The 56,275-nt window shown below is 72.1% G+C and carries 50 protein-coding genes and 5 pseudogenes (2 of these 55 cut by a window edge); 24 read left to right on the top strand and 31 right to left on the bottom strand.

Going from position 1 to position 56,275, the window contains the following annotated elements:
• The 3 genes from BM290_RS02325 to BM290_RS02315 all read right to left on the bottom strand — a co-directional run.
• A protein-coding gene (locus BM290_RS02325) for a glutamate ABC transporter substrate-binding protein (RefSeq protein ID WP_093609374.1) crosses the window boundary here: on the bottom strand, window positions 1-392 show its 5' portion. It extends 592 nt beyond the left edge of the window; only the first 392 of its 984 coding nucleotides appear in the window; it begins with the start codon at window positions 390-392; its stop codon lies off the left edge, out of view.
• Complete coding sequence (locus BM290_RS02320; RefSeq protein ID WP_143133569.1) at window positions 389-1,699, bottom strand: hypothetical protein; 1,311 nt, start codon at window positions 1,697-1,699, stop codon at window positions 389-391. The genes BM290_RS02325 and BM290_RS02320 overlap by 4 nt, the downstream gene beginning before the upstream one ends.
• Window positions 1,700-1,793: 94 nt before the next feature.
• Entirely contained in the window at window positions 1,794-3,371 is a 1,578-nt protein-coding gene (locus BM290_RS02315) for an FAD-dependent oxidoreductase (RefSeq protein ID WP_275413110.1), read from the bottom strand.
• Between the two features lie 60 nt (window positions 3,372-3,431).
• On the opposite strand from BM290_RS02315, the pseudogene BM290_RS49460 reads away from it, so the two are divergent.
• From BM290_RS49460 to dmpG, 4 genes and pseudogenes are all read left to right on the top strand, one after another.
• Window positions 3,432-5,315, top strand: a pseudogene (locus BM290_RS49460) (FAD-dependent oxidoreductase); the annotation flags it as partial.
• A 166-nt stretch (window positions 5,316-5,481) separates the two neighbouring features.
• On the top strand, window positions 5,482-6,282 hold the full coding sequence (locus BM290_RS02305) for a 2-keto-4-pentenoate hydratase (protein ID WP_093609366.1): 801 nt from the start codon (window positions 5,482-5,484) through the stop codon (window positions 6,280-6,282).
• Window positions 6,279-7,157 carry an acetaldehyde dehydrogenase (acetylating) gene (locus BM290_RS02300; protein WP_093609364.1) on the top strand — a complete coding sequence of 293 codons (879 nt, stop codon included), beginning with the start codon at window positions 6,279-6,281 and terminating at the stop codon, window positions 7,155-7,157. The genes BM290_RS02305 and BM290_RS02300 overlap by 4 nt, the downstream gene beginning before the upstream one ends.
• Window positions 7,135-8,142, top strand: coding sequence for a 4-hydroxy-2-oxovalerate aldolase (dmpG, locus tag BM290_RS02295; protein ID WP_203779096.1), 1,008 nt, complete (start codon window positions 7,135-7,137; stop codon window positions 8,140-8,142). The genes BM290_RS02300 and dmpG overlap by 23 nt, the downstream gene beginning before the upstream one ends.
• Window positions 8,143-8,453: 311 nt before the next feature.
• On the opposite strand, the gene BM290_RS02290 is transcribed toward dmpG, so the two are convergent.
• The 3 genes from BM290_RS02290 to BM290_RS02280 form a co-directional block, all read right to left on the bottom strand.
• Window positions 8,454-9,377 (bottom strand): ferredoxin--NADP reductase, encoded by a 924-nt coding sequence (locus BM290_RS02290; protein ID WP_093609360.1) that lies wholly within the window; start codon window positions 9,375-9,377, stop codon window positions 8,454-8,456.
• Window positions 9,377-9,790, bottom strand: a complete 414-nt coding sequence (locus BM290_RS49455; RefSeq protein ID WP_239143293.1) for a hypothetical protein — start codon at window positions 9,788-9,790, stop codon at window positions 9,377-9,379. The genes BM290_RS02290 and BM290_RS49455 overlap by 1 nt, the downstream gene beginning before the upstream one ends.
• Before the next feature lie 209 nt (window positions 9,791-9,999).
• A complete protein-coding gene (locus tag BM290_RS02280; RefSeq protein ID WP_093609358.1) occupies window positions 10,000-11,127 on the bottom strand; it encodes a 3-ketosteroid-9-alpha-monooxygenase, oxygenase component in 1,128 nt (375 codons plus the stop codon).
• Window positions 11,128-11,208: 81 nt separating this feature from the next.
• Between BM290_RS02280 and hsaA the strand changes: the two genes are divergently transcribed.
• The 6 genes from hsaA (at window position 11,209) to BM290_RS02250 (ending at window position 16,397) form a co-directional block, all read left to right on the top strand.
• Window positions 11,209-12,375: a 3-hydroxy-9,10-secoandrosta-1,3,5(10)-triene-9,17-dione monooxygenase oxygenase subunit gene (gene hsaA, locus BM290_RS02275; RefSeq protein WP_093609356.1), complete on the top strand. Its 1,167-nt coding sequence runs from the start codon at window positions 11,209-11,211 to the stop codon at window positions 12,373-12,375.
• 1 nt (window position 12,376) lies between these two features.
• Entirely contained in the window at window positions 12,377-13,174 is a 798-nt protein-coding gene (hsaD, locus tag BM290_RS02270) for a 4,5:9,10-diseco-3-hydroxy-5,9,17-trioxoandrosta-1(10),2-diene-4-oate hydrolase (protein WP_093609354.1), read from the top strand.
• Window positions 13,175-13,262: 88 nt separating this feature from the next.
• Window positions 13,263-14,171 carry an iron-dependent extradiol dioxygenase HsaC gene (gene hsaC / locus BM290_RS02265; protein WP_239143294.1) on the top strand — a complete coding sequence of 303 codons (909 nt, stop codon included), beginning with the start codon at window positions 13,263-13,265 and terminating at the stop codon, window positions 14,169-14,171.
• Between the two features lie 14 nt (window positions 14,172-14,185).
• Window positions 14,186-14,728, top strand: coding sequence for a 3-hydroxy-9,10-secoandrosta-1,3,5(10)-triene-9,17-dione monooxygenase reductase subunit (hsaB, locus tag BM290_RS02260; protein ID WP_093609350.1), 543 nt, complete (start codon window positions 14,186-14,188; stop codon window positions 14,726-14,728).
• A 118-nt stretch (window positions 14,729-14,846) separates the two neighbouring features.
• On the top strand, window positions 14,847-15,365 hold the full coding sequence (locus tag BM290_RS02255) for a DUF4265 domain-containing protein (RefSeq protein WP_203779097.1): 519 nt from the start codon (window positions 14,847-14,849) through the stop codon (window positions 15,363-15,365).
• A gap of 450 nt (window positions 15,366-15,815) precedes the next feature.
• A complete protein-coding gene (locus BM290_RS02250; RefSeq protein WP_093609348.1) occupies window positions 15,816-16,397 on the top strand; it encodes a Uma2 family endonuclease in 582 nt (193 codons plus the stop codon).
• A gap of 1,421 nt (window positions 16,398-17,818) precedes the next feature.
• On the opposite strand, the pseudogene BM290_RS49450 reads toward BM290_RS02250, so the two are convergent.
• The 7 genes and pseudogenes from BM290_RS49450 to BM290_RS02220 form a co-directional block, all read right to left on the bottom strand.
• Window positions 17,819-18,658, bottom strand: a pseudogene (locus tag BM290_RS49450) (serine/threonine-protein kinase); the annotation flags it as partial.
• Between the two features lie 9 nt (window positions 18,659-18,667).
• Window positions 18,668-19,642 (bottom strand): acyl-CoA dehydrogenase family protein, encoded by a 975-nt coding sequence (locus BM290_RS02240; protein WP_093609346.1) that lies wholly within the window; start codon window positions 19,640-19,642, stop codon window positions 18,668-18,670.
• Window positions 19,635-20,543, bottom strand: a pseudogene (locus tag BM290_RS51000) (acyl-CoA dehydrogenase family protein); the annotation flags it as partial. The gene BM290_RS02240 and the pseudogene BM290_RS51000, both read right to left, overlap by 8 nt.
• A gap of 228 nt (window positions 20,544-20,771) precedes the next feature.
• A pseudogene (locus BM290_RS49440) lies at window positions 20,772-21,515 on the bottom strand (acyl-CoA dehydrogenase family protein); the annotation flags it as partial.
• On the bottom strand, window positions 21,512-22,600 hold the full coding sequence (locus BM290_RS02230; RefSeq protein WP_093609342.1) for an acyl-CoA dehydrogenase family protein: 1,089 nt from the start codon (window positions 22,598-22,600) through the stop codon (window positions 21,512-21,514). The gene BM290_RS02230 and the pseudogene BM290_RS49440, both read right to left, overlap by 4 nt.
• Window positions 22,597-23,433: an enoyl-CoA hydratase gene (locus BM290_RS02225; RefSeq protein ID WP_093609340.1), complete on the bottom strand. Its 837-nt coding sequence runs from the start codon at window positions 23,431-23,433 to the stop codon at window positions 22,597-22,599. The genes BM290_RS02230 and BM290_RS02225 overlap by 4 nt, the downstream gene beginning before the upstream one ends.
• Window positions 23,430-24,917, bottom strand: coding sequence for a FadD3 family acyl-CoA ligase (locus tag BM290_RS02220; protein ID WP_093609338.1), 1,488 nt, complete (start codon window positions 24,915-24,917; stop codon window positions 23,430-23,432). The genes BM290_RS02225 and BM290_RS02220 overlap by 4 nt, the downstream gene beginning before the upstream one ends.
• A 39-nt stretch (window positions 24,918-24,956) precedes the next feature.
• Here BM290_RS02220 and BM290_RS02215 point away from each other — a divergent pair, with 39 nt between their 5' ends.
• From BM290_RS02215 to pgfA, 3 genes are all read left to right on the top strand, one after another.
• On the top strand, window positions 24,957-26,132 hold the full coding sequence (locus tag BM290_RS02215) for an acyl-CoA dehydrogenase family protein (RefSeq protein WP_093609336.1): 1,176 nt from the start codon (window positions 24,957-24,959) through the stop codon (window positions 26,130-26,132).
• Window positions 26,129-26,899 carry an SDR family oxidoreductase gene (locus tag BM290_RS02210; RefSeq protein ID WP_093609335.1) on the top strand — a complete coding sequence of 257 codons (771 nt, stop codon included), beginning with the start codon at window positions 26,129-26,131 and terminating at the stop codon, window positions 26,897-26,899. The genes BM290_RS02215 and BM290_RS02210 overlap by 4 nt, the downstream gene beginning before the upstream one ends.
• A gap of 76 nt (window positions 26,900-26,975) precedes the next feature.
• On the top strand, window positions 26,976-27,995 hold the full coding sequence (gene pgfA / locus BM290_RS02205; RefSeq protein ID WP_093609333.1) for a cell envelope lipid trafficking protein PgfA: 1,020 nt from the start codon (window positions 26,976-26,978) through the stop codon (window positions 27,993-27,995).
• A gap of 64 nt (window positions 27,996-28,059) precedes the next feature.
• Here the strand turns inward: pgfA and BM290_RS48040 are convergent, their stop codons facing one another.
• Window positions 28,060-28,227 carry a hypothetical protein gene (locus BM290_RS48040; protein ID WP_177319537.1) on the bottom strand — a complete coding sequence of 56 codons (168 nt, stop codon included), beginning with the start codon at window positions 28,225-28,227 and terminating at the stop codon, window positions 28,060-28,062.
• Between the two features lie 11 nt (window positions 28,228-28,238).
• Complete coding sequence (locus BM290_RS02200) at window positions 28,239-29,339, bottom strand: steroid 3-ketoacyl-CoA thiolase (protein WP_093609896.1); 1,101 nt, start codon at window positions 29,337-29,339, stop codon at window positions 28,239-28,241.
• Between the two features lie 95 nt (window positions 29,340-29,434).
• Here BM290_RS02200 and BM290_RS02195 point away from each other — a divergent pair, with 95 nt between their 5' ends.
• The 3 genes from BM290_RS02195 to BM290_RS02185 all read left to right on the top strand — a co-directional run bounded on the left by BM290_RS02195 (window position 29,435) and on the right by BM290_RS02185 (window position 31,847).
• On the top strand, window positions 29,435-30,655 hold the full coding sequence (locus BM290_RS02195) for a cytochrome P450 (RefSeq protein ID WP_239143296.1): 1,221 nt from the start codon (window positions 29,435-29,437) through the stop codon (window positions 30,653-30,655).
• 277 nt (window positions 30,656-30,932) lie between these two features.
• The gene (locus BM290_RS02190) at window positions 30,933-31,337 is read left to right on the top strand and encodes a DUF2752 domain-containing protein (protein WP_093609331.1); all 405 of its coding nucleotides are present in this window, start codon (window positions 30,933-30,935) and stop codon (window positions 31,335-31,337) included.
• Between the two features lie 12 nt (window positions 31,338-31,349).
• Entirely contained in the window at window positions 31,350-31,847 is a 498-nt protein-coding gene (locus BM290_RS02185) for an RDD family protein (RefSeq protein ID WP_093609329.1), read from the top strand.
• A gap of 63 nt (window positions 31,848-31,910) precedes the next feature.
• Here BM290_RS02185 and BM290_RS02180 read toward each other — a convergent pair whose 3' ends face one another.
• From BM290_RS02180 to BM290_RS02170, 3 genes are all read right to left on the bottom strand, one after another.
• Window positions 31,911-32,483: an HDIG domain-containing metalloprotein gene (locus BM290_RS02180; RefSeq protein ID WP_093609327.1), complete on the bottom strand. Its 573-nt coding sequence runs from the start codon at window positions 32,481-32,483 to the stop codon at window positions 31,911-31,913.
• Window positions 32,484-32,661: 178 nt separating this feature from the next.
• Complete coding sequence (locus BM290_RS02175; RefSeq protein ID WP_093609325.1) at window positions 32,662-33,894, bottom strand: MFS transporter; 1,233 nt, start codon at window positions 33,892-33,894, stop codon at window positions 32,662-32,664.
• Window positions 33,885-34,385, bottom strand: a complete 501-nt coding sequence (locus tag BM290_RS02170) for a MarR family winged helix-turn-helix transcriptional regulator (protein ID WP_203779100.1) — start codon at window positions 34,383-34,385, stop codon at window positions 33,885-33,887. Before BM290_RS02170 ends, BM290_RS02175 begins: the two co-directional genes overlap by 10 nt.
• A 90-nt stretch (window positions 34,386-34,475) precedes the next feature.
• Between BM290_RS02170 and BM290_RS02165 the strand changes: the two genes are divergently transcribed.
• The 3 genes from BM290_RS02165 to BM290_RS02155 are packed head-to-tail and all read left to right on the top strand — an operon-like array spanning window position 34,476 to window position 36,803.
• Entirely contained in the window at window positions 34,476-34,973 is a 498-nt protein-coding gene (locus BM290_RS02165; protein WP_239143297.1) for a SigE family RNA polymerase sigma factor, read from the top strand.
• Entirely contained in the window at window positions 34,970-35,602 is a 633-nt protein-coding gene (locus tag BM290_RS02160; RefSeq protein ID WP_093609321.1) for a hypothetical protein, read from the top strand. Before BM290_RS02165 ends, BM290_RS02160 begins: the two co-directional genes overlap by 4 nt.
• Window positions 35,603-35,642: 40 nt before the next feature.
• The gene (locus tag BM290_RS02155) at window positions 35,643-36,803 is read left to right on the top strand and encodes an AI-2E family transporter (RefSeq protein WP_093609319.1); all 1,161 of its coding nucleotides are present in this window, start codon (window positions 35,643-35,645) and stop codon (window positions 36,801-36,803) included.
• Between the two features lie 30 nt (window positions 36,804-36,833).
• Here the strand turns inward: BM290_RS02155 and BM290_RS02150 are convergent, their stop codons facing one another.
• The 5 genes from BM290_RS02150 to BM290_RS02130 all read right to left on the bottom strand — a co-directional run bounded on the left by BM290_RS02150 (window position 36,834) and on the right by BM290_RS02130 (window position 43,497).
• Window positions 36,834-38,627 (bottom strand): cellulose-binding protein, encoded by a 1,794-nt coding sequence (locus BM290_RS02150; RefSeq protein WP_093609317.1) that lies wholly within the window; start codon window positions 38,625-38,627, stop codon window positions 36,834-36,836.
• Window positions 38,628-38,823: 196 nt separating this feature from the next.
• A complete protein-coding gene (locus BM290_RS02145; protein ID WP_093609315.1) occupies window positions 38,824-40,401 on the bottom strand; it encodes a GMC family oxidoreductase N-terminal domain-containing protein in 1,578 nt (525 codons plus the stop codon).
• Complete coding sequence (locus BM290_RS02140) at window positions 40,398-41,549, bottom strand: thiolase domain-containing protein (RefSeq protein WP_093609313.1); 1,152 nt, start codon at window positions 41,547-41,549, stop codon at window positions 40,398-40,400. The genes BM290_RS02145 and BM290_RS02140 overlap by 4 nt, the downstream gene beginning before the upstream one ends.
• The gene (locus BM290_RS02135; RefSeq protein WP_093609311.1) at window positions 41,546-42,559 is read right to left on the bottom strand and encodes a lipid-transfer protein; all 1,014 of its coding nucleotides are present in this window, start codon (window positions 42,557-42,559) and stop codon (window positions 41,546-41,548) included. Before BM290_RS02135 ends, BM290_RS02140 begins: the two co-directional genes overlap by 4 nt.
• Complete coding sequence (locus BM290_RS02130) at window positions 42,556-43,497, bottom strand: Zn-ribbon domain-containing OB-fold protein (RefSeq protein WP_239143298.1); 942 nt, start codon at window positions 43,495-43,497, stop codon at window positions 42,556-42,558. Before BM290_RS02130 ends, BM290_RS02135 begins: the two co-directional genes overlap by 4 nt.
• 90 nt (window positions 43,498-43,587) lie before the next feature.
• On the opposite strand from BM290_RS02130, the gene BM290_RS02125 reads away from it, so the two are divergent.
• On the top strand, window positions 43,588-45,135 hold the full coding sequence (locus BM290_RS02125) for an acyl-CoA synthetase (protein WP_093609309.1): 1,548 nt from the start codon (window positions 43,588-43,590) through the stop codon (window positions 45,133-45,135).
• A 131-nt stretch (window positions 45,136-45,266) separates the two neighbouring features.
• Window positions 45,267-45,944 carry a M23 family metallopeptidase gene (locus BM290_RS02120; protein WP_093609307.1) on the top strand — a complete coding sequence of 226 codons (678 nt, stop codon included), beginning with the start codon at window positions 45,267-45,269 and terminating at the stop codon, window positions 45,942-45,944.
• Between the two features lie 156 nt (window positions 45,945-46,100).
• Here the strand turns inward: BM290_RS02120 and BM290_RS02115 are convergent.
• A pseudogene (locus BM290_RS02115) lies at window positions 46,101-46,883 on the bottom strand (crotonase/enoyl-CoA hydratase family protein); the annotation flags it as partial.
• A 59-nt stretch (window positions 46,884-46,942) separates the two neighbouring features.
• On the opposite strand from BM290_RS02115, the gene BM290_RS02110 reads away from it, so the two are divergent.
• Window positions 46,943-48,523 (top strand): acyl-CoA synthetase, encoded by a 1,581-nt coding sequence (locus BM290_RS02110; RefSeq protein WP_093609303.1) that lies wholly within the window; start codon window positions 46,943-46,945, stop codon window positions 48,521-48,523.
• On the top strand, window positions 48,513-49,598 hold the full coding sequence (locus BM290_RS02105) for a nitronate monooxygenase (protein WP_093609301.1): 1,086 nt from the start codon (window positions 48,513-48,515) through the stop codon (window positions 49,596-49,598). Before BM290_RS02110 ends, BM290_RS02105 begins: the two co-directional genes overlap by 11 nt.
• Here the strand turns inward: BM290_RS02105 and BM290_RS02100 are convergent.
• From BM290_RS02100 to BM290_RS02085, 4 genes are all read right to left on the bottom strand, one after another.
• Window positions 49,595-50,395 carry a helix-turn-helix domain-containing protein gene (locus BM290_RS02100; RefSeq protein WP_239143299.1) on the bottom strand — a complete coding sequence of 267 codons (801 nt, stop codon included), beginning with the start codon at window positions 50,393-50,395 and terminating at the stop codon, window positions 49,595-49,597. The two genes, BM290_RS02105 and BM290_RS02100, sit on opposite strands and share 4 nt — an antisense overlap.
• A gap of 57 nt (window positions 50,396-50,452) precedes the next feature.
• On the bottom strand, window positions 50,453-51,256 hold the full coding sequence (locus tag BM290_RS49435) for an alpha/beta fold hydrolase (RefSeq protein WP_239143300.1): 804 nt from the start codon (window positions 51,254-51,256) through the stop codon (window positions 50,453-50,455).
• A gap of 46 nt (window positions 51,257-51,302) precedes the next feature.
• Entirely contained in the window at window positions 51,303-51,875 is a 573-nt protein-coding gene (locus BM290_RS02090) for a TIGR03086 family metal-binding protein (RefSeq protein WP_093609886.1), read from the bottom strand.
• A gap of 144 nt (window positions 51,876-52,019) precedes the next feature.
• Complete coding sequence (locus tag BM290_RS02085) at window positions 52,020-52,223, bottom strand: cold-shock protein (protein ID WP_093609299.1); 204 nt, start codon at window positions 52,221-52,223, stop codon at window positions 52,020-52,022.
• Between the two features lie 220 nt (window positions 52,224-52,443).
• On the opposite strand from BM290_RS02085, the gene BM290_RS02080 reads away from it, so the two are divergent.
• Window positions 52,444-53,010: a hypothetical protein gene (locus tag BM290_RS02080; RefSeq protein WP_093609297.1), complete on the top strand. Its 567-nt coding sequence runs from the start codon at window positions 52,444-52,446 to the stop codon at window positions 53,008-53,010.
• Here the strand turns inward: BM290_RS02080 and BM290_RS02075 are convergent.
• The 3 genes from BM290_RS02075 to BM290_RS02065 all read right to left on the bottom strand — a co-directional run.
• The gene (locus tag BM290_RS02075) at window positions 52,976-54,859 is read right to left on the bottom strand and encodes an ABC transporter ATP-binding protein (RefSeq protein ID WP_093609295.1); all 1,884 of its coding nucleotides are present in this window, start codon (window positions 54,857-54,859) and stop codon (window positions 52,976-52,978) included. The genes BM290_RS02080 and BM290_RS02075 overlap by 35 nt on opposite strands.
• A 203-nt stretch (window positions 54,860-55,062) precedes the next feature.
• Entirely contained in the window at window positions 55,063-55,413 is a 351-nt protein-coding gene (locus BM290_RS02070; protein WP_093609293.1) for a hypothetical protein, read from the bottom strand.
• A gap of 28 nt (window positions 55,414-55,441) precedes the next feature.
• A protein-coding gene (locus BM290_RS02065) for a glycoside hydrolase family 35 protein (protein ID WP_239143301.1) crosses the window boundary here: on the bottom strand, window positions 55,442-56,275 show its end. It continues 918 nt past the right edge of the window; 834 of the gene's 1,752 nt are visible here — the last part of the coding sequence; its start codon lies off the right edge, out of view; its stop codon occupies window positions 55,442-55,444.

The raw sequence follows: 56,275 nt of genomic DNA, 5'->3' as shown, positions 1-56,275 counted from the left end.
CCGAAGATCGCCCGCGCGATCTCCCGGGCGAAGTCGATCTCGAAGCCGACCAGCTCGCCGGTGCCCGGATCACGGAACCCGAAGAGGTACGCGTTCTGGTCGATGCCGACGACCAGCCGGCCCCGCTGCGCGATGTCCGCCATCGTGCTCCTCGCCGGCATGGCGCCCGGCTTCGGCATCGACGCCGGCGGCCGCAGGCTGGCCCGCGGATTGCAGGTCGGCGCCGCCGACGGCGCCGGGACCTCCGCCGGGTCCTGCACGTTCAGCGGCCGCGGCACCGTCGCCGTGGCGTCCGCCGCCACCGGCCGCGACGGCTCGTCGGAGGTGCCGCACCCGGCCGCGACCAGGGCCACCGTCAACAGGGCGGCAACCGCCCCGGTCCTCGTCCTCATCGGTACTCCCCGATCCGTGGGCGGAAACCCAGTCCGACGGCGACCATCAACCCGACCGTGAGCAGGACGAATCCCGCCGACAGGCCGGTCAGGGCGCTCCCCGCCCCGCCGGTCTGCCCGTCCACCTGCTGATTGCCGGCCGCCAGCGCGCCGGTCAGCGCCGTGTCCAGCCGGGTGAACACCGCCGGCAGGTCCTGCTCGCCGGTCGCCGTCGCCAGCTCCACCGCGCGGTTCCAGTCGCCGCCGTTGTCCGCCGCCCGTACCCCCTGATGCAGCTTGCGCCACTGGTTCGCCTCGGTGCGGGCCTGATCGATGAAGACGGCCACCCGGCTGTCGGCCTCGGTCTCGGCCAGCGCCGCGGCGAGCAGTCCACCCTGCCCGTCCACACCGATCAGCTCGTCCAGCTGGCTGACGAACTCCGTCTCGAACGTCGCCCCGCCGCCGCGCGCCACCAGCGTCAGCGACTCGTTCGCCCGCGCCTGCAGCGCCGCCCGCCCCGCGTTGGCCAGCACCAGCACCTGCTTCGCCGGGCTGCCCGGCCCGGTCTCCAGCCGCCCGGTCGAGGCGCCCAGCGCGACCACCGACCAGAGCAGCGCCAGCACGGTGACGCCGCTCGCCGCCACCAGTCCCAGGTTGAACGTGCGCCGGCTGCGGCGGGCCACCAGCACCTGCGCCCACAGCAGCGCCGCGGCGAGCAGCGCCCCGAAGAACGCGGCCAGCCAGGGGAACCCGTCGGCCTCCTCCTGCTCGCCGACCAGCCGCCGATGGGTGCTGTCGAAGACCCCCGCCGCGGCCGGCAGGATCGTCTGCTGCATCAGCCCCGACGCCTCCCGCAGGTAGGCCCCGCCCAGCGGCACCCCGTGACGCTGGTTGGACCGGGCCGTCTCGACCAGGCCGGTGTAGACGGGCAGTTGCTCGGCCACCACCCGCAGCCGCGCCGTCTCGTCGTCGTCGGCGTCCCGCAACGCGACCGTCAGCGCCGTGCTGGCCCGCGCGATGCCGTCGAGATACCGGGTCCGCAGCGTGGCGGACTCGCCAGTGGTCGACAGGAACGCCGTCGCGGCGATCGCGTCGGCCTCGGCCAGCGACCGGTACAACGTCTGCGCGTCGACACTGATCGGCGCCTTCACCTCGGCGACGTCGGTCAGCAGCGCCGACCGCTCCCGCACGTCCGCGACCGCGGCCACTCCGGTGACCAGCGCCAGCACCACCAGCCCGGCCGCGACCAGCCAGTACAGCCGGGGCGTGGGCAGTCGCTCCCGTCCGGGCGGCGCGAGCTCTCTTGCAGGCGCGAGTTGGGTCGGCACGCACACCCCCGGGTGATCAATGTGGGACGGCCACGATACGGCGACACCGTCACGGTAGGGAACCGCGTCCACACCCTCGGAGCCGGCCGGGGACCTACGCCGCGAGGTCCAGCGCCGCCAGGTAGCCGAACGTCATCGCCGGGCCCAGGGTGGCGCCGGCGCCCGCGTAACCACGGCCCATCACCGAGGCGCTCGTGTTGCCGGCCGCGTACAGCCCGGGGATCGGCGTGCCGTCGTCGCGCAGCACCCGGGCCCGCTCGTCGGTCCGCAACCCGCCCTTGGTCCCCAGATCCCCTGGCACCAGCGCGAACGCCAGGAACGGCGGTTGCCGCAGAGCGCCCAGACACGGATTCGGCCGCTGACGCGGGTCGCCGTAGTAGCGGTCGTACGCCGACTCGCCCCGCCCGAAGTCCTCGTCCCGCCCGCCCGCCGCGAACCCGTTGAACCGCTCGACGGTCGCCGCCAGCGCCTGCGCCGGCACGCCGATCCGCCCGGCCAGCTCGTCCAGGGTGTCCGCCCGGTGCGCGATCCCGGCGTCGAACCAGCGCCGGGGCAGCGGGGCCCGCGGCGCCCGCCCGGCGAACAGGTACCGGTCCCGGTACGACCGGTCGGCCACCAGCCACGCCGGCAGATGCGGCCCGCTGCCGGTGCGGCCCAGCATGGCGTGCACCACGTCCACGTACGGCGCCGCCTCGTTGACGAACCGCCGCCCGGTCCCGTCGACGATCAGGCTGCCCGGCAGGTTGCGCTCGGCCAGGCAGAAGTACGCCCCACCGGTCAGCGGCAGCGACGGGCCCCACCACGCCTCGTCCATCAGGTCCAGCGCCGCGCCCAGCCGCTGCCCCTCCTCGATGCCGAGCCCGGTGTTCCCGGCCGCGCCGACCGTCCACGCGGTGCCCAGATCCTGGTGCTCCCGGCGCATCCGCTCGTTGTGGTCGAACCCGCCGCACGTCAGCACCACCCCGCGCCGCGCCCGCACCGGCCCGTCCGGCGTGCGCACCCCGGCGACCCGGCCGTCCGCCGTCTCCAGGGCGGTCATCGGCGTACCCAGCCGCACCGGAACCCCCGCCGACCGCAGCCCGGCCCGCAGACCGGCCGCCAGCGCCTGCCCCATGGTGAGCCGCCGCCCCCGGAACCGGCCCGCCGCCAGCTTGACCGCGGTCAGCGCCGACCGCGGATGCCGCAGACCCAGCGACAGCCACCGGTAGTCGACGGCGGTCACCGCCATCCCGCTCGGCGCCGCCCGGTACGGCGGGGCCAGCGCGCCGACGTCCGTGGCGACCCGGCGCACGTCGAGCGGCCGAGGCTCGACCGTGCGGCCCTCGGCCAGCCCGCCCGGCGCCTCCGGGTGGTAGTCGGGATAGCCGGGCACCCGCGCGAACTCCAGCGGCGTGTGCCGGGTGACGAACGCCAGCACCGCCGGCCCGTGCTCGAGCAGCGCATCGCGCCGGGCCGACGGCACCTCATCACCTGCAACGTGTTTCAGGTAGGTGGCCGCCTCCGGGCCGGGCAGCCACAGGCCCCCGCCGGAGCGGGCTGTCGAACCGCCGTACGCCTCCGCGCCGTCCAGGACCACAACGCTGAGCCCATGGTGCGCGGCGGCGAGCGCGGCGGTCATCCCGGCCGCGCCGCTCCCCACCACAACGACGTCGAATTTCTCTTCGCGCAACACTAGAACAGGTTATAGTTATCCGGTTCCCGGCGCTATTCCCCGTCCCTCCCGGAGGCCCGCATGGACGTCGTGGTGGTGGGCTTCGGCGCGGCCGGCGCCTGCGCCGCCATCGAGGCCGCCGAGTCCGGAGCCGACGTCCTCGTCATCGACCGCTTCACCGGCGGCGGCGCCACCGCCATCTCCGGCGGTGTCGTCTACGCCGGCGGCGGCACCCGGCAGCAACGCGCCGCCGGCGTCGACGACACCCCCGCCGCGATGTACGAATACCTGCGCCACGAGGTCCGCGACGCCGTCTCCCCGGCCACCCTGCGCCGCTTCTGCGACGAATCCGCCGGCATGCTCGCCTGGCTCGAGGACCACGGCGTGCCGTTCGACGCGAGCCTGTGCCCGTACAAGACCTCGTATCCCACCGACCGCCACTACCTCTACCAGTCGGGCAGCGAACACGCCCACCCGTCGCCGGCGCCCCGCGGTCACCGGACCCACGCCCCCGGAACCTCCGGCGGCACCCTCCACACCCGCCTGGCGGCGGCCGCCGCCGCGCGACGAGTCCGTTTCCTCCCGCAATCCCGAGCCGTCACCCTTCTCGTCGCCACACCCCCAGACCCCCGCAGCGGTACGGCCACCCCGCCCGCCCTCTCCCGTCCCCCCTCCGGCAGCCCCCACAGCCAGCCGCCTTCCGCCGGGCCGCCCGGCAGCCACCCGCCCGTTCCCCCCGCAGCGGCCGAGCCGCCGGGCGTTTCGTCCGGCCGGCCCGCGGGGCTGTCCGAGGGCGCCGGAGGCAGCTCTGCGGACCGGCCGAGAGTTGTGGGGGTGGTCTGCCGGACTCTGGGCGGGGCTCCGGCGTGGGCCCGGGTCGCGCATCGGTGGCTGCACCGGTGGTCGGTCAAACCCGGGGTCTACGTGCCGCGGGCCGGGCGGGCGCTGCACCGGATGGTCGCCGGGATCGAGCAGCGCTACGGGCGGGAGCTGGAGATTCGTGCCGATGCGGTGGTGCTCGCCGCGGGCGGGTTCGTCTTCGACCGGGAGATGATGCGGGAGCACGCGCCCGGACATCGCGGGCTGCGGCTGGGAACTCCGGGAGACGACGGCTCCGGCATCCGGCTCGGGACCTCGGTGGGCGCGGGCACCCGGCACCTGGACCGGGTCACGCTGTGGCGGTTCCTGACTCCGCCGTCGGCGCTGCTCGGTGGCCTCCTCGTCGACCGGGACGGCCGGCGGGTCGGTGACGAGTCCCGCTACGGGGCGGCGATCGGTGACGCCGTGCGTGCCTGTCCCGGCGGGAAGGCCTGGCTCGTCGTCGACGCGGACGTGCTCCGCGAGGCGCGGCGGCAGCTCGCGTCACAGACCCTGTGGTTCCAGCGCTGGCAGAGCCGATGGCTGTTCGCCGCGCGGCGCACCTCAGCACGGACCCTCGCCGAACTGGCCCGCCGCGCCGGCATCGACGAGGCCGCCCTGGCCGGGACCGTGGCCGCCAACAACGCCGCCGCGCTGGCCCACCGCGCCGGCATCGACGAGGCCGCGGCCGCCGACAACGCTGCCGCGCTGGCCCACCGCGCCGGCATCGACGAGGCCGCCGTGGCCGCCGACAACGCTGCCGCGCTGGCTCGCCGCGCCGGCATCGACGAGGCCGCCGTGGCCGCCGACAACGCCGCCGCGCTGGCCCGCCGCGCCGGCATCGACGAGGCCGGTAAGCCGATGGAGCTGGTCCGGCCGTTGGTCACGGCGCCGTTCTCGCTCATCGACGTGTCGTTGCGTGCCGCCCCAGCTCCCATGCTGACCCTCGGTGGCCTGACCGTCGACGAGGAGACCGGCCTGGCGCTGACCCCGGCAGGAGCACCGATCCCGGGCCTCTACGCGGCGGGCCGGACAGCCGTCGGCATCTGCTCGGCGTCGTATGTCAGTGGCCTGTCACTGGCCGACTGCGTCTTCTCCGGCCGGCGCGCGGGCCGTCATGCCGCCACCGCCGATTCCGCCGCGGCCGCAGCCGCCGTTGTCGCGTCTGCTGGTTCTGTCGTCGGTGTGGCTTCCGATTCCGCCGCGCCCGCAGCCGCCGTTGTCGCCTCCGCTGGATCTGTCGTCGGTGCGGCTTCCGAGTCGGGAGAAGAGCATGATCGACGAGACTGAACTGCGAATCCTAGCTGACCGGCTTCGGGACGCGGAGCGGGACCGGGCGCCCGTCGCGCCGCTCGTCCAGCGGAATCCGGGGCTCACCGCTGACGATGCCTATGCGATTCAGCTGTACAACATCCGGCGGCGGAGTGCCGCTGTCGTCGGGCACAAGGTCGGACTCTCCTCGAAAGCGATGCAGGAGATGATGGGGGTCGATGAGCCGGACTACGGGCATCTGCTCGCCGACATGCGACTGTCCGAGACCGAGCCGGTCGACGCCACGCGATTCTGCTGTCCGCGGGTGGAGATCGAAGTGGCGTTTCTTCTCGGTGACGACCTGCCCGGCGAGGACTGCACGGAGGAGGACGTCCTCGCTGCCACGGCGGCCTTCGCGCCGTCGATCGAGCTGATCGACAGCCGGATCGCCGATTGGCGGATCAGCCTGGCCGACACGATCGCCGACAACGCCTCTTCCGCCGGTTTCGTGGTGGGTGCTCAGCGCGTACCCCCGAAAGACGTTGATCCTCGCGGCATCGCCGCGGTCCTGTGGCGTGGCGACGAGGAAGTGGCGGCCGGGCGTTCGGACGCCGTGCTCGGGAATCCGGTGACCGCGGTGGCGTGGCTGGCACGGAAGGTGGCGAGATTCGGGGTGCGGCTGAAGGCGGGGCATCTGATTCTGCCGGGCGCCTGTGCGCGTGCCGTCGATGCGCGGCCGGGCGACGAATTCCGGGCCGGATTCAGCGGGCTCGGCGAAGTGCGATTGGCGTTTGCCGATGTCAAAAAGGGGGAGCGGGAATGACGCTCAGCGCGGCGATCGTCGGATCCGGGAACATCGGAACGGATCTGATGTACAAACTCCTTCGATCGCCGGCCGTCGAGCCGCGGTGGATGATCGGCGTCGATCCGGAGAGTGCGGGCCTGCGGCGGGCGGCGGAGGCGGGGCTGGCCGCCAGCAGCGCCGGCGTGGACTGGCTGCTGGCCCAGGATCCGCTGCCTGACCTGGTGTTCGAGGCGACGTCGGCGGCGGTGCACCGGGCGAACGCGCCGCGCTATGCGGAGGCCGGGATCCGGGCGGTCGACCTGACGCCGGCGGCGGCCGGGCCCGCGGTGGTGCCGGAGGTGAACCTCGGCGAGCACCGGGACGCGCCGAACCTCAACCTGATCACGTGCGGCGGGCAGGCGACGATCCCGATGGTCCACGCCGTGTCACGGGTGACGCCGGTCGCGTACGCCGAAATCGTGGCGACCGTCGCCTCCCGCTCGGCCGGACCCGGGACCAGGGCGAACATCGACGAGTTCACCCGGACGACGAGCCGCGGGCTGGAGACGATCGGCGGCGCGGCGCGCGGCAAGGCGATCATCGTGCTGAACCCGGCGGAACCGCCCCTGATCATGCGCGACACGATCTTCTGCGCGGTGTCGCCGGACGCCGACCAGGGCGCGATCACCAAGTCGATAGTGGACGTCGCCGCCGCCGTGTCGGCGTACGTGCCCGGCTACCGCCTGCTCGACGAGCCACAGTTCGACCAGGCCGGCGACCGGACACGGGTGGGGATCTTCGTCGAGGTGGAGGGCGCCGGCGACTTCATGCCGCCGTACGCCGGGAACCTCGACATCATGACCGCGGCGGCTACCAGGGTGGGTGAGGAACTTGCGCGATCTCAGGATCACTGACTCGTCCTTGCGGGACGGGTCGCACGCGAAACGGCACCAGTTCACCGTCACCGAGGTCACCGCGATCGTGGCGGCCCTCGACGACGCCGGCGTCCCCGTCATCGAGGTGACCCACGGTGACGGACTGGGCGGGTCGTCGTTCACCTACGGGCTCAGCCACACCCCCGAACAGGAGTTGATCAGCGCGGCGGTCCGTGCCGCCACCCGCGCGAAGATCGCGTTCCTGATGCTGCCCGGTGTCGGCGTCTTCGACGACATCCGGGCCGCCGCCGGCAACGGCGCCACGGTCTGCCGGATCGCCACCCACTGCACCGAGGCCGACATCGCCGTCCAGCATTTCGGCATCGCCCGCGACCTGGGCCTGGAGACGGTCGGCTTCCTGATGATGGCGCACTCGTCACCGCCGGAACGCCTCGCGGAGCAGGCCCGGATCATGGCGGACGCCGGCTGCCAGTGCGTCTACGTGGTCGACTCGGCGGGGGCGCTCGTCCTCGACCAGGTCGGTGACCGGGTCGCCGCCCTCGTCGCCGAGTTGGGCGCCGACGCGCAGGTCGGGTTCCACGGGCACGAGAACCTGGGGCTCGGCGTGGCGAACTCGGTGCTCGCCTACCGGGCCGGGGCGAAGCAGATCGACGGCAGCACCCGGCGGTTCGGGGCGGGTGCCGGCAACACCCCGGTCGAGGCGTTCGTCGGCGTCTGCGACAAGCTCGGCATCCGCACCGGAGTCGACTTCTTCAAGATCGTCGACGCGGCGGAGGACGTGGTACGCCCGGCGATGACCGACGAGTGCAAGCTGGACCGGATGGCCCTGATCATGGGGTACGCCGGGGTCTACTCCAGTTTCCTCATGCACGCGTACGCACTCGCCGAACGCTACCGGGTCTCGGGCGCGGAGATCCTGGTGAAGGCCGGTGAACGGCGACTGGTCGGCGGCCAGGAGGACCAGCTGATCACGATCGCCAGGGAACTCGCCGCCCACGGATAGCCCGCGGGGCGAAGCTCCCCCGGATCGCTCAGCGAGAAGCAACGAAAGGCGGCATCCGCCCGTCGTGCGCGTCCGTCGTGCGCCGCCCGTCGCCCGTCGCTCGCGGTCCGTCGCCCGTCGTGCGCGGTCCGTCGCTCGCGGTCCGTCGCCCGTCGTGCGCGGTCCGTCGTCCGCGGTCCGTCGCCCGTCGTGCGCCTCCGTCGCTCGCGGTCCGCCGCCCGCCGTCCGTGATCCGCTTACGTGATCGGCTGTCCGTGATCCGTGGTCCGCCGCCCGCTGTCCGTCGTCTGCCGCCCGTGATCCGTCGCCCGTCAGTAATAGGTGACCGTGACCGAGTCGGACAACGGAACCGCCTGGCAGGCCAGGGTGTAACCCTCCGCGAAGTCCTCCTCGTCGAGGATCTCGTTGTTGACCAGGGTGACCTCGCCGCTGACCAGGCGAACCGCGCACGCTCCGCACTGACCCTGCCGGCACGAATAGGGCGGATTGAGTCCCGCGTCGATGATGACGTCGAGCAGCCGCTTGCCCGGCGCCCACGGCAGCACGTGGGTCTGCCCGTCGATCGTCACCTCGGCGACCGCGGCCCGGCTCTCGACCGGTTCCGGCTCGAATCGCTCCACCCGGATGCTCGCGGCCGCCATGCCGGCCGCGAGCAGCGCCTTCTCGGCGACGGCGACGAAGGCCTCCGGTCCGCAGATGAAGGCCTCCCTGCCGACGTACGGCGTTGTCAACTCCCTGAGTGACTCCGCGGTAGGGACACCCCGCTCACTGTCCAGCCAGTGAATCACCGGCAGCATCGCGTCGAGCCGGTCCCGGAAGATGATCGACTCGGCGTCCCGGTTGGCGTAGACGAGCACCGGGTCACCGCGCAGCGCCTTGAGGATCCCCATGATCGGCGTGATGCCCGAGCCCGCGGCCAGGAACAACAGGTCGTCGTCGAACGAGTCCGGCGTGAACGACCCGGCCGGCCCCGCCATGTCGACGGTGTCCCCGGCCCGGACGTGGTCACAGATCCAGTTCGACACCTGGCCGCCCGGCACCCGTTTCACCGTCACCGCCGGCCGGTCGTCGACCCCCGGCGCGGTGGACAGCGAGTAGCAGCGTGCCCCGGCCGGTGTCCGCACCGTCAGATACTGACCCGGCCGGTAGTCGAACGTCGTCTCCAGCACCAGCGAACAGGCATCCGCGGTCTCCGGCACCACAGCGGCGATCCGGACCGGCTGGAAGTCGGGCATCAGCTCACCTCCAGACGACCCTCACGAACCGCCCGGTCGATGCTCTCCCGCAGCTCGGGGCAGGTGGGGACGAGCGCCGTCGGCCGCCCGCCCGCCACCGCGGCCAGCCGCTCGCACGCCGGCCCGGACCATTGCACGCTGGTCTGCATGGCACTGCGTTTCCCGGCCCGCACCCGCCGCCCGCACGCCTCACACCGCACCTCCCGCAGCCCGCCGGCCAGATACTCCTCCAGCTCAGCGACATCCCGCCCCTGAGCGCCGCCGATCCGCCCATCCGTGCCGCGCTCGTCCGTGCCGCGCTCGTCCGTGCCGCGCTCGTCCGGGGCGTGCCCGTCCGCGCTGCGCCGGTCCGCGCTGCGCTCGTCCACGGCGTGCCCGTCCGCGGTGCGGCTTGCCAGGCGTTGATCGTCCACGGCGCGGCTGTCCGTGCCGCAATGGTCTGCGCCGCAATCGTCCGTGCCGCGGTTGTCAGCGCTGCGACCGTCCGCACGGTTGTCCGCGCCGAGCCTGTGCGTGCGGCGACTGTCCGTGGCGCGGTCTGTGGCGGTGTCGGGGTCCGGGGCGCGGCCAGGGGTGGCATCGGGACCAGGGGTGGCGTCGCCGCCGGCCAGGCCGGTGGCCGTCATGAGGTGGCGGCCCGGGCCTGGTTGGCGGCGACCTCGGCCTCCCACGTCTCGACCGCCCGTGTCGTGTCCACCTCGAACTCGTAGCGCGCCACCATGTCGTCGGTGATGTCCTCCACGTCGACGTAGAACTGCTCATACCACCGGCGGAGCTGGTAGACCGGCCCGTCCTCGGCGCAGAGCAGCGGGTTGTCGATGCGTGTCTTGTTCTTCCAGATCTCCACGTCCTGCAGGAACCCGACGCCGATGCCCTTGGCGAACTTGGCCGCCGCCTTGGCTGCCTGCTCGGTGCTGAGCCCGGGCAGCCGCTTCATGATCAGGCCCCACTGGAGCACGAACGAGGTCGGGCTGACCGGATAGTGGCAGTTGATCAGCACCGACTCGATGTTGACGCCGTGCCAGTCGTTGTACAGGTAGTCGATCATGTACGCCGGCCCGTAGTAGGCCGCCTCCGACCGCAGCGTGGCGTCACCCGACTGGCTGGCCGAGGCCGGCACGTCGGGCCGCGGCCGGGTCTGCAGGAACTGCGCCGCCACATGCCCCTCCATCACGTTCTTGAAGAACGTCGGGAAGGCGAAGTGGATGTAGAAGAAGTGCGCCATGTCGACGACGTTGTCAATGATCTCCCGGCAGTTGGCGCCCTCGATGAGCACCGAATCCCACGTCCAGTCGCTCCACTCCTCGGAGAAGGCACCCTCGATACGCGGGATCGCCACCTCGGGCGGCGGGGGATTGCCCTGCGGATCGTTCCACACGAACAACTGCCTGTTCTGCTCACAGGTCGTCCACGCCCGGGTACGCGCCCGCATCGGGATCCGGTGCGCGTAGGGCACCTCGACACAGCGGCCCTCCCCGTTCCACCGCCAGTCGTGGAACGGGCAGGCGATGGTGTCGCCCTTGATCGTGCCCTGGGTGAGGTCACCACCCATGTGCCGGCAGTAGCCGTCGAGCACGTTGATCCGGCCGTGGGAATCGGCGAACACCACGAGTTTCGTGCCGAACGCCTCGATCGCGTGCGGCTGCCCGTCGCGGAACGTGTCGGCGAGCCCCAGGCAGTGCCACCCCCGGGCGAACCTCGCCGGTGGTCTGCCGGCATCGATGGTGCGCGGTTGCTGGCTGATGCTCATGTCCCACTCCTGGTCCCTAGGTAGAACGTGTTCTAGTATAGGGGTCGCTCGACACGCGGCCAACCAGCCTGGAGGGATCACATGGAAGCGGTCCTCGCCGGAGTTCGGGAACTGTTACCTGTTCTGCGAGAGCACGCGCAGGAGACCGAGGACCGGCGCTCGCTCGCCCCGGAGACGGTCAAGGCCCTCGCCGAGACCGGCTTCTTCCGCCTGCTCCAACCCGCCCGTTTCGGCGGCCACGAGGCGCACCCGCTCGACTTCCTCACCTGCGTGCGTGAGATCGCCTCGGCCTGCGGCTCGACCGGCTGGGTCGCCTCGGTGGTGGGCGTGCACGCCTGGCAGCTCGGCCTCTTCCCGGATCGCGCCCAGCAGGACGTCTGGGGCGGCGACCCGGGCACCCGGATGTCGTCGTCCTACGCGCCCACCGGCAGGATCAGCCGGGTCGACGGCGGATACCGGGTCAACGGCCGCTGGAGCTTCTCGTCCGGCTGCGACCACGCCACCTGGGTGCTGCTCGGCGGCATCGTCCCGCCCGGCGACGACGGCACACCCGCCGACTTCCGGACCTTCCTGTTGCCGGCCTCGGATTACACGATCGAGGACGTCTGGCACACCGTCGGCCTGCGCGGCACCGGCAGCAACGACATCGTCGTCGACGACGCCTTCGTCCCCGAGCACCGGTCGCTCAGTTTCAACGACACCGCACGCTGCGTCTGCCCCGGCCAGGAGCAGAACCCGGGACCGTTGTACCGGATCCCCTACGCCTCGATCTTCACCTATGCGATCACCACGCCGATCATCGGCATGGCGACCGGCGCCTACCGCGCGCACGTCGACTACACCCGCGAACGGGTCCGTGCCGCCTACGCCGGGGTCAAGGCCGCCGAGGACCCGCACGCCCAGGTGCGTGTCGCCGAGGCCGCGGCCGACATCGACTCCGCCTGGTACGCCCTGCAGACCAACATGCGCGAGCTCATGGACCTGACCACCGCCGGCGCCAAGCTCCCCATGCCGCTGCGGCTGCGGATCCGCCGCGACCAGGTCCGCGGGACCGCGCTGGCGATCCGCGCCGTCGACCGTCTCTTCGAGAGCTCCGGCGGCCGGGCGCTCGCCGTCGGCACTCCCATCCAGCGTTTCTGGCGCGACGCGCACTCCGGCCGCGTCCACGCGATCAACGACCCGGAACGGGCCCTGTCCATGTACGGCCGAGGCGAGTTCGGCCTGCCGCTCAACGACGCGATGGTGTGACATGACCCTGGCCTTCCATCGGGACGGCGCCGGCTCGCCGGTCGTCCTGCTGCACGGGGGCGGACCCGGCGCGTCCGCGCTGAGCAACTTCGGGCGCACGATCCCCGCGCTCGCCCCGCACTTCGACGTCCTCGCGGTCGACCAGCCCGGATACGGAGGGTCGCTCGGTGACCCGATCACCGGGCAGTACTTCACCCACGCCGCCACCGAGCTGGCCGCCCTGCTCGACAAACTCGGCATCGACCAGGTCGACCTGATCGGGAACTCGCTCGGCGGCGGGACGGCCGTCCGCTTCGCCCTGCTCCACCCGGCACGCGCCCGGCGGCTGCTCCTCATGGGACCCGGTGGACTGTCCCTGAACGTCTTCTCCGCGGACCCCACCGAGGGGGTCAAACGCCTCGCCGCGTTCGGCCGGGATCCCAGCCGCGCAAGGCTCGCGGCCTTTCTGCGGACCCTCGTCTTCGATCCGTCCCTGATCACCGACGAGCTGATCGAGGAACGTTTCCGGGCCGCGGCGGACCCGGCCGCCATGCGGGCCATGCAGGAGATGGGCGCCTCCTTCAGCAACCCGCGGACATACGAGGAGGGGATGCTCTGGCGCGACGCCCACCGCCTGCGCCACGAGACCCTGCTCGTCTGGGGCCGCGAGGATCGGGTCAACCCGCTCGACGGCGCGCTGGTCGCCCTCAAGGTCCTCAAGAACGCCCGCCTCCACGTCTTCGGCGGGTGTGGCCACTGGGCCCACCTGGAGAAATTCGACGAGTTCAACCGCCTGGCCATCGACTTCCTCACCTCCTGATCGAGCCTCCTGATCGAGCCTCCCGATGCCCTTCACCTCCTCTATCGCGCCCGCCCCGAGTCCTGGTTCTGTGAGAGGGGACACGCCCGTGAGCAACCTCGTCCGATCCCTCGGCTACCTGCGTGTCGAAGCCACCGACCTGCCCGCCTGGCGTGACTTCGGCGTCAAGGTGCTCGGCATGACCGAGGGCCGCGGCCCCGACCCGCACGCCGTCTACCTGCGCATGGACGAGCTGCCGGCGCGTATCGTGGTGGTGCCCGGCGAGCGGGACCGGCTCGCCGCCTCCGGCTGGGAGCTCGCCGGTCCGGCCGCCCTTGACCGGCTCGCCGCCGTACTCGACGAGGCCGGCATCGCCGTCAAGCCGGCCGGCGCCGACGAGCTCGCCGACCGCCGTGTCTCCCACCTGATCAGCGCCGACGACCCGGCCGGCAACCGCCTCGAGTTCTTCTGCGGCGCCGCCCTCGACAGCCGGCCGTCGCTCAGCTCCTACGGCACCCGGTTCGTCACCGGCGGCCAGGGCATGGGCCACGTCGTCCTGCCGGCCCGCGACGACGCCGCGTCGATGCGGTTCTGGTCCGAGGTCCTCGGCTTCCGGCTGCGCGACTCGATGCGGCTGGTCCCGGAGCACCTGGGGCTGCCGGCGAGCGACGAGCCGCTGTGGATGCGGTTCCTCGGGTGCGGTCCACGGCACCACAGCGTCGCTCTCGCACCGATTCCGGCGCCGTCCGGCCTCGTACACCTGATGATCGAAACCGAGACCCTCGACGACGTCGGCCGTGCCATCGACCGGTGCGCCCGCAACAAGGCCCCGATGATCTCCACCCTGGGCCGGCACGCCAACGACGAGATGGTCTCCTTCTACGTCCGGACCCCGAGCGGATTCGACATCGAGTACGGGTACGGTGGCCTCACCGTCGACGACGACACCTGGGTCGCCCGGCAGACCACCGCGCACAGCATCTGGGGCCACCGCTTCTTCTCCGGCGGCGGGCATTGACCACCCGCCCGTCCGTGCCGGTGTCCGCGCCGTTCCGCCGGGTCTTCGGTCACTTCGGAACCGGGGTCACCGTCATCACCACGGCCGACGCCGACGGCCCCGCCGGATTCGCCTGCCAGGCCTTCGCGCCGCTCTCCCTCGACCCGCCGCTGGTGCTCTTCTGCCCGCAGAACGGCTCGGCGACCTGGCGCCGGATCCGGGCCACCGGGACCTTCTGCGTCAACATCCTCGCCTCCGACCAGCGCGACGTCTCCCGCCTCTTCGGCACCCGCGGCGCCGACCGGTTCGCCACCCTCGACTGGACGCCGGCGCCGTCCGGAGCGCCGGTCCTGACCGGAGCCTTGACCTGGGCCGACTGCCGGGTCGAGGCGGTGCATCCGGGCGGCGACCACGCCATCGTCACCGGCCTGGTCACCACCCTCGGCCCGTGCCGTGACGTCACTCCGCTGCTCTTCCATCGCAGCCGATACACCACGACCACACCGACTTCGCCGTACGAGCCACCCGAGGTCGTCGACACCCTGCTGTCCTGGCCCCGCCACACCGACTGGATCTGAGCGGGCCACCTCACCTTTGTTCCGAAGGTCCGGTAACGATCTGTCGCAGTCGCCCCGGAGTTCCGGCGGCGAGCCACCCAAGCGCCGCGTTCAAGTCCTGGTCAGGCATGCTGTCGCCGTGAGTGAGGCGGATTCGGGGACCGGCGCGAACGAGCAGTTCGTGAAAGTCGTGTTCGAGCTGCAGCAGGACGACGACGGATGGCCGCCGGTGGGCCGGGAGGGCCTATGGGCAGTGCCGGTCACGGCGGACACGGTCCGGCTGGACAACACGCCTTGGTTCGCACGCAATGTGGCCAGCGGTGATCTTTTCCGGGTTCACCGCAGCGAGGACGGTCAGTTGGTGGCCGACGAACGGTTGGAGTGGTCCGGCAACTGCACCATCCGGATCATCCCGTTCGCGGACGGTGCGCTTGGCGGGTCGCGGCAACGGGTTCTTGACCTATTCGCGCCGCTTGGAGTCACCGGTGAGGGACTTCAACAGTTCGGCATGGTCGCCCTTGACGTGCCACCTGATGCCGATCTCGCGGCGGTCAAGCGGCAGCTGCGCGACGGTGCCCGTGATGGCTGGTGGGACTATGAGGAGGGGTGCGTTGGCGACGCATGGCTGGAAGCCGAGCCGCAAGATCGAGATGTGTAGAAACGTTGCGTGAGGAGGGTCGGATCCGGCTCTCAAGTTGGGACTCGCTCCCGCACCGGCAGGCCGTCGACCAACACGTCAAGCGCGGCCCGATCCAACCTTGACGCCGCCGGACTCCCGTCCGCACGCCGATAACGCACATCGACCGGTTCACCCGGCCAAGCGACGTGTGACATGCCCAGATGTTGCCAGGTTCGCCGCAGGTACGCGGTCAACCGACTGTGGGTCATTGTCACGATGTTGGCGGATCCGCCAACCCGGCCGTCAAGATCCTGAGAATCCGCCATCGGCGATGAGAACCTGCACCCGATCGAGCGCACCCTTGCTTGGAGATAACTTGGCTAGCGCCTATAGTCATGGGCAAGGTCTGTGGGAGTCGATCGCCACTGAGGAGGTGTCCGCATGGGTAGGCTGCGGAGACGGGAATTCGCCCGCAGAGGAGGTCGGTCCATGAGCGCCGAGTCAGCGTTTGAGTGGCAGCGACCGCCCGCGGAGGGGTTTACCGCCGATGACCTTGATCAGATTCCGGATCTCCCGTCACATGCCGAGCTCATCGACGGGAGCCTCATACTCGTGAGCCCGCAAAAGCGTTTCCACATGAGAATGTTGCGTCTGCTCGAGAATGCCCTGACCGAGTGTGCGCCACGGGATCGATTTCTCGTCAGTCGTGAGATGTCGGTCGTTCTGGGCCCGAGGCAGCGGCCGGAGCCTGATCTGATCGTCATTCACGCGGATGCCGAGATCGACGACGACGCCTCATGGTATCCGGCGGAGGCGGTCGTTCTCGCGATCGAGGTCGTCTCGCCGGAGTCGCTGATCCGTGATCGGCACCGCAAACCCCAGCTCTACGCCGAGGCGGGCATCCCGTATTTCTGGCGCGTGGAGAACAGGGACGGAAAACCGGTGGTGTACGCCTACGCGCTCGACCCGGCGATCGGTGAGTACACGCCGCTCACCATCTTCCGCGAGCGGGTGCAGTTGCCCGACCCGTTTCCGCTCGACATCGACCTCACTGAGATCGAGCGGATGTGAGCTCACGTGCAATGCGAGAAATCACTCGTGTATGAGAGCCCACCGATCGAGCCGCCCCATTTGACGCAGGTCTTCGCGGCCGGGGCGTCGACCGGCCCGGCGTAATACTGATACGAGCCGGTGTCGGCGATCGGCGCGCCGCCCTGCACCTCCAGCCTCGCGGACATCGAGGTCTTCTCGTCCAGCGTGTCGGTCTTGATGGTGACCACGCAGTTCTTGCCGCCCGCCGCCCGGAAGAGCAGATAGACAGTGCCGCGTTGTGCCCCGTCCGATGTGGTCAGCGTCCTCGAGTCGATCACCTGGTATCCGTTGCCGCAGAGCACAGCCGGGTCACCGTGCGGGTTCGTCGCCGGTCCGGTGGTGGCCGGATCGTCTGTCGCGGCCGGCCGACCGGTGGTTGTCGGCCCGTTGACCGGATCGTCCTGCCCGGCCTTGGTCTTCCCGGGAGCGGCGCTACCTTTCGGCGACGCCTTCGGGCGACCGGTGACCTGGCCGCGAGGCTTGTCGGCCGCGGCACCCGCCGGGACCTGCTTGCTCTGCGACCCGGTGTCCTGCGCCTCGAGCGTCGGGTCCGGATCGTCCGTCCGGGTGCCGATGATGATCGCCACGCCCGCGAGCAGCGCCACGACCGCGGCGGCCGCGAGCGCCACGGTGACATTGCGCCGCCGCCCCGAAGCCGCCCCGGTGACGTCACCCGCGGGCACCGGTGCCCCGCCCGTCGCGAAACCGCGCCCGCCCGCACCGTCCGACATCGAGCCCGTCGCGTATCCGGATCCCGCCGTGCCGCCGGACGCCGGCCCGGTCGCGTATCCGGATCCCGCCGTGCCGCCGGACGCCGGCCCGGCCGCGTACCCGGACCCGGCCCCGCCGCCGCCCCGCATCGATCCTCCGTTGGACCCGCTCCCGGGGGCGCCGACCGAGGCTGCGCCGGATGCGAACCCGTGCGGGGCCGCCATCCCTCGCCCGGCCGTTCCGGGCCCGGCCGTAGACCCGGCCCCCGTCGGCGGGAAGCCCGACCCGCCCGCAGGTCCGGTCCCCGCTGGAAAGCCGCCAACCGGCCCGACCCCCGCCGGAAATCCTTCAGCACCGGAACGGCCAGCTGGGAACGCCCCCGCACCCGCATGTCCGGCTGGAAACGCCCCGGCACCCGCACGTCCGGCAGGGAACACCCCGGCACCGGACCGTCCGGCAGGAAACGCCCCAGTGCCGGACCGTCCGTCCGAAACCGACCCGGCACCGGACTGTCCGGCTGGGAAATCCCCGGTACCGGTCCGTCCGCCCGGAACCGCCCCGGTCTGTCCGCCCGGAACCGCACCGGTCCGTCCGCCCGGATTCGGCCCCGCACCGCCACCGTTGACCGACCCCGGCTGCGACGGCCCACCCGCCACGAGCGGCCCGGAAGCCCCCGCCCGCCGCCCACCGGGATGCGAGGGAGCGCCAGCCGCCGCCCGAGCCGCCGCGGCCAGCGCCGCCGCACTGGGAAACCGGCGCCCCGGATCCTTGGCGAGCGCCCGCATCACCACGGCGCCGACAGCCGCCGGCACGTCCGGCGGCAGCACCGGAGGCTGCCCGTGCACCAGCTGAGCCAGGACGGCTAGCGGATTGTCCCCGACGTACGGCGGCCGCCCCGTGAGACAGCAGAACGCGACAGCGCCGATCGCGTACATGTCGGTGGCGGCGGTGACAGGACGGCCCTCAGCCTGTTCCGGGGCCATGTAGTGGGCACTGCCGAGAACCACGTTCGTGCTGGTGATCCCGGTGACGCCGGTCGATCGGGCCACTCCGAAGTCGACGAGAACGATGGCGCCGCCCGGCCGTACCAGAAGATTGCTGGGTTTGACGTCCCGGTGAATGATGCCGGCGTCGTGCGCGGCCTGGAGGGCGTCGGCGACCTGCGCGACCGCCGCCATCGTGTCGGCCGGCCCGAGCCGCCCGGCCCGCTGGATCCGCGCCGACAGCGGGGTCCCGTCGATGAACTCCATCACCAGGTAGTCGAGCCCGTGCGCGCCGACCTGCGCGTTCTCACCGTAGTCGTAGACCTGCACGATCCCGGGGTGACGCAGCGCCGCCATCATCCGCGCCTCGGACCGGAACCGGGTGATGAAGTCCGCATCGGACATCAGCGCCGGGAGCAGCACCTTCACCGCGATCTCCCGCTGCAGCAGCAGGTCGTCGCCGCGCCACACCTCGCCCATGCCACCGGCGGCGATCCGCTGGGTCAGCCGATAGCGGCCGTTGAGCACGTCTCCCGGTGAAAGCACCGGATCATGCTAGTCGGCCGTGGACAGCAGCATGGGAGTGAGCCGCGCGACATGAGACTCGGGCGTTCCGAACATCTGCGCCGTCACCCAGGCCCGCCGCAGGTATCGGTGCGCGTCGTGTTCCCAGGTGATCGCGATGCCGCCGTGCATCTGCACCATCTCGGCGGCGACCGCCCGCACCGTCTCCGAGCAGGTCACCTTCGCCGCCGCGGCGAGCAGCGGGGCCTCGGCGGCGCCGTCGGCGACGGCCTGCACGGCGGCTTCGGCGGCGGACCGGGCGGCCTGGACCCGCACGTACGCCTCGGCGAGCCGGTGCTGCAGCACCTGGAACGACCCGATCGGCCGCCCGAACTGATGCCGCTCCTGAACATAGGCGACCGTCAGTTCGAGGGCGCGTTCGGCGGTGCCGAGCTGCTCGGCGGCGAGCGCGGCGCAGGCGATGTCCCGCAACTCCGGAGCCGGCCCGTCCAGCCGCCGCCCCGGAACCCCGTGCAGCCGCAGCGTCCCCAGCTGCCGGGTGAGATCGAGCGTCGCGGCGACCTCGATGCCGGTGTCCACTTCGTAGAGCGCGCCGTCGACCACGACCAGCACCACGTCCGCCGCGGGAACGTCCGGGAAGACCCCACTGACCAGGCCGTCCTCCGACACCGCCCCGGAACCCTGCCAGGCGACGGCCACGACCGTCTCGCCCGCGCAGATCGCCGGCAGCAGCCGCGCGCGGGCGTCGTCGTCACCCGAGCCGAGCAGCGCGTGCACCGCCGGCACGGTCCCCAGCATCGGCGCGGGGCTCAGCACCCGCCCGAACTCCTCCAGCACGACGGCCGCCTCACCGAGCGTCGCACCCGAACCACCGCACTCCTCCGGCACCGTCAGCCCACCGACGCCGATCTCCTTGCACAGCCGCGTCCACCCGCCCTCCGCCGCGATCTGCCCGCCGAGCAGGCCACGCACCGCCGCCCGCAGCGCCGCACGCTCCTCAACCATCAAGATCAAGACCTTCCTTCTCGGTACGGCCCACACCCGCCCCCGCCGAACGATCCCCGTCCCGTGGCAGCCCCGCGGCGTCCTCCCGGTGTCGGGCCGAAACGCGCCCGCCGGGCTGAGGCCCGTGGTCACCGGCTGTCCCGCCCGCGTTCCCCACCGGTCCCGAGGTCCGTGTGGCTGTCACCGGTGTCGCGGCGACGCTGACACACCGCTGACAGCCACACCGTTCATGCACCGCGGTCCCGGCGGCCGCTCCAGGTCCCGTCCCGACGAGCCCGGCGCGTTCCGCCGTGGCGCGGTGAGCGAGTTTCGGGGTTGTGGGTTGGGTGGGTTCTGGGGTGTGGGGTGTCGCCGCGGTGGGCCCGGTGTGTTCCGCCGTGGCGCGGTGAGCGAGTTTCGGGGTTGTGGGTTGGGTGGGTTCTGGGGTGTGGGGTGTCGCCGCGGTGGGCCCGGTGTGTTCCGCCGTGGCGCGGTGAGCGAGTTTCGGGGTTGTGGGTTGGGTGGGTTCTGGGGTGTGGGGTGTCGCCGCGGTGAGCTCGGTGTGTTCCGCCGTGGCGCGGTGAGCGAGTTTCGGGGTCGTTGGCCGGACAGGTGCAGGGGCGGCGGGTGCCGCCGCGGTGAGTTCGGTGAGGATCCGGCGGCGGTGCCAGTCGGCGGTGCCCCACGACAGGTGCAGCGCCCGCACCCGCGTCAGGTAGCGCCCGAGATCATGCTCCCGCGTGTATCCGATCGCCCCGTGCACCTGTAGCGCCGTGCGGGCCGCGAGCAGGGCCGCCTCGCCGCAGGCGACCTTCGCCGCCGACACGTCCCGGGCCGCGCTGGTCGGCACCGAGGTGGACCACTGAGTCGTGCCTCCGGAGAAGCCGGGCACGGTGCCCGCGCGTTCCCACGGGCTGTCGGCAGAACGGGACGCGGTAGCGGGAGTGCGAAGGGCATGGGCGAAATCTGCGGTGGCCGAGGGGAAGGCAGGGGCGATGCCGGGGGTGGCCGAGGGGAAGGCAGGGGCGATGCCGGGGGTGGTCGCCGGGCCGGCGGAGGCAGGGGCGCGGCCGGAAGTGGTGGCGGGGCCGGGTGTGCTGGAGCGGGAAGGTGTGGGGGCGACAGGCGGGGTGGGCTCCGCCGGGTCCGGGGCGGTGAGGGCCACGGCGGCGGCGTAGAGCAAGGGGCGGGCGAAGGACAGGGCCACGGCCACGTCGGCCAGCCGGTGGCGGATCGCCTGGAAGGAGCCGATCGGGTGGCCGAACTGGGTGCGGGTCCTGGCGTGTTCGACGGTCATCGACAGCAGGGCCTCGCCCGCTCCCAGGAGCTGGGCGGCGCAGGCCAGCGTGCCCAGGTCGAGGGCCCGCGCGATCGGGGCGGTCTCCTCGGCGATCTCACCGGGGAGGGCCTCGACGAGCCGCCGGGACGGGTCGAGGGAATCCCGCGCCGGGCCGGGGCTTGCCAGCCGTACCACCTGGTTGTCGGTGAGCAGGAGGAGATCGGCCACGTCGCCGTCGGCGGCAAGGGGCAGCGATGGTGGCGCAGCCACCGAGGCGATGATCCGGCCGTCGGCGAGTTCCGGCAGCCGGCGCCCGGAGACGAGCAGGGTGGGCGCCGCCGCGATGGACTCGGCGACCGGGCCGGGGACGGCGTGCCGCCCGAGCGTCTCGCAGACGACGGCCAGGTCGTCGACTCCCGCGTCGAGGCCTCCGAAGCGTTCCGGCACGAGCAGCCCGGTCACCCCGGCGTCGCTGAGCGACGACCACAGCCGCCGCAGCGGCCCCGGATCGCCGGCCGCCCGGGCGGAGGCCACGGCGGGAACATCCGCCCTGGTCAGCAGGGTGTCCAGGACCTCGGTGAACCGGCGCTGCTCGGCGGAGGGGGTGAGTCTCATCGGGGCAGCCCGAGTTCGCGCTGGGCGAGGATGTCGCGCTGGATCTCGTTGGTCCCGGCGTAGATCGGCCCGGCCAGCGAGAACAGGTAGCCGCCGGTCCATCCGGGGTCGATCTCCGCGAGCGGCCCGAGCGCGTCGAGGGCGGTCTCGTGCAGGGCGACGTCCAGCTGGGACCAGAACAGCTTGGTGGCGCTCGGCGCGACCGGCTCGTCGAGCGACGCGTACGCCTGCATCCGGTAGGCCCGCGCCCCGATCCAGGCGTCGGCGACCCGGCCGCCGAGGTCGCCGTGGGACGCGAGTCCCACCAGGCGGTCGGCTGCCACCGTGAACCGGCCCGGCCCGCGCAGCGTCAGGCCCCGCTCGTGCCCCGCGGTGCTCATCGCCACCCGCCACCCGTCGCCGGGCGCGCCGATCACGTCGTCGCCGGGCACGAACACGTCGTCGAGGAAGATCTCCGCGAACCCGGCCGTGCCGTCGAGCTGGCGGATCGGCCGTACGGTGACGCCCGGCGCCCGCAGGTCGAACATCAGGTAGGTCAGCCCCCGGTGACGTGCCCCGGGGCCGCTGCGGAACAACCCGAACGCCCGGTCCGCGACGACCGCCCGGGAACTCCACGTCTTCTGCCCGGACAGCAGCCAGCCGCCGTCGACGGGCCGCGCCCGGGATCGGACGGCCGCGAGGTCACTGCCGGCCTCCGGCTCGGACCAGGCCTGCGCCCACACCTGCTCGCCCCGCGCCATCGGCGGCAGGATCCGCGCGCACTGGGCCGGCGTTCCGTGCGCGAGCAGGGTCGGCGCCAGCAGGAACAGCCCGTTCTGCACGATCCGCGCCGGCGCGCCGGCGGCGAAGTACTCCTCGTCGAAGAGCAGCGCGTGCAGTGGGGGAGCGGCCCGTCCGCCGTACTCGACGGGCCACGACACGGCCGCGAGACCGGCCTCCGCGAGGGCCGCCTCCCACAACCGGTGCGCGGCGCTCCCGGCCTCGGTGTCCGGCGAGGGCAGCGGCGCCCGCGGCACGTGCCCGGCGAGCCACTCCCGCACGAGGTCCCGGAACGCGGCCGCCGGCGGGTCCAGGTCGAGGTTCATCCGGCCGCCCTCTTCATCGCCTTCGCGTCCAGCCCGGCCAGTGGATCGGCGCTGACCTCGGCGTTGTGCGAGTGCGCCACGTGATGCAGGCCGAACACGCCGTCCATCCCGGCGCGCAGGCCCATCTGGTCCTCGCACTGGTTGACCGCCCGTTTGGCCAGCGCCAGCCCGAACGGCGGCATCTCGGCGATCCGCGCGGCCAGCGCGAGGGTCTCGGTCTCCAGCGCGGCGCGCGGCACGATCCGGTTGACCATGCCGATCTCGTACGCCCGGCGCGCCCCGAACCGGTCCCCGGTGAACAGCACCTCCCGGGCGAACCGCGGCCCGAGCATCCACGGGTGGGCGAAGTACTCGACGCCGGGGATCCCCATCCGCAGCACCGGGTCGGCGAAGAACGCGTCCTCGGCGGCGACGATCAGGTCGCACACCCAGGCGAGCATCAGGCCGCCGGCCACGCAGGCGCCCTGCACCATGGCGACGGCCGGTTTCGGGATGTCCCGCCAGCGCCGGCACATGCCCAAGTAGACCTCGCTCTCCCGGGCGTACCGCCGGTCCGCCCCGGTTCTGGACGTGTGATCCCACCAGGTGACCGCGCGCCGGGGGAAGGACGTGTCGGCGTCCCGCCCGGGGGTGCCGATGTCGTGCCCGGCGGAGAAGTGGTCGCCCGCGCCGGCGAGCACGATCACGGCCACCTCGTCGTCGTCGACGGCCCGGGTGAAGGCGTCGTCGAGCGCGTAGGTCATCGCCGAGTTCTGCGCGTTGCGGTAGCGGGGCCGGTTCATGGTGACGAGCGCGACCGGCCCGCGCCGCTCGTAGCGCACCACCTCGCTCATGGAGCCTCCCGGAGCAGGTATTTGAGGACCTTGCCGCTGGCGTTGTGCGGCAGCTCGGCCCGGATCCGCACGGAGCGGGGCGCCTTGTATCCGGCGAGCCGTTCCCGGCACCAGGCGATCACCGCGTCCGGGTGCAGCTCGTGGCCGGGGCGGGCCACCAGGTACGCCCGGCCGACCTCGCCGAGCCGCTCGTCCGGCACCCCGATCACGGCTGCCTCGGCGACTCCGGCCAGCCCGGCGAGGGCCCGTTCCACCTCGGCCGGGTAGACGTTGAAGCCGCCGCAGATGTACATGTCCTTGAGCCGGTCGGTGATGGTCAGGTTGCCCTGGTCGTCGAGCCGGCCGATGTCCCCGGTGTGCAGCCAGCCGTCCGGGTCGATCGCCGCGGCGGTGGCCGCCGGGTCGTCGAGGTAGCCGAGCATCACGTTCGGCCCGCGCAGCAGCACCTCGCCGTCCTTCTCGGCGATCCGCACCTCGAAACCGGCGGCGGCGCGCCCGCTGGTGTGCGCGACGGTCAGGGTGTCGTCGCCGGGCCGGCACATGGTCGCGACGACGGCTTCGGTCAGCCCGTACGCGGTGAGGACGGTGGTGATCCCCAGCTCGTCACGGATCCGGTCGATCAGCGCCGGCGGCACTGTCGCGGCCCCGGTGACGGCCAGCCGCAACGAGGTCCGGCCGGTCCGCCCCGGATGGTCGAGCAGCCCGATGTAGAGGGTCGGCGGGCCGGGCAGCACGGTGATGTGCTCGTGCTCGATCAGCTCCCGGGCCCGGGGCACGTCGAACACGGCCTGCGGCACGATGGTCGCCCCGCTGGTCAGGCAGGCCAGCAGCCCCGCTTTCAGGCCGAAGCTGTTGAAGAACGGGTTGATCACCAGGTAGCGGTCCCGGACGCCGACGCCGCCGATGCCGGCCCAGGCCCGGGCCACCCCGAGCGACTGCCGGTGCGCGCTCATCACGCCCTTGCTGATCCCGGTGGTCCCGGAGGTGAAGAGGATGTCACCGACGTCGTCCGGGCGTACCGCCGCGGCTCTCCCGGCAGCGGTCGCAGCGGTGACCTCGCCGGCGCGGCCGAGGAAGGCGTCCCAGTCGGGCAGGGGCAGCACGAACGGCGGGAGCGACCCGGCCGGCAGCGACGCCAGGCGATCGACGCCGAGGAACGGGCCGGTGACGATCAGGCCTTTCGCGTCGCTGCGGGCCAGGATGTCGGCGGCCTCCGGGCCGGTGAACCGGGTGTTGACCGGCACCAGCGTGGCGCCGGCGCACCAGACGCCGAGAGCGGCGAGCACCCAGCGCGCGCTGTTGGGCGCCCACAGCGCGACCCGGTCGCCGGGCTCGATGCCGGACGCGATCAGCGCCCGCGCCACGGTCCGCGCCTCGTCGTGCAGCTCGGCGAAATTCCACCGGCGCTGATACGGATCGACCAGCGCGGGCTCCCGGCCGAACTCGCGCGCCGCGTGCGCCACCACCGCCGGAACGGTCTCCATCGGACCTCCCCTTTACCAAGCAAGTGCTTGGTCGGTAGCGTGAGCCTACGCGTGATCGGGGAGGCGACGCCAGTGACCGACGACGATGCGTTCCGGCGGGAGATCCGTGAGTGGCTGGCCGCCGAGGTCACCGGCGAGGTGCGCGGCGCCGGTGGGGTCGGCCGGGAGAACGAGGCCTTCGAGCAGCGGCTCGCCTTCACCCGGCGGCTCGCCGCCGCCGGATGGGGCACGCTGGCCTGGCCGGTGGCGCACGGTGGGCGCGGCGCGTCCCTGTCCCAGCAGGTCATCTTCCATGAGGAGTACGCGAGAGCCGGCGCCCCGAGCCGGGTGGACCACATCGGCACCACCATGGTCGGCCCGACGCTGATCGACCTGGGCACGCCCGAGCAGCAGCGCCGCTTCCTGCCGAGGCTCGCCCGGGTCGACGAGCTGTGGTGCCAGGGCTACTCGGAGCCCGGCGCCGGCTCCGACCTGGCCGGGGTCACCACCCGCGCCCGGCTCGACGGCGACCGCTGGGTGATCACCGGGCAGAAGGTGTGGACGTCGCTGGCGCACGTGGCCGACTGGTGTTTCGTCCTGGCCCGCACCGCCCCGGCGCCGGCCGGCGGGCCCCGCTCGGCGGGACTGTCCTATCTGCTCGTGCCGATGCGGCAGCCGGGGATCACGGTGCGCCCGATCCGGCAGCTCACCGGGGACAGCGAGTTCAACGAGGTGTTCTTCGACGACGCGGTGACCGAGGCGGGGCTCGTGGTCGGCGAGCCGGGGCAGGGGTGGCGGGTCGCGATGGCCACCCTGGCGTACGAGCGGGGCGCGGCCACCGTCGGCCAGCAGATCGGCTTCCAGCGTGACCTCGACGACCTGGTCGCGGTGGCGCGGGGCACCGGCGCGGACGCCGTACCGGCCCTGCGCGAGCGGCTGACCAGGGCCTGGATCGACCTGACCGTGCTGCGCGCGCACACGCTGCGGGTGCTGCGTGACCCGCAGCCGGCCGCGTCCTCGGTGATCAAGCTGCTCTGGACCCGGTGGCGGCAGGGCCTCGGCGAGCTGGCCATGGAGGTGCTGGCCCACGGTGACGCCGGACCGGAGGCGGTGGCGCGCTGGCAGACGTACTTCCTGTTCAGCCGGGCCGACACCATCTACGGCGGCTCCAACGAGATCCAGCGGGGCATCGTCGCCGAGCGGGTGCTCGGGCTGCCCCGCCAGGCCCGCGGATGACCGGCCCGGCCGGCCGTGGGCTCCTGGACGGCAAGGTCGTCGTGGTCACCGCGGCGGCCGGGGCCGGGATCGGGTCGGCGGTTGCCCGGCGCTGCCTCGACGAGGGCGCCCGGGTGGTGCTCGGCGACAGCCACGAGCGGCGGCTCGGCGAGACCCGTGACCTGCTGTCGCCGGCGTATCCGGACCGGGTGTCTGCGGTGCCGTGCGACGTCACCGACGAGGCCGCGGTGCGGCGGCTGATCGACGGCGCCGTCACCCGGTACGGCCGTCTCGACGTCCTGGTCAACAACGCCGGGCTGGGCGGCAACCGGCCGGTCACCGAGCTCGACGACGAGGAGTGGCACCTGGTCCTCGACGTGACGCTGACCGGCACGTTCCGCTGCACCCGGGCCGCGCTGCGGCAGATGATCGCGCAGGGCGGGGGAGGGGCGATCGTCAACAACGCGTCGGTGCTGGGCTGGCGCGCGCAGGCCGGGCAGGCTCACTACGCGGCGGCGAAGGCCGGGGTGATGGCGTTCACCCGGTGCACCGCCCTGGACGTGGCCGCGCACGGCATCCGGGTCAACGCGGTCGCGCCCAGCCTCGCGGCGCACCCGTTCCTGGCGAAGGTGATGAGCCCCGAGGAGCTGGACGTGCTGGCGCGGCGGGAGGCGTTCGGCCGGGCCGCCGAGCCGTGGGAGGTGGCGACCGTGGTGGCGTTCCTCGCCAGTGACTACGCGTCTTACCTGACCGGTGAGGTCATCTCGGTGAGCAGCCAGCACCCGTAACCCTTTCCATCGATGTTACGGGGCAGTAGATTGTAACGCGTTCTAGTTTCTGGGAGGGCTTTCCTGGGAGGACGCGATGCGGCGGATCACCGGCGCGGCACTGTTCGGACTCGGCACACTCTGCCTGCTCTTCGCGATGGCCCTGGCCTGGGTCATCGTGCCGTCCCAGCGGAAGGTCCCGCTCGATCTGGTGCCCCCCGATGTCGTCGTGGAGACCGCCGACGCGTCGTTCGTGCAGGCCAAGCTGCTGCCCAACGGCACGCCCCAGGTGGTCGTGGAGAACGCCGGGCTGCGCTCGGCCACCGGCATCAAACCCGACTTCGCGGCGGCCGCCGGACTCGACGGCGAGACCCTGGTCTGGAACGTGTATCACTCGACCCGGCGGGCCGACACCAACGAGGTGATCAACAGCGCCGAGAGCCGGGTCGCGCTCGACCGGTCCACCGGCGAGGCCGTCCCCTGGGAGGGTCAGTGCCACGTCGAGGAGAAGGCGCCCTGCGTCGCGGGCAACGTGACCTTCGCCGGGCATCTCTACCTCTTCCCGTTCGGCACCGAGAAGAAGACCTACCGGTACTGGGACTCCACCCTCGGCCAGGCGCTGCCGCTGGAATACCAGGCCGAGGAGGAGTTCAACAACCTGCCCACGTACCGGTTCCAGCAGGTCGTGCCCGAGCAGCCGGCCAGGATGGACGCGGACAGCCTCAGCGGGCTCCTCTCCTTCCTCGCCCCCGGCGCCACCAGCGGGACCATCTCCTACCGGGCCACCCGGACCCTGTGGATCGAGCCGCAGACCGGGGCCATCGTCGGCTACCGCGAGCAGCAGCACCGGGAGCTGGTGCCGGACACCGGCGCGCGGGTCGTCATCTTCGACGCCGACCTGCAGTACGACAAGGCCACCCTGGACGCCGTTGGCAAACAGGCCTCGGATGGGCGCAGCCGGCTCAACCTGCTCGGGTTCTGGACGCCGATCGGCCTGGCCGCTCTCGGCCTCGTCCTGATCGTCCTCGGGCTCCTGCTGGCGGCCGGCGGCTCCTCCCCGCGCGGCGGGCACCGGACCGCCGACACGACTCGGCCGTTGCCGGCCCCCGTTTCGTAGAAGACGTCGCGGAGCGCCGGCCGTGCCCCACGCCCCGTGGGTCACGGCCGGCGTGGCCGGTGAACTATCGCGTGCCGTAGAACTCCGGCGGCACCAGCGGGTCGTTGCCGGTGACGCTGCCGGCCACCTCGGTGGCGGTGGGGTTGAGCGCGGCCATCACGGCGGTGACGCCGATGGCCGCCAGGACGGCCGCGAGGACCGCGCTGATCAGCAGGTATCTGAACGGGACCACGGTCGGCTCCTCTACAGGCGTTCGATGATCGTCGCGGTCGACATCGCCCCGCCGGCGCACATGGTGACCAGCGCCGTCGTCGAGTCGGACCGCTCCAGCTCGTGCAGTGCGGTGGTCAGCAGGCGCGCGCCGGTGCTGCCGACCGGATGGCCCAGGGCGATCGCCCCGCCGTTGACGTTGACCCGGTCCGGATCGGCGCGGTGCACGGCGAGCCAGGACAGCACCACGCTGGCGAACGCCTCGTTCACCTCACAGCGGTCCAGGTCGTCGATCTTCATGCCGGCCCGGGCCAGCACCCGGTCGGTGGCCGCGATCGGCCCGTCCAGGTGGTAGTAGGGCTCGGCCCCGACCAGGCACTGCGCCACGATCCGGGCTCGCGGCCGCAGCCCGAGCGCGCGGGCGTGATCGGCGTCCATCAGCAGCACCGCGGCCGCCCCGTCGGAGATCTGCGACGAGGTGCCCGCCGTGTGCCGCCCGTCCGGCAGCACCGGTCTCAGCCCGGACAGCCCGTCGAGGGTCGTCTCCCGCAGCCCCTGGTCGCGGGTGACCTCGCCGACCGGGACGATCTCCCGGTCGTACCGGCCCTCGGCCCACGCCCGTGCCGCGTTCGCCTGCGAGCGCACCCCGAACCGGTCCAGGTCGGCGCGGGTCAGGCCGCGCCGGTCGGCGATCCGCTCGGCCGCCACATACTGATCGGGCAGGTCGATGCTCCACGACTCGGGGCGGGGCAGGCCGGCGTCGCCGAGGTTGGCCCGCAGCGGCACGCGGCTCATCGCCTCGATCCCGCAGGCCACCCCGGCGCTGATCGCGTCGGTGGCGATCAGCCCGGCGATCAGGTGCGCGGCCTGCTGCGCCGAGCCGCACTGGGCGTCGATGGTGGTGCAGCCGGTGGTGTGCGGCAGCCCGGCGTGCAGCCAGGCGGTACGGGTGATGTTGTTGGACTGCTCGCCGCCCTGGGTGACACAGCCGCCGATGGCCTGCTCGACCTCGCCGTACGCCGCCATCCGGGTCAGCACCGTGCCCAGCAGCTCGGCCGGGTGCCGGCCGGACAGCCAGCCGCCCCGCTTGCCGATCGGGGTCCGCGCCGCATCGACGATCACCGGTGTGCCCACCGCGACCTCCAATTAGAACGTGTTCTCGATTTAACCTACCAAAGGTCTCAGGTCGCGTGCTTGAATCGGTAGAACTTGTTGCTGTAGGAGGAGCCGTGGCCGAGCCGCGCACCCGCATCGACCCCACCGATCCGGACATCTACCTGCACGGCATCCCGCATGCCGAGTTCGCCGGGATGCGCCGCGACGACCCGGTCTGCTGGATCCCGCAGGTTCGCGGCAGCGCCGGCTTCGACGACGAGGGCTACTGGGCGGTGACCCGGCACGCCGACGTGATGGCCGTGTCCCGCAACAGCGAGACCTTCTCCAGCCGGGAGAACACGGCGATCGCCCGGTTCCAGCCGGACATGACCCGCGAGGGCATCGAGATGCAGCAGGCCATCCTGCTCAACATGGACCCGCCGCAGCACACCGCCCAGCGGGCCATCGTGTCGCGGGGCTTCACCCCGCGCGCCATCAACAGCCTGCGGGCCGCGCTGCAGGAGCGGGCCTCGCAGATCGTCGGCTCGGTCGGCACGGAGTCCGGCGACTTCGTCACCGACATCGCCTGCGAGCTGCCGCTGCAGGCGATCGCCGAACTGCTCGGCGTGCCGCAGGAGGACCGCGGCAACGTCTTCGAGTGGTCCAACTCGATGATCGGGTACGACGACCCCGAGTTCAGCGGCGCCGACCCGATGGAGTCCGCGATGGGCCTGCTCGGGTATGCGATGCAGATGGCCGACGAGCGCCAGACCTGCCCGCGCGACGACATCGTCACCACGCTGGTCAAGGCCGAGATCGCCGGGGAGCACCTGTCGGTCGACGAGTTCGGCTTCTTCGTGCTGATGCTCGCCGTCGCCGGCAACGAGACCACCCGCAACGCCATCTCGCACGGCATGCACGCGCTGCTGTCCAACCCGGACCAGTGGGAGCTGTTCAAGTCGTCCCGGCCGCGGACCGCAGTCGACGAGTTCGTCCGCTGGGGCAGCCCGATCAACGTCTTCCAGCGCACCACCACCCACGACACCGTGCTGGCCGGGGTGCCGATCCCGCGGGGACAGCGGGTCGCCATGTTCTACGGGTCGGCCAACTACGACGAGACCGTCTTCACCGACCCGTACACCTTCGACATCACCCGCAGCCCCAACCCGCACCTCGGGTTCGGCGGGAGCGGCGCGCACTTCTGCCTCGGCGCCAACCTGGCCCGCCTGGAGATCGACCTGATCTTCAACGCCATCGCCGACCACATGCCGGACATCAGCCTCGCCGGCCCGGCCCAGCGGTTGCGCTCCGGGTGGATCAACGGCATCAAGCATCTCCCGGTCCGCTACCGCTGACCTGCCGGCCGCTTCGGCCCCTGCCTCGACCGCGACCGGCGGCGTAACCGTCTGTGACGGCGCGACGCGGGGACGTTCTCGCCGCTCTCCTCGCCGGTGGCTCAGCGATAGCAGGCCATCGATCGCGCACCGGGACGGGCGGCGCCATTTCCGGTGACCGAGCGTCGGCCCGGCGGCCGCGATCCGCGAGACGTCTTATTTTACCTGCTCATAGGCTCGCCATGGATCAACTTCACCCCTATGATCTCTGCCTGTCGCAAGATCAAGGAGTGGGTGCATGCGTGAGTTCTCCGTCCCCGAGCGGCTGGGCGGCTTCGGCGCTCTCGCCGCCGTCGGGGCGGCGATCTGGCCGACGGTCACCGCGGGCACGGGCATGGCGCTACCGTGTTTGTTGCGGACAGTGACCGGGGTCCCGTGCCCGGCCTGTGGCCTGACAACCGCTGCGGTGGCGCTGGTGCATGGCCGGATCGGTCCGGCTTTCCTGGCGAATCCCCTGATCTTCGGCTTGGCGGCGTGCACTGTCGCATCCGGCGTCCTCGTGGCGCTGCGTGCGGCGGGTGTGATGGCTCCGCCTCGCCCGTGGTCGTCCGCGCAGCGTCGCCGGGCGGGCCGAGCGGCTGGTCTGCTCGCCGTCGCGAGTTGGCTCTTCCAAATGCACCGGCTCCAGCCGGATCTCTTTTAAGGAACCAGTGAGATGGCCTATCCGCCGCCTGGCGACCCCTACGCGAGCCAGTTCCCCCCGCCACCGTACGGGCAGTCGCCGTACGGCCAGCCCGCCCCCTACGCGGGCTGGGGCTCTCGTGTCGGCGCCTATCTGATCGACAGCCTCTGCGTCGCGCCTTTCGGCATCCTCGCGGCCGTGTTCGGCTCGAGCGTCGACCCGGCGACCGGATTGCCGTCGTTCAACGCCTCCTACTTCCTGTTCCTCATCCTCGGGTTCGTCGTGGCCGGGTACAACAGGTGGTTCCAAGCCGGCCGGACCGGGCAGAGCTGGGGACGTAAAGCCCTGAACATCCGTCTCCTCAACGAGGCGACCGGCGGGCCGATCGGCGCCGGGGGCGCCTTCGTGCGCGATCTGGCCCATATCCTCGACGGGCTGTCCTGCTACATCGGCTTCCTGTGGCCGCTCTGGGACGACAAGAAGCAGACCTTCGCCGACAAGATCTGCAACACGCTCGTCGTCCGAAGCTGACCATGCCGGGCGCTCCGCCGACGCCTCCCCGGGCGTCGGCGGAGTGGCCGGTGCCCCGTCCGATCAGGTGATCGGATGGCCGAACTCGGCGGCCAGCGGCCCCAGATCGGGCTCCCCGAAGCGCTCCACCAATGACGCGAACCGTTTGACCTTGTCGTCGCCGAACCGGCTCACCCGCTCGGAGAACGAGGCCGCTGTCAGGAACCGCGGCGGGGTGCTCTTGCTGTGGAACTTGTCCGCATACATGACCAGCTCCTCCTCACCGGTCTCGGCCAGGAAGTCGCAGTCCGGCAGGGGCAGTTGCTGCGCCAGAACGTCGTCGCGGGTGATGCCGACCCCGGTGTGATGGGAGCAGAAGCGGCGCAGCGTCTCCGGCAGCCCGGCCTCACCGAGCAACTCGTAGCCGAGCAGCCCGTGCCGCACGTAGTGGTCGCCCGGCCGGAGCCGGTGCACGCCGATGTCGTGCAGCAGGCACCCGGCCCGGACCAGCGCCATGTCGAGGCCGGCGGCGCCGGTGGACTGCTCGGCGATCCGGCACACGATCCGGCAGTGCGTCCACACCAGCTCGAAGGCCTCCGGTGTGGGGGCGAACCGCTCGTGCAGCGCCCGGATCTCGAGGTCGGTCGGAATACGCATCACACCCACCGTATAGCCGGGCTTCCGGCGGGCCGCGGCGGCCTCTCGGTCGCGGTGCGCGGGCCGGGCTTTCGGGTCGCCGGTGTGCGCGCCTCGGTCGCGGTGAGCGGGCCGGGGTGGCCTCTCGGTCGCGGCGCGCGGGCCGGCCCTTCGGGTCGCCGGTGTGCGCGCCTTTCGGTCACGGTGTGCGGGCCGGGACCGTCGGGGCGGGCTCCCGGAGCGCCGGTGTGCGGGCCGCGATCGCCGCCACCGCCGCGATGCACAGCAGGCCGCCGCTGACCAGCGCGATCGTCGCCGAGCTGCCCGCCGCGACGAGGCCGGCGCGCAGGTTGCCGACATCCGGGCCGGCCTGCCCGACGATCTGCTCGGCCGCCGCCGCCCGGCCCAGGAACGCGTCCGGGGTGTGCGCCTGGACCACGGTGCTGCGGGCCACCACGGCGACCGTGTCGGCGGCCCCGGCCAGCGCGAGCAGCGCCGGCCCGGCCCACGCGGCCGGGGCGACGCCGAACAGGGCGAGCGCGACACCCCACGTCAGCGAGCCGGCGAGCATCACCGCGCCGGGCCGGCGTGCGCGGGTGAACGTGCCGGACAGCGCCGAGGCGGCCACCCCGCCGACCGCGATCGCGGTGAGGAACAGGCCGAGCGTGCGCGGGTCGTCGCCGAACCGTTCGGCGTTCACCACCGGGAACAGGCTGATCGGCATGGACAGCACGGTGGCGGCCAGGTCGGTGAGCAGCGCGCCGCGTACCGCCGGGTTGCCGCTCAGGAACCGCAACCCGGCCGCCACCCCGGTGAGCCCGGGAGCCGGCGACGCGGGCATCGGTGGCAGCAGCACCGCCGTCCACAGTGCCACCCCGAACGTGACCGTGTGGATCAGGAAGCAGCCGCCGGCTCCCACCGCGCCGATGACCAGCCCGCCGAGCGCGGGGCCGATCAGCATCGAGCCCTGGAACGAGATCCGGTTCAGGGCCAGACCGGCGCCGAGTTGCTCGGGCGGGAGGAGCCGGGACAGGAACGTCCGCGACGCCGGCGCGCCCCCGGCGACGAAGAGCGACTGCGCCGCCACCAGGGCCAGCACCAGCGCCGCGGAGCCGCCCGCGAAAGCCTGCACCGTCAGCAGCATCGCGCAGACCGCCTGTCCGGTCTTGGTGATCAGGTAGAACCGGCGCCGGTCGGCCCGGTCGGCGAGCGCGCCGGCGAACAGCCCGAAGGCGATGACCGGCAGCGCCTGGGCGAGCCCCGCCGCCCCGGTCCAGATCGTGCTGCGGGTCGACTCCCACACCTGGTAGAGCACCGCCACCAGGGCCATCTGCCCGCCCAGGCCGGAGAGCAACCCGCCGAGCCACAGCCGCCGGTAGTGCGGCGACGTGCGCAGCGGTGTCACGTCGAGCAGCGCGCGGCTCACCCCCACGCCGGGTCTCCGGCGAGTCGCTCGGTGATCCGCGCGTGCAGGCTGCGCCGCTCCAGCGCCGCCTCGATGTCACGGACCACCCGGCTCAGCGGATAGGGGATCTCCGCCTCGATCTCGGCGATCGCCGCCTCGGTGGCCCGCCACTCGGCGGCCAGCCGGCGCACCACGGCCTCGGCCTTGGCGGTCAGCTCCACCTTCTTGCTCCGGGCGTCGGTCCCCGCGACGGTACGCACCCAGCCCGCGGCCCGCATGGCGGACACCTTCTGGCTCATCCCGGAGTGGGTGATCTGCACCGAACCGGCCAGCTCGGTGATTGTCATCGGCCCGTGGTGGCGCAGCCGGAGCAGCTCCATCACCCAGGTCGGTTTCAGCCCGTCGATCCGCGCGTCGGCGTAGACCCGCGCGATCTCGGCATCCATCGCCGCCTGCAGCAGCCGCCACGGCCGCCACACGCTCTCCTCGGTCGGGTCGGCCAGCCAGTCGTCGGTCATGACGCCAACCGTAACAGCACTTATATAAGTGCTGTCACTTTTTTTCCGCGCGAGGGTAAGCGGATGGCGGGGCTCTGGCGTAATACCGGCGTGGGACGACAACGGGCGGAGTTCGCCGCCTTCTACGAGAACGCGCGGGACGACTGCCTCCGGGCGGTGACGGCCTCCACCGGCAACCGTCAGATCGCCGAGGACGCGGTGGCGGAGGCGTTCGCCCGGGCCTGGGCCTCCTGGTCCACCGTCGCGCGGCACCCGTCGCCACGGGCCTGGGTGGTCCGTACCGCGCTGAACACGCACATCTCCTGGTGGCGCCGGCGCCGCCGGGAGGTGTCCGAACCGGCCGCGCCCGACGCCGGCCGCGACGACACCGACGGCATGCCCGACCCGCGGGTGATGGCGGCGCTGCGGTCGCTGCCCACCCGCCAGCGCGAGGTGTTCGTGCTGCGCGTCTTCCTCGACCTCGACAGCGAGACCACCGCGCGGACCCTGGGCATCGCCGCCGGAACGGTCACCGCCCATCTCGCCCGTGCCACCCGTGCCCTCCGGGAACACCTGACGCCCGTCCTCGAACAGGAGCAGAAGCTGTGATCGACAACGACGACGACCTGTTGTACGCCCGGGTCCGCACCGAGTTCGACGGTGTGCGGCTGACCACCGGCCTCGACGACATCACCGGCCGTGGCCGGGGCCTGCGCCGCCGCCGGCACGCGGCCACCGCCCTCGGCGTCGCCGTCCTGGCCGCCGGAGTCGCCGCCGGCCTGACCCTGAACCGCCCCGCCGAGCCGGTGCACGGCCTGACCGAGGTGGCGGCCTGGAGCGTCGACTCCCGCCAGGAGGACACCGTCATCTTCGCCATCCGGCAGCTGGCCGACGCCGACGCGCTCAATGCCACCCTCAAGAGGGCGGGCATCCCGGCCCTGGTCGAGTTCATCAAGGTGCCGGTGGAGCAGAAGGTCGCCGGCTGTCAGAACGGCCAGGCCGGTCTGCCGGACCTCTACGACGTGATGCCCAACAGCCACACCCCCGCGAAACCGGACGAGAACACCTATGCCGTACGCCGTGACCTGATGCCGCCCGGATCCACCCTGCACTTCGTGATCTTCGAGCAGATCAACAAGGACACCGGCGAGCCCGCCCGCAGCGTGATGACGAGCCTGGTCGACGGCGACCCGGTCCCGTGCCGGCTCTACCCGCCCGACTACACGCTCCCGGACTGAGCCCCGTTTCCGCAGGTCACGGCGGGGTAATCCGTGACATATGGGGGAAACCGACAACGCTCTGACGGCACGCCGGACACTGATCGTGCTGGGACTGGCGCTCGCCACCGGCGCCGTGCTGTTCCTCGGTTACGCGACGCGCCGGGTGCTGACCTGGATCGTCATCGCGGCGTTCTTCGCGGTCGCGCTGCACCCGGCGGTGAACTGGCTGACGCGGAAGGTGACCGGCTGCCGGCGCTGGCTGGCCACGCTGCTGGTCTTCGTGGCGGCGACCGCGCTGATCGGTGGCATGATCACGCTCTTCGTGGCGCCGCTGGCCCGGGAGGGAGCCCAGGTCGCCGCGGACTTCCCTCGGATCGTCGAGGACCTGCGCAACGGGCGCGGGCCGGCCGGGCAGCTGATCGAACGGTTCCATCTGCTGGAGCACGTGCGGGACAACGCCGACAGGATCCGGGAGTACGCCTCCGGGCTGGGCGCGCCGACCCTGGCGTTCCTGCGCTCGGTGGCGACCGGGGTGGCCGGCATCGCCACGATCGTCGTCCTGGCGTACCTCATGGTGCTCGAAGCCCCGAAGATCGTCGACGGTTTCCTGGCGCTGTTCACGCCGGAGCGGGCCGGGCACATCCGCCGGGTCGGGCACGACTGCGCGAAGACGGTCACCGGCTATCTCACCGGCAATCTACTGATCAGCGTGATCTGCGGGACGCTCACCTACCTGACGCTGATGCTGACCGGGGTGCCGTACGCCGGGCTGATCGCTCTGTTCGTCGGTCTCGCCGACCTGATCCCGCTGGTCGGCGCGACCCTCGGCGCGGTCGTCGCGACCGCCGCCGCCTTCGTCCAGTCGACCACCGCCGGCATCGTCGTCCTGGTCTTCTTCGTCGTCTACCAGCAGTTGGAGAACCACCTGCTCCAGCCGATGATCTTCGCGCGGACGGTGCGACTGAACCCGTTGACCGTGCTCGTCGCGATCCTGCTCGCCGTGGAGCTGGCCGGCATCCTCGGCGCCCTGCTGGCGATCCCGGTCGCCGGCATCGTGCAGATCCTCGCCCGCGACCTGTGGGACACCCGCCGCGGGCGGCTCAAGGCCGAGCCGGCCGTGGGGGAGGACCGGGCGCCCGCCACCGAGGCCGGGGCGGCCGACACACACGCCGCGTACGACAGCGGCGCCGCCGCCGACCGATCGCCCGCCCGCTGGTGACGGCGGACGGGCGACGGGCGGTGCGGCGGATCAGAGGGAGACGGCGACCCCGCCGATGGTGACGGCCAGACGTCCGTCGGAGGCGTACGACCAGGCCAGCGCCCCGCTGTAGGAGGAGCACCGCGAGCCGTTCGTCCCCGACCAGAACTGGTTGGTCGTGTCCGAGTTGCCGACGATCCGGTCGTTGGTGCCGCTGGAGTACCGGCACGACGTGTTGTTGCGGAAGACCGACGTGCCGGCGTCGAAGTTGAAGTTGCGCTCGGCGTTGTCGATGCTCAGGTTGTCGGAGACGGCCAGCGAACCCGGGTTGCTGTTGTAGGTGAACCCGTGCTTGCCGTTCTTGTAGGCGATGGTCCGCCGCACGATGTGGTTGACCGCGATGTCCTCGCCGCCCAGCTTGAAGCCGTTGCGGTCGCCGTTGCCGGCCTGCGAGCCGTCGCTGAGCGTGCCGTTGTCGTAGGCGAGCGAGTCCTCGATCGTCACCACGCCGATCGCGCCGGTGTCGGTCTTGGTGTACAGGTCCCAGCCGTCGTCGATGTTGTTGTGCGACACCGCGTACCGGAAGACGTTGCCGGCGCCGACCGTCAGCTTGGCGGCGAAACCGTCCGCGTCCTCACCGTCGGAGTCGGCGTTGTCGTGCGACTCGGCGCTGAGGATCAGGTTGTTCGCCGGCCACTGCGAGCTGGGGGTGGTCGACAGGATCCGGGACAGCTGCAGGCCGGTGTCGCGGTTGAAGCGGGTGACCGTCCGCTCCAGGATGTTGTTGCTGCCGCCGACGAAGATGCCGTTGTCGCCGGCCCGCTCCACGGTCAGCCCGTAGATCCGCCAGTAGTTGCCGTTGACGGCGAGACCGCGGTTGGCCGGGTCCTCGGCCTGCGCCGAGAAGTTCAGCACCGGCTTCTCCCCGGGGTACGCCGAGATCGTCTTCAGCGCGCCGGACGACCCGTTGTTGCCGGCCGGGATGGTGACCGTCGACGCGTGCGCGTAGGTGCCGCCGCGCAGGTAGATCGTGCCGCCCGCGGCGATCCGGGTGATCGCCGACGTCAGCGTGGTCGGCGCTCCGATCGTCCCGGCCGCGCTGTCGGTGCCGCCCGGCGCCACGTAGAGGGCGCTGGACGACGGCGGCGGGACCGAGGTGGACGCCGAGGGGGAGACCGAGGCCGAGGGGGAGGCGCTGGACGGCGGTGTGGACACCCCGTCGTCGACCACGATGTCGTCGAAACGGCCGGCGGCGTACTCGGTGAGCAGGCCGATCCGCCCGGCCGTGATGGTGCTGTCGGTGGCCGATCCGACGCTGGTCCCGTTCACCGAGCCGCTGATCGTGGTCCCGTTGAACGACAGCTTCAACGTGTAGTACGTGCTGGTGGAGATGGTCTGGGCGAGGCTGCCGAGGACCGTCACGGCGCTGCCGTTCATGGTCTCCAGCTGCACCCTGTTCGCGCCGGTCAGCGACAGCCGGTACATCTTCGTGGAACCGGCCGCGCGGCCGGTCAGCGCGACCACTCCGGCGCTGGATCCGAAGGCTGTCGCCTTGACCCGCGCCTGCACCGAGTAGTTCGTCCAGGAGGTGTTTCCGGCGAACTGGCGGGCCCGCTCGCTCCCGGTGTCGGACTGTTGCAGAACTGACGTTCCGTCGCTTGCCACCGACCACGTTCCGCCCGATTTCGACCAGCCACCGGTGCTGCCGGATTCGAAGTCCGCGCTGAACAGGGTGGCGGCTTCAGCGGTGCCGATGGAGAGGAAGAGACCGGCCGCCACCAGGCCGGAGAGACCGGCTGCGCCGAGGGATCGGCGCAGCGTACGGCCCCGGGGATGAGGTGCCATGGGGGATGGGCTCCTTGTCGCAAATTGATCCGCCGGACACGCCGCACCGACCGCGGAACGCATTTCGCGAACCGCGGCACAATGCAGCGTTGGGGATGGTCCGGCGGACTGCCAACAATTGTTCCGAGATGGAATCTGCCACCGGGCATATCAGCGAGTCAACGGAATCCATTTGCAGGTTTGTTGCAGGAATGGGTCACGCCGATGACGCGAGGAACAGGTCCAGGCAGCGCTCGGCGTTCGCCGTGATGGTGATCGCCGGGTTGGCCAGGCACGCGGTTCCGGGCAGCAGCGCGCCGTCCACGCAGAACAGATTCTGATATCCGGCGACTTTTCCACCGAAGTCGGTGGCCTTCCCCATGACCAGGCCGCCCAGCGGGTGGTACGTGTTCCGCGAGCCCAGCCCCATCCCGGTGTTCCGGTCGTACGACGGCAGCCCGGTCAGCAGCGAGCCCTTCGAACCCTCGGTCGCCCACCACAGCCGGGTCGCCAGGTCTCGCCCGGCCTTGTCCGACGACGTCTCCATCTCCGCGTACGGCCAGTACACCTTCCCGGTGCCGGTGGCCGCGTCGTAGCGGATCTCGCCGCGCTCCGGCGCCAGGCTGGTGATCAGGTGGGCGCTGGTGCCGGGCAGCCACGACGGGATCGGCGCGGCCTCCCACGCCATCGCCGCCTTGGCGTACGGGTTCGAGTCGTCGTAGAACCGCACGTTGCCCGGCCCGCCCTGGGCCGTGCCCACGGTCCGGCGCAGGTTGAGCCGTGCCACCAGGAAGTCCCCGTTGTTGCCCCAGCCCTTGCCCACCTCGGTGCTGGTCAGCCTCGGCAGCTTCCCGAGCGCCCGTGACCTGAGCAGCAGCGACGTGCTGCCGAGCGACCCGGCCGCCAGGAAGAGGTAGTCGGCGGTGAACACCGGGTTCGACAGCGCGCCGCCGGTGTCGTCGATCTGCCGGCAGGCCACCTCGAAGACCGCCGAGCCGGACACCTCGCGGATCTCGGTGACCTCGTGCAGCGGCAGGATCCGTGCGTTGCCGGTCGCCACCGCCCACTTCAGGTAGGTCTTGTCCACACTGTTCTTGGCCCCGGAGTTGCTGCCGAACGGCCCCTCACCGATCGTGTGGCAGGCGGGCGCCCGGCCGGCCAGCTCGTCGCGGATGACGTCCCAGTTCACCCCGAACGGCACCGGCACCGCCGTCTTGCCGAACTCGCCGATGTACTGCAGCCACGAGCGCGCCCCCGCGTACGCCGCATGGTTCTGGATGTCCGCGGGGATCGTCGCGGTGCCGATGTTCTGCCGGGCGCGCGGCCAGTAGGTGTTCTCGAAGGCGGTGTACGACAGCTGGGCGGGGTAGACGCTCTCCCAGTCGGCGCGCCGCGGCTGGGGCATGAACATGCCGATGACCAGCGACCCGCCGCCCACGCCGGACCCGCACATCACCTGGATGCCGTCGCCGGCGTGCTTCTGGATCAGCCCGGCCCCGCGGGTGATGGTCTTGCTGACGTCCAGCCCGAGCGGCGGGTTGTCGGCGAACCAGGCGCACCGCCAGTCCGGGTTGCCGATCGTGCAGAACGTGGTCCCCGAGCTGTTGAGATCCCAGCGCCGCCCACGTTCGAGAACGGTCACGCTCATCCCGGCCTGCGCGAGCCGCCACGCCGCGACCGCGCCACCGAACCCGCTGCCGATGACGATCGCGGTCCGGCCCTGCAGGGCCGGAAGGCTCAGCGCCGGAGCGACCGCGGCGGCGGCGCCGGCCTGGAGAAGGGTTCGACGTTTCATGGATTCCTCCCGACCACCCACATGGAGAAGAACTGAGATCCGCCCCCGTAGGCGTGGCCGAGCGCCGTCGACGCCCCCGCCACCTGGTGTTCCCCGGCCCGGCCCATCACCTGCATGGCGGCCTCGGCGAACCTCAGGAGCCCGGAGGCGCCGATCGGGTTCGAGCAGAGGACGCCCCCGCTGGGGTTGACCGGCAGTGCGCCGCCGAGCGCGGTTTCACCCGATTCAACAAGTTTCCAACCCTGCCCTTGTCCAACGAAGCCGACATTCTCCAGCCACATCGGCTCGAACCAGGAGAACGGCACGTAGAGCTCGGCGACGTCGACCTCGTCGAGCGGATCCTTGATGCCGGCCGCGGCCCAGAGAGCGGCCGCCGCGGTGGCGCCCGCCCGCGGGTTGACGTGGTCCTTGCCGGCGTAGAAGGTCGGCTCGGTCCGCATCGAGGTCGCCCGGATCCACGCGACCTGCCGCTCCGACGCCTCCGCGGCCTGCTGATCCCCGATCACCACCGCGCACGCGCCGTCCGACGAGGGGCACGTCTCGTCGTACCGGATCGGGTCCCACAGCATCGTCGACGCCTGCACCGACTCCCGAGTGATCTCCGGTTGCCGCAGGTGGGCGTAGGGATTGAGGGCCCCGTTGCGGCGATCCTTGACCGCCACGAGGGCGCCGATGTGGCCGGGAACGCCGAAACGGCGGATGTACGACCGGATGTGCGGCGCGAAGTACCCGCCCGCGCCCGCGGTGATCGGCGCGGAGAACGGCGGCTGGATCGACAGCGCCCACATCGCGTTCGACTCCGACTGCTTCTCGAACGCCACCGCCAGCACCCGCCGGTGCGCCCCGGCCCGGACCAGGCTCGTCGCGACGATCGCCGTGGCCCCGCCCACCGACCCGGCCGTGTGCACCCGGAGCAGCGGTTTCCCGGCCGCCCCTAGCGCCGACGCGAGGAACAGCTCGGGCATCATCACGCCCTCGAACAGGTCCGGCGCCTTGCCGAGCACCACCGCGTCGATCTGCTCCCAGCCGACCCCCGCGTCGGCCAGCGCCCGATCGATCGCCTCCCGGCACAGCCCGGCCATCGACACGTCGGTCCGTCGCGTCCGGTGATGCGTCTGCCCGGTCCCCAGAACCGCCGCCCGCCTCATGCCGCCACCTCCGCCGTCAGCACACAGACCAGGTTCTGTTGCAGCAGCGGCCCGGCCGTCGCATGCGCCGCCGCCACCGACGCCCGCCCCGCCATGACCTCCCCGGCCGCCGCCCCGATCCGCGACAGCCCGGCCGAGAACATCGCATCGGCGCCGAACGCCACGGTCCGCACCGCGTCCGGCAGCCCCAGCGCCCGGCGCAGCAGCAGCTCCTGATGTGTGAACGGGGCATGCAACGCCGCCACCTGCACACCGTCGAGCCCGCCGGCGTCCACGGCGGCGGCCGACGCGGACGGCACGGCGGTCAGGTCCCGCTCCCCGAACCCCTGCGGATCGACGCGGTGCCCGATGCCGGAGATCCAGGCGGCGCGCCTCCCGCCGACCCGGTCGGCCGCGGCGAGGACGACGGCCGACGCCCCATCCGCGACTCTCGCGACGTCGTGCTCCCGCAAGGGCATGCGGAGGTACGGTCGATCGAGCAGCGTTTCCACGCAAGAGGCCTCCTCGCGTCCCGCCGCCACCGCTGCCAGGTCCCGCTCACTGAAGAGCCCGGCGTCGATCCCGAGCCGCGCCTGCAGAGCCGCCACACTGATCGAGTCCGGCCACAGCGGCGCCACCGTGTAGGGGTCGAGCTGCAGCGCCAGCACCCGGGCCGGATCCCCGGCCGTGCCCTTGCCGAACCCGTAGACCAGCGCTGTCGACGCCTCCCCGGCCAGGATCTTGATGTACGCCTCGTACAGCGCCCACGCCGCGTCCATCTCCACATGCGACTCGGCGATCGGCGGCACCGCCCCGATCGCGTCGACCGCGTTGACGAACGAGAAGGCCCGCCCCGCCAGATAGTCCGACGACCCCGAGCACCAGAAGTCGATCTCCCGGCGCTCCAGTCCGGCCTGCCCGAGAGCGGCCTCGAAGACCGGCGCCAGCGTCTCCACCCCGCTCGTCGTGACGCTGACATCGGCGGCGGCGAAACCGATGACCGCCACCCGGCTCTCCGCTGTCCCGTTCACAGGTGCTCCGCAAAGGTCTCGTAGGGCGCGTCCGGTTCCCCGGCCGGCTCGAAGTGGTCGATGTTCTCCGGCGTCGTCGACCAGTCGGCCCGGTCCCGCCACACGGCCGCCACCCGCAGCCCCATCCGCACGTCCGCGGCCGGGACCCCGAGGATGAGGTGCGGGATCGGGATGTCCGCGCCGTCCAGCAGCACCTGCGCCACCACGTACGGCGGGGTCAGCCGCTGCCCCGCGAACGGCACGTTCACCACACAGAACGTCGTGACCGTCCCCCGGTCGGCCACCTCCACGGCCTCGTCGGTGGCCACCCCGCAGGCCGGGCAGACGCGCGGCGGCACGTACACCTTCCGGCAGTCCGGGCACCGCCGCCCCACGATCCGCCCCTCGGCGAGCCCGCGCAGATACCCGCTCTCCTCCACCGAGGTGCTGTGCCGATAGTGCAGCCGGATCGGCGTCGTCATGATCGTGACGGGCTCCGGCTCCGTGGTGGCGCCGGCCGGCTCGCCGGTTCCCGGCTCGAAGCACTCGATGTCGCGGATGTGGCCGGACGGCGTGGGCGCCCAGCGGATCCGCACCCGCATGCCGGTGCTCATGGCGCCCGCCGCGCCGGCGTCGACGGCGTGCAGCAGGGGCGTGTCCGCGCCGTCGAGACGGATCAGCGCCCATCCGAACGGCCGGTCCAGCGGCTGTCCCTCCAGCGGCCGGTCGATCCACGTCCAGCTGATCACCGTCCCGGCGGGGGAGACCTCGACCAGCTCGGTGACCGGCTCGTGAGTGCCCGGGTCGTATTCCAGCGGCGGCACGTGCACCCGCCCGTCCGCGGTGCGCCCGCCCAGCACCCGGCGGTCGCGCAGCCCCGCCATGAACCGGCCGAGGACCGGCCCGAGCGAGCGGGTGTAGTCGAAGGCGATGGTCAGCGGGGCCGACAGCGTATCCACGAGACTGAGTGAAACACGTTCCAACTTTGCCGGGCAAGAACGCGGTGGCAGCGGCTTTTACATTGATGAAACGAGTTATAGAGTCCTGACATGACCGGGATCGGGACGTGGACCATCGCGGCGGAACGGCCGCAGCACACGGCCGTCGTGGAGCCGGGCGGCCGCACCCTCACCTACGGCGAGCTGGCCGGCGAGGCCGATCGGATCGCCCGCGGGCTGATCGAGGCGGGCCTGGGCGAGGGCGACACCGTGGCCCTGCTGATGCCCAACGGCGCCGACATCCTCGCCGCCTACTTCGCGGCGGTCCAGATCGGACTGCACGTGGTGCCGATGAACTGGCATCTCACCGCCGCCGAACTCGGCTACATCCTGCGCGACAGCGGCGCCCGCGCCTTCCTCGCCCACCACCGGTTCGCCGACACGGCCCGTGGCGCCGCCGACGACGCCGGCCTTCCGGCCGAGGGCCGCTACGCGGTGGGCGACATCCCCGGCTTCCGGTCGCTGGCCGTTCTCGGCGCCGGCGGTTCGGGACGGCCGTCGCCGCGTACGCTCGGCGCGCTCATGGTCTACACGTCCGGCACGTCCGGCCGCCCCAAGGGGGTCCGCCGCCCGTTGCTCGGCCTCGACCCGGACCAGGTGCCCCCGGTGTCACTGTGGTTCTTCGGCCTGTTCGGCCTGCGCCCGTTCGACAACCACGTGCATCTGTGCTGCTCACCGCTCTACCACACGGCGGTGATGAACTTCGCCGTCATCTCGCTCCAGTTCGGGCACACGGTCGTGGTGATGGACCACTGGGACGCGGGCTCGTTCCTGCGGCTGGTCCAGCAGCACCGGGTCACCCACAGCCACATGGTCCCCACCCAGTTCCGCCGCCTGCTGGCCCTGCCACCCTCGGTCCGGACCAGCTTCGACGTGTCCTCGATGCGCGCGATGATCCACGGCGCGGCGCCCTGCCCGCAGCCGGTGAAGCGGGAGATGCTCGACTGGTTCGGCCCGGTGGTCATCGAGTACTACGCGGCCTCCGAGGGTGGCGGCGCGCTGATCACCGCGGCCGAGTGGCGGGAGCGCCCCGGCTCGGTGGGCCGCCCGTGGCCCGGCTCGCGCATCCGGGTGCTCGACGACGACGGCAAGGACTGCGCGCCCGGCGAGGCGGGCACGGTCTACCTGCAGATGGGCGACGCCACGTTCGAGTATCACGGTGACGCCGAGAAGACCCGCGCCTCCTGGCGGGACCGGATGTTCACCGTCGGCGACATCGGCTACCTCGACGACGACGGCTACCTCTACCTGTGCGACCGGGCCAGTGACGTGATCATCACCGGTGGGGTGAACGTCTACCCGGCCGAGATCGAGAACGAGTTGAGCGTGCACCCGGCGGTCGCCGACGTGGCGGTCTTCGGCATCCCGCACGACGAGTGGGGCGAGGAGATCAAGGCGGTCGTCCAGCCGGCGCCCGGGGTCACGCCCGGTGACGCGCTCACCACCGAGCTGCAGGCGTTCCTCACCGGCCGGCTGGCCCGCTTCAAGCTGCCGCGCACCATCGACTACGTGTCGTCACTGCCCCGCGACCCGAACGGCAAGCTCTACAAACGGCACCTGCGCGACCCGTACTGGTCCGGCCGCGACCGGGCCATCTAGCCCGTCGGATCGACCCGGCGTGGTCGGCCCGTGACGATCGGCCGATCATGGGGATCCGCGGGGAGAGAGATAGCTGACAGCCGCCCTTTCGAGGACAGCGCCGCGGAGGCCGTGACGCCTATGGTGGCGCGATGAAAATCCATCCCTACCTGGCCGGGATCGCCGCCCTCGCCTGCCTGGCCGGTTGTTCCGGCGAGCCGGTGGCGCCCGCGGCCCGGCAGCCGGCTCCGGCCGCTGCCGTGGTCGCGCCGGCCGAGCAGACGGTGACGACGGACGTGGAGCTGGTCGCGGCGACGACCAAGTCCAAGTACGTCTTCCCGGTCAAGGCGACGAACGTCTCGTACCACAAGACCCACTCCGGCTACCCGGCGACCGACATCTTCGCCGCCTGTGGCAAGCCGTTCCTGGCCACGACCGGCGGTGTGGTCCTGGAGGTGAGCCGGGTCGACAAGTACAAGAAGGGCAAGCCGGACGGGCCGTACAACGGCGGCAAGTTCGTCTCGATCCTCGGTGACGACGGCGTGCGCTACTACGGCTCGCACCTGAGCGTGGTGTCCACCGGCATCAACAAGGGCGTCCGCGTCAAGGCCGGCCAGCAGGTCGGCAAGGTCGGCAAGACCGGCAACTCCAGCGGCGTCTGCCACGTGCACTACGGCATCTCCCCGGCCTGCAAGAAGACCGGCGACTGGAAGGTCCGGCGCGGCGTCGTGTGGCCCGCCACCTACCTCACCTCGTGGCGCAAGGGCGGCCAGAAGAGCCCCGCCGCCGCGGTGAAGTCGTGGAACGCCAAGCACAAGTGCAAGGCCTGAGCTGACCGATCCCGTGCGCCGGCGTCGGCCGGCGCACGGGTTCCGGTGACCCGTCGCCCTCAGCCCGGCGGGCGCGCCGCGGTCCGGGCCCCGCGCCCGCGCCGCGTGGTGGACGCCGGGACCGCCGCTGTTTCCCGGTGCGGGGTGGCCGTACCATCAAAGGCCTTTGAACTGGGGTTTTCTCTTCTCGACGAAGGCTCGCGGGCCCTCTTTGGCGTCGTCGGACGTGAAGACGCGCATGCCGATGCGGGATTCGACGGCGAAGGCGTCGGTCTCGGCGAGGCCCTCGGTCTCGCGGATGGTGCGCAGGATGGCCTGGACGGCGAGCGGGCCGTTCGCGGCGATCGTCCCGGCGATCTCCAGCGCCTTGGTGAGCGCCTCGCCGTCGGGGACCACGTGTCCGATGAGGCCCATCGCGAGCGCCTCCAGCGCGGTGATGTGGCGGCCGGTGAGCAGCAGCTCCGCGGCGACCGTGTAGGGCAGCTGGCGCGGCAGCCGGACAGCGGAGCCGCCGAGCGGGAACAGCCCCCAGCGCGCCTCGGAGACGCCGAACCGCGCGCTCTCGCCGGCCACGCGCACGTCGGTGGCCTGCAGGATCTCGGTGCCGCCCGCGACGGCCGGGCCCTCCACCGCGGCGATCAGCGGTTTGGTCAGGCGGCGGCCCTTGAGCAGCGCGTCGATGCGGGACAGGTCGGCGCCGCCGGTGCGGAAGCCGTCGCCCGGATGGTCGCCGGTCATGGCACGCAGGTCGGCCCCCGCGCAGAAGGCGCCGCCCGCGCCGGTGAGGATCGCGACCCGGATCCCGGGGTCGGTGTCGACGCGGTCCCAGGCGTCGCGCATCACGGCCATCATCTCGGCGGAGAGGGCGTTGCGGACCCGGGGCCGGTTCATCGTGACGATCAGGATCGGTCCGCGCTGTTCGACGAGAGCGTCCACCCGGTTCTCCTCCTTCTGTAGAGCCCTTGCCCCGGAACGATAACAGGTTCTACTTTGCGTTGATGGCGGCCAATATTGCGGACCTGTTCGAGCACGCGGTCGACGCCTTCGGCGATCGCGTGGCGGTGGCCTGCGGCGAGCGTGAGACCACCTACGCGGAGCTGGAGGAGACCGCCAACCGTTTGGCCCATTTCCTGCAGAGTCGAGGAGTGGGCAAAGGCGCCCACGTCGGGCTGTACGCGGGCAACTCGATCGAGGCCGTGGTGGCCATGATCGCCGTGTACAAACTGCGTGCCGTGGTCGTCAACGTCAACTATCGATACGTCGAGAACGAGTTGCAGTATCTGTTCGACGATGCCGGTCTGGTCGCGCTGATCCATGACCGTGGATTCTCGCCTCGGGTCACAGCGGTGGTGTCCGACATGCGGGCCATCGTGGCGCTCCCGGACGGCTCGGCATCCGACTTTCCAGACATCTCCTATGAAGAGGCTCTGTCGGCTGGCTCCTCGAAACGCGACTTCGAGGAGCGCTCCGGTGACGACGTCTATCTGCTCTACACCGGCGGGACCACCGGCTATCCCAAGGGCGTGATCTGGCGCCACGAGGACGTCTGGCGGGTCCTCGGCGGGGGCATCGACTTCATGACCGGTGTCCCCCTCGACGACGAGTGGGCGCAGAGCACCCGGGCCGGGATGCCGCCGATGACCAGGTTCTGCTTGGCCCCGCTCATCCACGGCAACGCCCAGTGGGCCGCGCTGGCCGCCCTCTTCGCCGGCGACACCGTCGTCTTCCTGCCGCACTTCGACGCCGACGAGGTGTGGCGCACCATCGAACGCCGCAAGATCAACGTGGTCGTGCTGATCGGCGACGCGATGGCCCGGCCGATCATCGAGGCCTACCTGGCCGGCGACTACGACGGATCGTCGCTGGTGGCGGTCTCGTCCAGCGCGGCGCTGTTCTCCCCGTCGGTGAAACGGCAGTACCTCCGGGCGCTGCCGGACGTGATGGTCACCGACGCGGTCGGCTCGTCGGAGACCGGGTTCGCCGGCATCGGCATCGTCGCCGAGGTGGACGGCGGCGCTGTCGACGGCCCGCGCGTCATGCCCGGCCCGGACACCATCGTCATCGACGAGCACGGCCGCCGCGCCGGACCGGGAGTGATCGGCCGGCTGGCCCGCGGCGGGCACGTGCCGCTCGGCTACTACAAGGACCCGGAGAAGACGGCCGCCCTGCTCACCGAGGTCGACGGCGTCCGCTACGCGATCCCCGGCGACCTGGCCCGGCTCGAGGACGACGGCACCATCACCCTGCTCGGCCGGGGCAACACGTGCATCAACACCGGCGGCGAGAAGGTCTTCCCCGAGGAGGTCGAGGGGGCGCTCAAGGCCCACCCCGACGTGTTCGACGCCCTCGTCATCGGCGCCGCCGACGACCGGCTCGGCCAGCGGGTCGTCGCCCTCGTCCAGTCCCGGCCCGGCGCCGCCCTGGACCTCGGCGAGCTCGACACCCACGTACGGCAGCGGATCGCCGGCTACAAGGCGCCCCGCGGCGTGTGGCTCGTCGACCGGATCAACCGCACCATCAGCGGCAAGGCCGACTACCGCTGGGCCCACTCCTACGTGAAGGAACACGATGCGGACTGACCTCTGCGAGACGCTCGGCATCGAGCACCCGATCGTCGGGTTCAGCCCGTCGGAGCACGTCGTCGCCGCGATCAGCCGGGCCGGCGGGCTCGGGGTGCTCGGCTGCGTACGGTTCAACGACGCCGGCGAACTCGACACGGTGCTCACCTGGCTCGACGAGGCGACGGGCGGCCGGCCGTACGGCGTCGACGTCGTCATGCCCGGTCACGAGCCCACCGAGGGCGCCGTCACCGACCTCACCCGGATGATCCCTGCCGGGCACCGTGACTTCGTCGAGCAGACCCTGCTCCGGCTCGGCGTGCCGCCGCTCGAGGCCGCGTCGAGCCGGCCGGGCGTCCTCGGCTGGCTGCACTCGGTCGCCCGCAGCCACGTCGAGGTCGCGCTGCGGCACCCGGTCCGGCTGATCGCCAACGCGCTCGGCCCGCCACCGGCCGACGTGATCGCCCAGGCCCACGACCACGGCCTGCTCGTCGCCGCGCTCGCCGGGCGGGCCGACCACGCCCGCAGCCACGTCGCCAGCGGTGTCGACATCGTCGTCGCCCAGGGCTACGAGGCCGGCGGCCACACCGGGGAGATCGCCGGCATGGTGCTCGTCCCGGAGATCGTCGACGCCGTGGACGTGCCGGTCCTGGCGGCCGGCGGCATCGGCAGCGGCCGGCAGATCGCCGCGGCCCTCGCCCTCGGCGCCCGCGGCGTGTGGATGGGCTCGGTGTGGCTCGGCACCAGCGAATACCGCAGCAGCCCCGGCCTGCGGGAGGCGCTGCTGCGGGCCACCTCCGGCGACACCGTCCGCAGCCGCATCTACTCCGGCAAACCGGCCCGTCTGCTGCGCAACCGCTGGACCGAGGCGTGGGCGGCCGACGGCGCCCCGGCCGCGCTGCCGATGCCGCTGCAGAACCTGCTGGTCTCCGAGGCACACGACCGTCTGATGGCCTCCGACGACCCGACCGTGGTGCCGATGCCGGTCGGCCAGATCGTCGGCCGGATGAACGAGGTCCGCCCGGTGGCCGCGGTGGTCGCCGACCTGGTCGCCGAAGCCGACGAGACCCTCACCCGGATCCACAAGCTGCTCTAGGGAGAGCTCCGTGGCCAGGCCCTGTGGTCGATGGCCAGCCACGGGGAGGCGGCGACGGCGGCCGGGGTCATCCCGGCGAACCGTCTCGTCTCGCGGTGCAGGTGTGACTGGTCGGCGAACCCGCTCTCGGTGGCGACGACCGCTGCCGGCCGGCCCGCGGCGAGCAGGTGGGCGGCGTGATCGAACCGGGACAGCCGGGCCGCGACCTTCGGGGTGACGCCGACCTCGGCCCGGAAACGGGACCACAGCCGCTGGCGGCTCCACCCGACCTCGCCGGCCAGGTCGGCCACCCGTACGCGACCCCGGCCCGCGACCGTCAGCTCCCAGGCGCGCGCGATCTCCGGGGCGACGGATCGCCGCGGGGTGAGAGCCGCGGCCGCGATCGTGAACCGTTCGTCCCAGGAACGGGCGGCGCGCAGTCCGTCCTCGATGCGGCCGAGGTGCCGGCCCCAGATCTCGCTCAGCGGCGCCACCGTGGTGCTGAGGTCCGCGAACCCGCCGTACAGTGCGGCGGCGACCGCCGGTGCGAGACGGATCTGCAGGCACTCGACGCGGCCCCAGCCGGTCGCCCGGACCGGTCCCGGCAGCAGGCCGGCCATCACACTGCCGTGCTGCCGTCCGGCCGGGGTCTCGTAGGCGGCTCCCGCACCGTCACTGAGGTCGATCAGGAGCGTGACCGACGGGTGCGCCACCATGCCGAGGTCCCAGAACGCGGGGGACCGTTGCCGGAACCCGGCCATGTCGATCCCCGGAAGCCGGAAACCCGGCATCGCGACGTCCACGCCGGACCACTGCACGCCGACCACTCTATGTCGCGGACAGCAGCAGGGCGGCCGTCGTCGCCGGGTCCTCAATCATCGGCAGGTGGCCCACCCCCCGGGAGCAGCACGACCCGCGACGTCGCATAGCGGTGCGCCGACGACGGCTCCCAGCGTGGATCCGCCGCCCCGAAGATCACGAGTGCCCGCCGGCCCAGCGCGTCCAGGCGGGCCGGAACCCCCCCGCTCGGCAAGGTAGCCGGTGTTCGCCCGCAGCACCGCCGACATGGTCCGGAACGTGATGCCGCGCAGGTCGGCCACCACATCATCCGGAATCACCGGTGCCCGGGCCGGCGCGCCACCGCTCCCGGCGGCCACCGTCCGGACGCCGCCGTCGGTCCCCGCGGCGTCGGGAATCCCGGTGTGCCCGGCGCAGGTGGCCGCGATCGCGGCGCGGATCATCGCGTCGGTGCGGACCCGCCACAGCATGGGGCCGAGCACCGGGCCCAGCAGAATCCGCAGGAGCAGCGGCTGGGGCCGGAACGCGTCGAGATCCGGCCCGGTGCTGATCAGCGCCAGCGCGCCGGTGAGGTCCGGACGCCGCTCGGCGAGCGCGGTGGCCACGTAGCCTCCGCTGGAGTGCCCCGCCACCGTCACCGGTCGCGGGCCCAGGTCGTCGAGCACGGCGGCCACCCGATCGGCCTGGCCCTGGACGTCGTAGGACGTCACGGGCGGCGACTTCCCGCAGCCGGGCAGGTCGACACGGATGACGTGGCGCTGGGCGGCGAGCGCCGGGATCAACGGGCCCCAGACGGCGCAGCCCGCCCCCGAGCCGTGGATGAGCAGCAGCGGCGGCGCCGACGACGGGCCGTCCCGGACCACATGGATGCCATGCCTCATGCCCGCTACGGTGCGCCTGCCGGCGTCGCGGCGTCTTGGACGAATGTCAGCGTGGGGCCGACCAGAACGGGTCGCGGCCGATGAAGCCGATCAGGCGGGTCTGCGGGTCGGCGCCGGCCGGGACCGGGACGGCCGGACCGTACTGGCCGGAGGCGCGCAGCATCTCGTCCATCGGCTCCATGCCGGTGACCAGCGCCGCGCACATCTCCGTCTCCAGGGTCTCGTCCTGGCCGGAGGCGCGGGCCAGATCCCAGGTGTGCATGAACACGTCGGTGGTGTAGAAGCGGTCGATCGCCTGGTCGAGCGGCAGCGTCCCGAGATGTGGGTTGGTCAGCTCGCGGCCGCCCGGATCGTCGAGCAGCTCCTGCACGGCGGTGACGTGCACCGCCCAGGTGCGCACCGGGTCGGTGTCGACGCCCGGCCCGGCGGGCAGGGTCACGCCGGCGCCCGAGGACAGCAGGCCCGGAAGCCACTCGACGAGGTGACGGACCACGTCCCGGGCGGTCCAGCCCTCGACCGGCGCGGGGGCGTCCCAGTCCTTGACGCCCTCGACACGGGCGGTGAAGCCGGCGGCGATCCGGCGGTGGCGTTCGGCGGCTGACAGGTCGGTCAGTGGCATCGGCGGCATCCTTCCGTAGCATCCATGCTTTCAACCTAGCAGTTTAAAGCATGGCCGGCGCCGAGACGAGAAAGAGCGTGTGACAGTCCGAACCGGACGGTCACACGCTCTCGCTTTTTCCGCGCCTTTCCCGGCGACGGAAGATCAAATGGTGCGGATATTCTCCGCCTGCGGGCCTTTCGCGCCCTGTGCCACCTCGAATTCGACCCGCTGGTTTTCCTCCAGGGACCGGAATCCGCTCGACGCGATCGCCGAGAAGTGGGCGAACACATCGGGTCCACCACCGTCCTGCGTGATGAAACCGAAGCCCTTGTCGCTGTTGAACCACTTCACGACACCGGTGGCCATAGAATTCTCCTTGCCGACCATGAGGAACGCCGCACCGTGCGGCATCTCGCGCCGCCGCGTTGATGACCCCCGGAACCCGGGCAGAGACGAGAATTTCCCCGCTAATTCTTGGAAATCAAAACTGCAACACGCCCAACCTAACACACGAAACGGGAATCGCCGGGAGGAAGCGTCCGCCGGAGCGTAGGGTCGAATTTCCGTATCGGTCGTTGGAGGTGGCATGTACGTCATCCGAGGGCTTCTCGCCGCGGCGATCGTGGTGCTCGCCGGAGTGACCGCGACACCCGCCGCCGGCGCCGCCGGGATCCCCGACGAGGCGCTGCTGCAGGCGTCCGACCTGGGCGGGGTCACGCCGCACGCCACCGACGGCGACGACTGGCCGCAGCTGCGCCCACCCCGCCCGTGCGGCGCCGGCGTGCCCGCGCCGGTCACCGACCGGGCCGTCGCCGCCGTCATCGACGTCGACGGCGCCCCCGAGTCGATCATGGAGTATCTGGCGGTGCACCGCGACGCCGGCCGCTACCTGCGAAAACTGCGCAAGGCGGTGGACGGGTGCCCGGACTGGCGGGTCGAGGAGAGCGCGGCCGGCCGGCTCACCCTGCGCTGGACCCAGCGGTGGGAGCACGTCGGCGAGGAGGTCACCCATCAGACGTACGTGGCGGTCGCCCGCACCGGCCGGGCCGTCGTGGTGGTCGCCGACAACGGGTGGGAGACCTCCGACGGCGACCCGGCCGTCGCGCAGCGCCTGCTGATCAGCGCGGTGCGGCGGGCGTCGTCGCTGAGCTGAACTGGGTGCGGTACAGCTCCTCGTAACGCCCGCCGACGGCCATCAGCTCGGGATGCGTGCCGCGCTCCACCACCCGGCCGTCCTCGATCACCAGGATCTGGTCGGCGGCCCGGACCGTCGACAGCCGGTGCGCGATCACCACCGCGGTACGCCCGTTCAACGCCTCACCGAGCGCGGCCTGCACCGCCTGTTCCGAGGTCGAGTCGAGGTGCGCGGTCGCCTCGTCGAGCACCACCACCCGCGGTCGCGCGAGCAGCAGCCGGGCGATGGTGAGCCGCTGCCGTTCCCCGCCGGACAGCCGGTATCCGCGCTCGCCGACGACGGTGTCCAGCCCGTCCGGCAGCGACTCGATCAGGTCGGCGACGTGGGCGCGGCGCAGCACGTCCCACAGTTCGCCGTCGGTCGCGTCCGGCCGGGCCAGCAGCAGGTTCGCCCGGACCGACTCGTGGAACAGGTGCCCGTCCTGGGTGACCATGCCGAGCGTGCGCCGCAGCGACGCCGCGCTCAGGTCCCGCACGTCGACCCCACCGAGCCGGACCGCGCCGGCGCCCGCGTCGTACAGCCGCGGCAGCAGGCTCGCCATCGTCGACTTGCCCGCCCCGGACGACCCGACCAGCGCCACCATCTGCCCCGGCGCGGCGGTGAACGACACACCGTGCAGCACCTCGTCGCCACCCCGGGTGTCGAGCGTCGCGACCTCCTCCAGCGACGCCAGCGACACCTTGTCGGCGGACGGATAGGCGAACCGTACGTCGTCGAACTCCACCGACACCGGCCCGTCCGGGACCGGCCGCGCGTCCGGCTTCTCCTCGATCAGCGGTTTCAGGTCGAGCACCTCGAACACCCGCTCGAAGCTGACCAGCGCGCTCATCACCTCCACCCGGGCGCTGGCCAGCGACGTCAGCGGCGCGTACAGCCGGGTCAGCAGGATCGCCAGCGCCACCACCGCGCCCGGATCCATCCGCCCCTGCAGCGCGTAGAACCCGCCGAGCCCGTAGACCAGCGCGATCGCCGCCGCCGACACGCTGGTCAGCGCGGTCAGGAACGACCACTGCGCCATCGCGGTGCGCACCCCGATGTCACGCACCCGCCGGGCCCGGGCCGCGAACTCGGCGGACTCGGCGGCCGGGTCGCCGTACAGCTTCACCAGCGTCGCGCCCGGCGCCGAGAACCGCTCGGTCATCTGCGTGTTCATCGCCGCGTCGTGCTCGGCCGCCTCCCGCTGCAGCCCGGCCAGCCGCCCGCCCATCCGGCGCGCCGGCAGCACGAACACCGGCAGCAGGAGCAGCGCCAGCACGGTGATCTGCCACGAGATGCCGACCATCACGATCAGCGTCAGGACCAGCGCCACCAGGTTGCCGACCACACCGGACAGTGTGTCGCTGAACGCCCGCTGCGCGCCGATCACATCGTTGTTGAGCCGGCTGACCAGCGCGCCCGTACGTGTCCGGGTGAAGAACGCCACCGGCATCCGCTGCACGTGATCGAACACCCGGGTCCGCAGCTCGAGGATCAGCCCCTCACCGATCCGCGCCGACAGCCACCGCTGCACCAGCCCGAGCCCCGCCTCGCTCAGCGCGATCACCGCGATCCCGATCGCCAGCGTGATCACGAGCCGCGCCTCCCGCGCCTCGACGATCGCGTCCACCACCTGCCCGGCGAGCACCGGCGTCGCCACCGCGAGAACCGCCGTCACCACGCTGAGCAGCAGGAACGCCGTCAGCACCCGCCGTTGTGGCCGGGCCAGCGCGAGGATGCGCCGTAACGTCGCCCGCGAGAACGGCCGCTTGTCGTCCTGCCGGTTCATGGCATGCCACATCGAATTCCAGGCCGCGACTTCCATACTCATGGCCCGAAGGTCCCACTTCACGTCGGGTTGAGGTCAAGGCAATTTCAGCGGTACGGCCACACCTCCCCGACCGCAGCCCGCCCGGCGCCCTCCGCTACCGGAGCGACGCGGTCCCGGCCCGGCGCCCGGCCTCACCGCCGGGCTGCTGCCCGCTCCCGGTCACCCCGGCTGGTCCCCGGGGCTGTCCCAGCGGCGCGGAAGCGTCACCGCCGCATCGCCGGGATCAGCGGCGCCAGCCCCTCGGCGGTGAAATGCGGCGCGTCCCCGACCTCCCACCAGCTGCGCAGAGCCGTCGTCGTCTGCGTGACGCCGGTCCGCCGGTCGGTGTAGGTCACCGCCCTCTCGCCGCTCACCTTCGTCACCACCCGGCCCCGTTTGACGCCGGCTGGGTAGTCGTTCCAGTTGACGCCGGCCTCGGACCACAACAGCTCCTGCATCCCGCCGCTGTGCACACCCTGCAGCCGCCGGTGCGGGAAGTGAGCCTGCGCGGCCATCGCGATCGAGTTGCGTACCGCGTCCCGCTGCCGCCAGACGAAGTAGTTGGCCACGTCCACCGGGTCGGCGACGGTGAAGACCCGCGCGTCAGCCCAGGTCGGGGGTGGGGACCAGGTCGACGGTGCGGTTGGTGGCCGCCTTCAGCTCCAGGACGACGATCTCGTTGCGGCCGGGGCGCAGCACCGGGCCGGGGACGTACAGGGTGCGCTGCGGTCCCCGGGCCGAGTAGCGGCCGAGGGCGAAGCCGTTCACCCAGGCCATGCCCTGCTCCCAGCCGGGCAGGGACAGGAACGTGTCGGCCGGCTCGTCGATGTCGACGGTGCCGCGGCGGAACGCCGGCCCGGACGGCGGACGGTCACCCGCCGGGGCGAAGGCGAGGCCGGTGAGATCGTGCAGCGGCAGCGCGGTCTGGGTCCAGCCGGTCAGCGTCCGGCCGTCGGCCAGGACCGGGCCGAGGAGGCCCTTCGGGTCGTTCATGTGGACGCCGTAGTTGACCCGGCCGGTGTTCTCCACCAGCACGCTCAGCGTCGCCCCATCGCGGCCGGCCGCGATGGTCAGCGCGCGTTCCGTACGGCCGCGCTCCAGCATCCCGGCCGGGGCGCCGTCGACGAAGATCTGCGCCCGGTCGGCGAACGACTCGATCGCCAGCACCATCGGCCCGGCGGACGGCAGCGCCGTCTCGTAGAGCACGAAACCGTTGTGCTCGCCGAGCTGCTCCATGGTCAGCGGCGACTCGGAGGCCACCGCCGTGCCGAGGCCGGGAGCGGCGGAGAACAGGCCGGCCACCTCGTCCAGCGGTATGCCGGCGCGGTCGAGCCGGGCCGCCGGGCCGGGCAGCGGCTCGTCCGGCACCGGCGCGTACCGGGCGATCACCTCGCGCATGAGCCGGTACTTCGCGGTGACGTCACCGGCCTCGCTGAG

The sequence above is a fragment of the Actinoplanes philippinensis genome, assembly GCF_900113015.1.
Taxonomy (GTDB): Bacteria; Actinomycetota; Actinomycetes; order Mycobacteriales; family Micromonosporaceae; genus Actinoplanes; species Actinoplanes philippinensis.
Note: the sequence above shows the minus strand (reverse complement) of the source record. Positions and strands in the feature narration are given on the sequence as shown.

Excerpts from the sequence above, each read along its gene's own strand:
- BM290_RS02120 (WP_093609307.1), top strand. The coding sequence starts at position 45,267 with ATGAAAATCCATCCCTACCTGGCCGGGATCGCCGCCCTCGCCTGCCTG.
- BM290_RS02250 (WP_093609348.1), top strand. The coding sequence starts at position 15,816 with ATGAGCGCCGAGTCAGCGTTTGAGTGGCAGCGACCGCCCGCGGAGGGG.
- BM290_RS02225 (WP_093609340.1), bottom strand. The coding sequence starts at position 23,433 with ATGAGCGAGGTGGTGCGCTACGAGCGGCGCGGGCCGGTCGCGCTCGTC.
- BM290_RS02185 (WP_093609329.1), top strand. The coding sequence starts at position 31,350 with ATGGCCTATCCGCCGCCTGGCGACCCCTACGCGAGCCAGTTCCCCCCG.
- BM290_RS02230 (WP_093609342.1), bottom strand. The coding sequence starts at position 22,600 with ATGAACCTCGACCTGGACCCGCCGGCGGCCGCGTTCCGGGACCTCGTG.
- BM290_RS02290 (WP_093609360.1), bottom strand. The coding sequence starts at position 9,377 with ATGCCCGACTTCCAGCCGGTCCGGATCGCCGCTGTGGTGCCGGAGACC.
- BM290_RS02140 (WP_093609313.1), bottom strand. The coding sequence starts at position 41,549 with ATGAGGCGGGCGGCGGTTCTGGGGACCGGGCAGACGCATCACCGGACG.
- BM290_RS02145 (WP_093609315.1), bottom strand. The coding sequence starts at position 40,401 with ATGAAACGTCGAACCCTTCTCCAGGCCGGCGCCGCCGCCGCGGTCGCT.
- hsaA (WP_093609356.1), top strand. The coding sequence starts at position 11,209 with ATGGAAGCGGTCCTCGCCGGAGTTCGGGAACTGTTACCTGTTCTGCGA.
- BM290_RS02300 (WP_093609364.1), top strand. The coding sequence starts at position 6,279 with ATGACGCTCAGCGCGGCGATCGTCGGATCCGGGAACATCGGAACGGAT.
- BM290_RS02170 (WP_203779100.1), bottom strand. The coding sequence starts at position 34,385 with ATGACCGACGACTGGCTGGCCGACCCGACCGAGGAGAGCGTGTGGCGG.
- pgfA (WP_093609333.1), top strand. The coding sequence starts at position 26,976 with ATGCGGCGGATCACCGGCGCGGCACTGTTCGGACTCGGCACACTCTGC.
- BM290_RS02080 (WP_093609297.1), top strand. The coding sequence starts at position 52,444 with ATGTACGTCATCCGAGGGCTTCTCGCCGCGGCGATCGTGGTGCTCGCC.
- BM290_RS02110 (WP_093609303.1), top strand. The coding sequence starts at position 46,943 with ATGGCGGCCAATATTGCGGACCTGTTCGAGCACGCGGTCGACGCCTTC.
- BM290_RS02280 (WP_093609358.1), bottom strand. The coding sequence starts at position 11,127 with ATGAGCATCAGCCAGCAACCGCGCACCATCGATGCCGGCAGACCACCG.
- hsaD (WP_093609354.1), top strand. The coding sequence starts at position 12,377 with ATGACCCTGGCCTTCCATCGGGACGGCGCCGGCTCGCCGGTCGTCCTG.
- BM290_RS02305 (WP_093609366.1), top strand. The coding sequence starts at position 5,482 with ATGATCGACGAGACTGAACTGCGAATCCTAGCTGACCGGCTTCGGGAC.
- BM290_RS02210 (WP_093609335.1), top strand. The coding sequence starts at position 26,129 with ATGACCGGCCCGGCCGGCCGTGGGCTCCTGGACGGCAAGGTCGTCGTG.
- BM290_RS02180 (WP_093609327.1), bottom strand. The coding sequence starts at position 32,483 with ATGCGTATTCCGACCGACCTCGAGATCCGGGCGCTGCACGAGCGGTTC.
- BM290_RS02240 (WP_093609346.1), bottom strand. The coding sequence starts at position 19,642 with ATGGTTGAGGAGCGTGCGGCGCTGCGGGCGGCGGTGCGTGGCCTGCTC.
- BM290_RS02150 (WP_093609317.1), bottom strand. The coding sequence starts at position 38,627 with ATGGCACCTCATCCCCGGGGCCGTACGCTGCGCCGATCCCTCGGCGCA.
- BM290_RS02220 (WP_093609338.1), bottom strand. The coding sequence starts at position 24,917 with ATGGAGACCGTTCCGGCGGTGGTGGCGCACGCGGCGCGCGAGTTCGGC.
- BM290_RS02190 (WP_093609331.1), top strand. The coding sequence starts at position 30,933 with ATGCGTGAGTTCTCCGTCCCCGAGCGGCTGGGCGGCTTCGGCGCTCTC.
- BM290_RS49435 (WP_239143300.1), bottom strand. The coding sequence starts at position 51,256 with ATGAGGCATGGCATCCATGTGGTCCGGGACGGCCCGTCGTCGGCGCCG.
- BM290_RS02125 (WP_093609309.1), top strand. The coding sequence starts at position 43,588 with ATGACCGGGATCGGGACGTGGACCATCGCGGCGGAACGGCCGCAGCAC.
- BM290_RS02075 (WP_093609295.1), bottom strand. The coding sequence starts at position 54,859 with ATGAGTATGGAAGTCGCGGCCTGGAATTCGATGTGGCATGCCATGAAC.
- BM290_RS02085 (WP_093609299.1), bottom strand. The coding sequence starts at position 52,223 with ATGGCCACCGGTGTCGTGAAGTGGTTCAACAGCGACAAGGGCTTCGGT.
- BM290_RS02090 (WP_093609886.1), bottom strand. The coding sequence starts at position 51,875 with ATGCCACTGACCGACCTGTCAGCCGCCGAACGCCACCGCCGGATCGCC.
- BM290_RS02105 (WP_093609301.1), top strand. The coding sequence starts at position 48,513 with ATGCGGACTGACCTCTGCGAGACGCTCGGCATCGAGCACCCGATCGTC.
- BM290_RS02155 (WP_093609319.1), top strand. The coding sequence starts at position 35,643 with ATGGGGGAAACCGACAACGCTCTGACGGCACGCCGGACACTGATCGTG.